Source organism: Streptomyces sp. NPDC051738 (assembly GCF_044453205.1).
Classification (GTDB): domain Bacteria; phylum Actinomycetota; class Actinomycetes; order Streptomycetales; family Streptomycetaceae; genus Streptomyces.
The window spans coordinates 57,672-115,342 of the sequence record NZ_JBITCM010000021.1; the positions used below are offsets into that span (position 1 = coordinate 57,672).

At 72.3% G+C, this 57,671-nt stretch carries 41 protein-coding genes and 1 pseudogene (2 of these 42 cut by a window edge); 22 read left to right on the forward strand and 20 right to left on the reverse strand.

From position 1 onward, the window contains the following. Nucleotides 1–1,637, reverse strand: the 5' portion of a protein-coding gene (locus ACIA8X_RS37005; RefSeq protein ID WP_399460129.1) for a SpoIIE family protein phosphatase. Its footprint begins 520 nt before the window's first position; only the first 1,637 of its 2,157 coding nucleotides appear in the window; the start codon lies at nt 1,635–1,637; the stop codon falls past the left edge of the window. A 186-nt stretch (nt 1,638–1,823) separates the two neighbouring features. Between ACIA8X_RS37005 and ACIA8X_RS37010 the strand changes: the two genes are divergently transcribed. From ACIA8X_RS37010 to ACIA8X_RS37025, 4 genes are read left to right on the forward strand one after another with little or no spacing between them, the layout of a single operon-like run. Further along, on the forward strand, nt 1,824–3,170 hold the full coding sequence (locus ACIA8X_RS37010; RefSeq protein WP_393460214.1) for an MFS transporter: 1,347 nt from the start codon (nt 1,824–1,826) through the stop codon (nt 3,168–3,170). A 17-nt stretch (nt 3,171–3,187) separates the two neighbouring features. After that, nucleotides 3,188–3,847, forward strand: a complete 660-nt coding sequence (locus ACIA8X_RS37015) for a response regulator transcription factor (protein ID WP_399460130.1) — start codon at nt 3,188–3,190, stop codon at nt 3,845–3,847. Nucleotides 3,848–3,855: 8 nt separating this feature from the next. Further along, nucleotides 3,856–5,277: an ATP-binding protein gene (locus ACIA8X_RS37020; protein WP_399460131.1), complete on the forward strand. Its 1,422-nt coding sequence runs from the start codon at nt 3,856–3,858 to the stop codon at nt 5,275–5,277. Further along, nucleotides 5,274–6,266 carry a TAXI family TRAP transporter solute-binding subunit gene (locus tag ACIA8X_RS37025; RefSeq protein WP_399460132.1) on the forward strand — a complete coding sequence of 331 codons (993 nt, stop codon included), beginning with the start codon at nt 5,274–5,276 and terminating at the stop codon, nt 6,264–6,266. Before ACIA8X_RS37020 ends, ACIA8X_RS37025 begins: the two co-directional genes overlap by 4 nt. A gap of 11 nt (nt 6,267–6,277) precedes the next feature. Here ACIA8X_RS37025 and ACIA8X_RS37030 read toward each other — a convergent pair whose 3' ends face one another. The 3 genes from ACIA8X_RS37030 to ACIA8X_RS37040 all read right to left on the reverse strand — a co-directional run bounded on the left by ACIA8X_RS37030 (nt 6,278) and on the right by ACIA8X_RS37040 (nt 9,272). After that, nucleotides 6,278–7,534: an MFS transporter gene (locus tag ACIA8X_RS37030; protein WP_399460133.1), complete on the reverse strand. Its 1,257-nt coding sequence runs from the start codon at nt 7,532–7,534 to the stop codon at nt 6,278–6,280. Nucleotides 7,535–7,659: 125 nt separating this feature from the next. Next, nucleotides 7,660–8,589 (reverse strand): carbohydrate kinase family protein, encoded by a 930-nt coding sequence (locus ACIA8X_RS37035; RefSeq protein ID WP_399460134.1) that lies wholly within the window; start codon nt 8,587–8,589, stop codon nt 7,660–7,662. After that, nucleotides 8,586–9,272 (reverse strand): class II aldolase/adducin family protein, encoded by a 687-nt coding sequence (locus ACIA8X_RS37040; RefSeq protein ID WP_399460135.1) that lies wholly within the window; start codon nt 9,270–9,272, stop codon nt 8,586–8,588. Before ACIA8X_RS37040 ends, ACIA8X_RS37035 begins: the two co-directional genes overlap by 4 nt. 57 nt (nt 9,273–9,329) lie before the next feature. Here ACIA8X_RS37040 and ACIA8X_RS37045 point away from each other — a divergent pair, with 57 nt between their 5' ends. The 3 genes from ACIA8X_RS37045 (at nt 9,330) to ACIA8X_RS37055 (ending at nt 11,749) form a co-directional block, all read left to right on the forward strand. Further along, nucleotides 9,330–9,983, forward strand: coding sequence for a TetR family transcriptional regulator (locus tag ACIA8X_RS37045; protein WP_399460136.1), 654 nt, complete (start codon nt 9,330–9,332; stop codon nt 9,981–9,983). A gap of 145 nt (nt 9,984–10,128) precedes the next feature. Beyond that, nucleotides 10,129–10,890, forward strand: a complete 762-nt coding sequence (locus ACIA8X_RS37050) for a YqjF family protein (RefSeq protein ID WP_399460137.1) — start codon at nt 10,129–10,131, stop codon at nt 10,888–10,890. A 109-nt stretch (nt 10,891–10,999) separates the two neighbouring features. Beyond that, a complete protein-coding gene (locus ACIA8X_RS37055; protein ID WP_399460138.1) occupies nt 11,000–11,749 on the forward strand; it encodes an SDR family NAD(P)-dependent oxidoreductase in 750 nt (249 codons plus the stop codon). Between the two features lie 117 nt (nt 11,750–11,866). Here the strand turns inward: ACIA8X_RS37055 and ACIA8X_RS37060 are convergent, their stop codons facing one another. The 3 genes from ACIA8X_RS37060 to ACIA8X_RS37070 form a co-directional block, all read right to left on the reverse strand. After that, nucleotides 11,867–13,891 carry a DUF1996 domain-containing protein gene (locus tag ACIA8X_RS37060; RefSeq protein ID WP_399460195.1) on the reverse strand — a complete coding sequence of 675 codons (2,025 nt, stop codon included), beginning with the start codon at nt 13,889–13,891 and terminating at the stop codon, nt 11,867–11,869. A gap of 185 nt (nt 13,892–14,076) precedes the next feature. After that, nucleotides 14,077–14,529 carry a flavodoxin family protein gene (locus ACIA8X_RS37065; RefSeq protein ID WP_399460139.1) on the reverse strand — a complete coding sequence of 151 codons (453 nt, stop codon included), beginning with the start codon at nt 14,527–14,529 and terminating at the stop codon, nt 14,077–14,079. A gap of 46 nt (nt 14,530–14,575) precedes the next feature. After that, on the reverse strand, nt 14,576–15,355 hold the full coding sequence (locus tag ACIA8X_RS37070) for an anti-sigma factor antagonist (RefSeq protein ID WP_399460140.1): 780 nt from the start codon (nt 15,353–15,355) through the stop codon (nt 14,576–14,578). 130 nt (nt 15,356–15,485) lie between these two features. On the opposite strand from ACIA8X_RS37070, the gene ACIA8X_RS37075 reads away from it, so the two are divergent. Continuing rightward, nucleotides 15,486–15,851, forward strand: coding sequence for a helix-turn-helix transcriptional regulator (locus ACIA8X_RS37075; protein WP_393460250.1), 366 nt, complete (start codon nt 15,486–15,488; stop codon nt 15,849–15,851). A 44-nt stretch (nt 15,852–15,895) separates the two neighbouring features. On the opposite strand, the gene ACIA8X_RS37080 is transcribed toward ACIA8X_RS37075, so the two are convergent. Further along, the gene (locus ACIA8X_RS37080) at nt 15,896–16,777 is read right to left on the reverse strand and encodes a YegS/Rv2252/BmrU family lipid kinase (RefSeq protein ID WP_399460141.1); all 882 of its coding nucleotides are present in this window, start codon (nt 16,775–16,777) and stop codon (nt 15,896–15,898) included. A gap of 98 nt (nt 16,778–16,875) precedes the next feature. Further along, nucleotides 16,876–18,474, reverse strand: a complete 1,599-nt coding sequence (locus ACIA8X_RS37085) for an FAD-binding oxidoreductase (protein ID WP_399460142.1) — start codon at nt 18,472–18,474, stop codon at nt 16,876–16,878. Nucleotides 18,475–18,547: 73 nt separating this feature from the next. Between ACIA8X_RS37085 and ACIA8X_RS37090 the strand changes: the two genes are divergently transcribed. Both ACIA8X_RS37090 and ACIA8X_RS37095 read left to right on the forward strand, forming a co-directional pair. Continuing rightward, nucleotides 18,548–19,147, forward strand: a complete 600-nt coding sequence (locus ACIA8X_RS37090; protein WP_399460143.1) for a TetR/AcrR family transcriptional regulator — start codon at nt 18,548–18,550, stop codon at nt 19,145–19,147. Continuing rightward, the gene (locus ACIA8X_RS37095) at nt 19,144–20,736 is read left to right on the forward strand and encodes a glycerol-3-phosphate dehydrogenase/oxidase (protein ID WP_399460144.1); all 1,593 of its coding nucleotides are present in this window, start codon (nt 19,144–19,146) and stop codon (nt 20,734–20,736) included. The genes ACIA8X_RS37090 and ACIA8X_RS37095 overlap by 4 nt, the downstream gene beginning before the upstream one ends. 80 nt (nt 20,737–20,816) lie before the next feature. Here ACIA8X_RS37095 and ACIA8X_RS37100 read toward each other — a convergent pair whose 3' ends face one another. Then, complete coding sequence (locus ACIA8X_RS37100) at nt 20,817–21,455, reverse strand: class I SAM-dependent methyltransferase (RefSeq protein ID WP_399460145.1); 639 nt, start codon at nt 21,453–21,455, stop codon at nt 20,817–20,819. Between the two features lie 275 nt (nt 21,456–21,730). Between ACIA8X_RS37100 and ACIA8X_RS37105 the strand changes: the two genes are divergently transcribed. Beyond that, nucleotides 21,731–22,357, forward strand: a complete 627-nt coding sequence (locus tag ACIA8X_RS37105) for an NADPH-dependent F420 reductase (protein WP_399460146.1) — start codon at nt 21,731–21,733, stop codon at nt 22,355–22,357. 1 nt (nt 22,358) lies between these two features. On the opposite strand, the gene ACIA8X_RS37110 is transcribed toward ACIA8X_RS37105, so the two are convergent. After that, complete coding sequence (locus ACIA8X_RS37110) at nt 22,359–23,150, reverse strand: maleylpyruvate isomerase N-terminal domain-containing protein (protein ID WP_399460147.1); 792 nt, start codon at nt 23,148–23,150, stop codon at nt 22,359–22,361. Nucleotides 23,151–23,253: 103 nt separating this feature from the next. Here ACIA8X_RS37110 and ACIA8X_RS37115 point away from each other — a divergent pair, with 103 nt between their 5' ends. Further along, nucleotides 23,254–23,979: a lipoprotein gene (locus tag ACIA8X_RS37115; protein WP_399460148.1), complete on the forward strand. Its 726-nt coding sequence runs from the start codon at nt 23,254–23,256 to the stop codon at nt 23,977–23,979. 66 nt (nt 23,980–24,045) lie between these two features. Here ACIA8X_RS37115 and ACIA8X_RS37120 read toward each other — a convergent pair. Then, a pseudogene (locus ACIA8X_RS37120) lies at nt 24,046–25,235 on the reverse strand (endo-1,4-beta-xylanase). A 179-nt stretch (nt 25,236–25,414) separates the two neighbouring features. Between ACIA8X_RS37120 and ACIA8X_RS37125 the strand changes: the two are divergent. Beyond that, nucleotides 25,415–26,223, forward strand: a protein-coding gene (locus tag ACIA8X_RS37125) for an IS5 family transposase (protein WP_399460149.1) whose coding sequence is annotated in 2 segments (ribosomal slippage) — nt 25,415–25,762 and nt 25,765–26,223 — 807 coding nt in all. Because the reading frame shifts where the segments join, the coding sequence is not laid out codon by codon here. Between the two features lie 83 nt (nt 26,224–26,306). Here the strand turns inward: ACIA8X_RS37125 and ACIA8X_RS37130 are convergent. The 7 genes from ACIA8X_RS37130 to ACIA8X_RS37160 form a co-directional block, all read right to left on the reverse strand. After that, nucleotides 26,307–26,945 (reverse strand): SRPBCC family protein, encoded by a 639-nt coding sequence (locus tag ACIA8X_RS37130; RefSeq protein WP_393460279.1) that lies wholly within the window; start codon nt 26,943–26,945, stop codon nt 26,307–26,309. Next, on the reverse strand, nt 26,938–27,312 hold the full coding sequence (locus ACIA8X_RS37135) for an ArsR/SmtB family transcription factor (RefSeq protein WP_393460282.1): 375 nt from the start codon (nt 27,310–27,312) through the stop codon (nt 26,938–26,940). The genes ACIA8X_RS37130 and ACIA8X_RS37135 overlap by 8 nt, the downstream gene beginning before the upstream one ends. Before the next feature lie 88 nt (nt 27,313–27,400). Beyond that, entirely contained in the window at nt 27,401–28,180 is a 780-nt protein-coding gene (locus ACIA8X_RS37140; protein ID WP_393460285.1) for an alpha/beta fold hydrolase, read from the reverse strand. A 79-nt stretch (nt 28,181–28,259) separates the two neighbouring features. Beyond that, nucleotides 28,260–29,399: an alpha/beta hydrolase gene (locus ACIA8X_RS37145; protein ID WP_393460288.1), complete on the reverse strand. Its 1,140-nt coding sequence runs from the start codon at nt 29,397–29,399 to the stop codon at nt 28,260–28,262. Then, a complete protein-coding gene (locus ACIA8X_RS37150) occupies nt 29,396–31,885 on the reverse strand; it encodes a thioester reductase domain-containing protein (RefSeq protein WP_399460150.1) in 2,490 nt (829 codons plus the stop codon). Before ACIA8X_RS37150 ends, ACIA8X_RS37145 begins: the two co-directional genes overlap by 4 nt. 103 nt (nt 31,886–31,988) lie before the next feature. After that, a complete protein-coding gene (locus tag ACIA8X_RS37155) occupies nt 31,989–45,959 on the reverse strand; it encodes an SDR family NAD(P)-dependent oxidoreductase (protein ID WP_399460151.1) in 13,971 nt (4,656 codons plus the stop codon). A gap of 89 nt (nt 45,960–46,048) precedes the next feature. Beyond that, entirely contained in the window at nt 46,049–47,809 is a 1,761-nt protein-coding gene (locus ACIA8X_RS37160) for a fatty acyl-AMP ligase (protein WP_399460152.1), read from the reverse strand. Between the two features lie 508 nt (nt 47,810–48,317). Here ACIA8X_RS37160 and ACIA8X_RS37165 point away from each other — a divergent pair. From ACIA8X_RS37165 to ACIA8X_RS37190, 6 genes are read left to right on the forward strand one after another with little or no spacing between them, the layout of a single operon-like run. Further along, nucleotides 48,318–49,838 (forward strand): ATP-binding protein, encoded by a 1,521-nt coding sequence (locus ACIA8X_RS37165; RefSeq protein WP_399460153.1) that lies wholly within the window; start codon nt 48,318–48,320, stop codon nt 49,836–49,838. Next, entirely contained in the window at nt 49,835–50,257 is a 423-nt protein-coding gene (locus ACIA8X_RS37170; protein ID WP_393460303.1) for a roadblock/LC7 domain-containing protein, read from the forward strand. The genes ACIA8X_RS37165 and ACIA8X_RS37170 overlap by 4 nt, the downstream gene beginning before the upstream one ends. Next, nucleotides 50,254–50,625 carry a DUF742 domain-containing protein gene (locus ACIA8X_RS37175; protein WP_393460306.1) on the forward strand — a complete coding sequence of 124 codons (372 nt, stop codon included), beginning with the start codon at nt 50,254–50,256 and terminating at the stop codon, nt 50,623–50,625. The genes ACIA8X_RS37170 and ACIA8X_RS37175 overlap by 4 nt, the downstream gene beginning before the upstream one ends. Further along, complete coding sequence (locus tag ACIA8X_RS37180; protein WP_393460309.1) at nt 50,588–51,205, forward strand: ATP/GTP-binding protein; 618 nt, start codon at nt 50,588–50,590, stop codon at nt 51,203–51,205. The genes ACIA8X_RS37175 and ACIA8X_RS37180 overlap by 38 nt, the downstream gene beginning before the upstream one ends. After that, the gene (locus ACIA8X_RS37185) at nt 51,202–52,440 is read left to right on the forward strand and encodes a cytochrome P450 (protein ID WP_399460155.1); all 1,239 of its coding nucleotides are present in this window, start codon (nt 51,202–51,204) and stop codon (nt 52,438–52,440) included. The genes ACIA8X_RS37180 and ACIA8X_RS37185 overlap by 4 nt, the downstream gene beginning before the upstream one ends. Continuing rightward, nucleotides 52,437–53,741: a cytochrome P450 gene (locus tag ACIA8X_RS37190; protein WP_399460156.1), complete on the forward strand. Its 1,305-nt coding sequence runs from the start codon at nt 52,437–52,439 to the stop codon at nt 53,739–53,741. The genes ACIA8X_RS37185 and ACIA8X_RS37190 overlap by 4 nt, the downstream gene beginning before the upstream one ends. 151 nt (nt 53,742–53,892) lie before the next feature. Here the strand turns inward: ACIA8X_RS37190 and ACIA8X_RS37195 are convergent, their stop codons facing one another. Then, on the reverse strand, nt 53,893–55,395 hold the full coding sequence (locus ACIA8X_RS37195) for a helix-turn-helix domain-containing protein (RefSeq protein ID WP_399460157.1): 1,503 nt from the start codon (nt 55,393–55,395) through the stop codon (nt 53,893–53,895). A 175-nt stretch (nt 55,396–55,570) separates the two neighbouring features. Here ACIA8X_RS37195 and ACIA8X_RS37200 point away from each other — a divergent pair, with 175 nt between their 5' ends. The 3 genes from ACIA8X_RS37200 to ACIA8X_RS37210 form a co-directional block, all read left to right on the forward strand. Then, nucleotides 55,571–56,191 carry an L-threonylcarbamoyladenylate synthase gene (locus ACIA8X_RS37200; protein ID WP_393460321.1) on the forward strand — a complete coding sequence of 207 codons (621 nt, stop codon included), beginning with the start codon at nt 55,571–55,573 and terminating at the stop codon, nt 56,189–56,191. Nucleotides 56,192–56,313: 122 nt separating this feature from the next. After that, a complete protein-coding gene (locus tag ACIA8X_RS37205) occupies nt 56,314–57,069 on the forward strand; it encodes a dienelactone hydrolase family protein (protein ID WP_393460324.1) in 756 nt (251 codons plus the stop codon). An 85-nt stretch (nt 57,070–57,154) separates the two neighbouring features. Beyond that, on the forward strand, nt 57,155–57,671 hold the 5' portion of the coding sequence (locus ACIA8X_RS37210) for an MFS transporter (RefSeq protein ID WP_399460158.1). 674 nt of this gene lie beyond the right edge of the window; 517 of the gene's 1,191 nt are visible here — the first part of the coding sequence; it begins with the start codon at nt 57,155–57,157; its stop codon lies beyond the right edge, outside the window.

The window sequence follows — 57,671 nt, forward strand, 5'->3', positions numbered from 1 at the left end:
GAGTGGACGGCCGTGCGGACCTGGCCCATGAGGGCCGCGGCCGTCGCGTCATGGCCCTGCACGTCGCCGATGACCGCCGCGGCCGTGGTCTCGGTGAGGCGGATGAGGTCGTAGAAGTCGCCGCCGATGTCCATGCCGTGGCTCGCGGGCAGGTAGCGGGCCGCGACGTCGAGGCCGGTCACGGTGGGCAGGGTGCGTGGCAGCAGTGCCTGCTGGAGGGCGTGGGCGAGGCTGTGTTTGGCGTCGTAGAGGCGGGCGCGGTCCAGGGCCTGGGCGATGAGGCCCGCCAGGGGGGTGAGGATGGAGCGCTCGGCGGCGGTGAAGGTGCGGGGGTGGTTGTAGGCGAGGACGAAGCAGCCGATGGGGTGCCCTGAGGTGATCAGCGGCAGGAACGCCCAGGCCTGTTTGTCGCTGATCTGCGGTGCTCCGGGATAGGCGCGCGTCAGTTCCGCGGGGTCGGCGATGTAGGACGAACGGCCGGTGGCCAGGGCGCGTCCCGCGGGGGTGAGGCCGGCGTCCACGGGCAGGCCGTCGAGTCGTTCGATGGTGTCCGGGGTGTAGCCGCGGTGCCCGATGATCTGCATACGGCCGGCCTCGACGGTGGTCATGATCATGCCGTGGGCGCCGAAGGCGGGCAGGATCTGGTCGGCGACCAGGTCGACGACGTCCTGGACGCCGACGGTTTCCGTCAGTGCGGCGGCCAGATACACCAGGAGGTGGATGCGGCTGGCGGCGGGGGCGTCGATCGGGACGGGCTGTGTGGTGCCGGGTCTGGACGGCGGGCCGGCCGTGAGACCGGGGGTGATGAGGATGCTGATACCGGTGGCGTCGGCGTCGAAACGGAGGCTGAGCCATTGGGCCGAGGGGCACAGGACCGTCAGGGCGAGTGGCTCGCGGCTGGTCACGGCGGTGCGGTAGGCGTCCATGAAGGCGACGTCGTCCAGCCAGGGCAGTGACTGCCATGGCTGGGTGCCCAGCAGGTCTTCCACGGGTCTGCCCAGCAGTTCGGCGGCCGCGGTGTTGGCGAAGGTGATCCGTCCTTCGCGGTCGAGGGCGAGGGCGCCGAGGGTGAGGCGTTCGGCCAGGGCCGACGCGGCCAGCGCCGGCTGAGTGTGTCGCGTGTCGTGGTGGCGCAGGGGGACGAAGCGGGGCCGGCCGGGCACGGCCGTGGGGCGGGCGGTGTCCAGGATGCGGGCGAGGCGGCGAGCGCTCAGTGCGATGCCTCCCCGCTCCCGGAGCGACAGGCGGCCCGGATGGTCGGGTGGCCACATCAGCAGCAGTGCGCCACGCCGCACGCGGACGCCCGCTGTTAAGGGAACGACGGCGAACGCGAGGCCGTAGGGGACGTTCGCCGCCACGTGCGGGTATGCGCGGGCCAGCTCCTCCTGGGAGCTCACCCAGACGAGCCGCTCCTCGCGTACGGCGTCCTGCGTCGGGCCGTGGGAGGCGAGCCGTACCCGCCACCACGGAGCGAAGGCCTCGACCGGTACTCCGCACATCGCGTCCAGCGTCAGTACCTCTCCCGCCGCGTCCAGCCGATACACGGCCCCGGCCACCGCACCCGTGCGGTGCACGGCAGCCGCCAACGCCTCACCCAGCGGATCGGCACCGACCGGTTCCTCGCAGGGCCCGGTCACGTGGGGCACAACCTCACGCCCATATCAGGACGGTACGCCCGCGCGACGGTGACGGCACGCGCAGCGAACCGGAGGCTCGCGCCGCCACCGCCCTAAGGGACTGTTAGGACTTGGTTCGTGATGTTGAACGGCCCTGTCGTGCCATCGACTCTGTGTGCTCCCGGGCCTCAGACAAGGGAGTTTTCGATGGCCACACAGACCACGGCAGCGGGCGCGCAGGAGTCGCGCCGCAGCGAGCGCAGGGTCGTCAGCAACATCGTGCGTGGATCGATCGGCAACCTGATCGAATGGTACGACTGGTACGCGTACACCGCGTTCAGTGTGTACTTCGCCGCCGCGTTCTTTCCGTCCGGCGACCAGACCGCCCAACTGCTGAACACCGCCGCGGTGTTCGCCGTCGGGTTCCTGATGCGGCCGATCGGCGGCTGGGTGCTGGGGCGGTACGCCGACCGTCGGGGGCGGCGTTCGGCACTGACCCTGTCGGTGACGCTCATGGCGGCCGGTTCGCTGATCGTGGCGCTGACGCCGTCGTACGGGGCGATCGGGGTCGCGGCGCCGGTGCTCCTGGTGACGGCGCGGCTGCTGCAGGGCCTGTCCGTCGGGGGTGAGTACTCGACCTCGGCGACGTACATGTCGGAGGTGGCCTCGCCCGGCCGGCGCGGCTACTACTCCAGTTTCCAGTACGTCACGCTCATCGCCGGCCAGCTGACGGCGCTCGGGCTGCAGATCGTCCTGCAGCAGGTGCTCAGCGCCTCCCAGATGGAGGCGTGGGGCTGGCGGGTCGCGTTCGTCGTCGGCGCCGCGGGGGCGATCGTCGTGCTGTGGCTGCGGCGCGGCATGGACGAGTCGGAGAGCTTCGAGCGCGCGGCGGCCGAGGAGAGCGAGAAGGGTGCGGGCGACGGGCCCGCGCGTGGCAGTCTGCGGATGCTGCTGTCCTACCCCCGGCAGTGCATGGTCGTCGTCGGGCTGACCATGGGCGGCACGCTGTTCTTCTACACGTACACCACGTATCTGCAGAAGTTCATGGTCAACACCAGCGGCATCGCCAAGCCGACGGCGGCCTGGATCAACTTCTTCGCCTTGTTGGTGTTCGTGCTGCTGCAGCCGGTGATGGGGCTGCTGTCGGACCGGGTGGGGCGGCGGCCGATGCTGATCGCGTTCGGCGCGCTGGGCGCCGTGGTCGTGGTGCCCTCGCTCACGCTGCTGTCCCACACCAGCGACCCCGTGTACGCGTTCTTGCTGATGGTGGGGCCGCTGGCGGTCAGCTCCCTGTACACCTCGATCAGCGCGGTGGTGAAGGCCGAGCTGTTCCCGACCTCGATCCGGGCGCTGGGCGTCGGTCTGCCGTACGCGCTGACCGTGGCCCTGTTCGGCGGGACCGCGGAGTACGTCGCCCTGTGGTTCAAGGACGCCGGGCACGAGAGCTGGTACTTCTACTACGTCACCGCCTGTGTCCTGATCTCGCTGCTCGTCTACATTCGGATGCGCGAGACGTCGGACGGATCGCCGCTGGAGAGCGAGGCAAAGGGCTGACTGGGAGGGTGGCGACCGTGCGCGTACTGCTGGCCGAGGACGACGACGGGGTGGCGGGTGCGCTGACCGAGGTCCTGTACGAGCACGGTCATCTGCCCACGCGGGTGCGGCGCGGCGAGGAGGTCCTCGCCCGCCACCGCCAGGCGGACCTGCTGCTGCTCGATCTCGGGCTGCCCGACCTGGACGGGCTGGAGGTGCTGCGCAAGCTGCGTGCGGTGAGCGGTCTGCCGGTGGTGGTCCTCACCGCGAGGGGTGACGAGCGGTCGGTGGTGCGGGGCCTGCGGCTGGGTGCCGACGACTACCTGGTCAAGCCGGTCCGGCTGGCCGAGCTGCTGGCCCGGATCGAGGCGGTGACCCGCCGCGCCGCGACACGGGCCGCTCCGGCGCCGCGTACGGTCCTCGCCGGTGACGTCGAGATCGACCTCGACGCGCGGCGGGTGACGGTCGGCGGGGCCGAGGTGCGGCTGACCACCAAGGAGTTCGCGGTGCTCGCCGCGCTGGCGGCCCGGGCGGGCACGGCGGTGAGCCGCCAGCAGCTGATGGACGAGGTGTGGGGCGACGCCTATCTGGCGGTGTCCCGCTCGCTCGACGTTCATCTCACCCAGCTGCGGGCCAAGCTCGGCCGCCCCGAGGTGCTGACCACGATCCGGGGCTTCGGCTACCGGTTCGGCGGCTGAACCGGGCCATGCGTACTCGGGTACTGACCGTCGTCCTGGCCTTCGCCGTGCTCGCGGTGGCCGGGTTCGCCGTCCCGCTGCTCGGCGTCACCGCCGCACAGCGCACCGAACAGCTCGTCGCGGCCCGCACCGCCGACCTCGACCGTTTCGCCGGACTCGCCGACCAGGCCGCCGAGAGCGGCGACACCGGGGCGTTGACGGCCGAGACCACCCGGTACACCGCGCTGTACGGCGAGGCGGTCGTGGTCGTCGACGCCCGCCGCGCCCCGGTGGTGCAGACGGGCGGCATACGCGCCGCCGACCCCGCGGTCGCCCGCCTCCTCGACGCGGCGCTGCGCAACCAGCCCGTCTCTCCCGGGGGCACGCTGCGCCCCTGGTCCCGCGGCGAGAAGCTGCTCGCCCGCCCGGTCGGCACGGGCACCCGGGTGTCCGGTGCGGTGGTGCTGCGCGCCTCGGTGCGGGACGCCGCCGACGACATCGCCCTGCGCTGGGCGCTGGTCCTGGCCGGTGCGGGCCTGTTCGCCGTGGCCTGCGTGCTGCTCGGCCGGGCCGCGACCCGGTGGGTCGTACGCCCGCTGCACCACCTGGACCGCGCGGTCGGCGCGCTGGCGGCCGGGCTGCCCGCCGAGCACGCCCGGGCCGGCGGTCCGCCCGAGCTGCGCCAGCTGGCCACCGGCTTCAACCGCATGGCCGACGCGGTGACCACCGCGCTGGAACAGCAGCGCCGCCTGGTGGCCGACACCTCGCACCAGCTGCGCAACCCGCTCGCCGCGTTGCGCCTGCGCATCGACTCGCTCCAGCCCCGTCTGCCTGACTCCGCCACCCGCACGTACACGGGCGTGACCGGCGAACTCGAACGGATGGAACACCTCCTGGACGATCTGCTGGCCCTCGCGAACGCCGAGCATCGTGCCGGGGAGCTGGCCGTGGCGGGCGAGCGGAAGGTGTGGTGCGACGCGACGGCGGTCGCCGCGGCCCAGGCTCAGCTGTGGCGGCCGGTGGCCGAACAGGCGGGAGTCCGCTTGGAGTTCACCCCCGGGCCTGCGGTCCTCATGACCTGCTCGGAAGGCGAACTGGCCCAGGTGGCCGACATCCTGCTCGACAACGCGATCAAGTACGCCGGTGACGGCGCCCGTGTCGAGACGCTCTGCTTCGCCGACGGCCCGGACGCGGTGTTCGAAGTGGCGGACGACGGGCCGGGGCTTGCCACCGGCGAACTCGCCCAGGCGGGCATCCGTTTCTGGCGCTCGGAGCGCCATCGCGACGTACGCGGCAGCGGCCTGGGCCTGGCGATCGCCGAGCAGCTGGTGGCCGGCCATGGCGGACGCGTCGAGTTCGCCGCGGCCGACCCGCAGGGCCTGCGCGTGCGGGTCGTACTCCCCCGCGCCGATCATGGAGCAACATCCGGTCCGAAGGGACGTACGGCATGAACGGTCCCTCCCGCCGCATCGTCCTGCGCGCCGCACTCGGCACCGCGTGCACCGGGCTTGTGGCGGCCGCCGCGGCGGCCGACGCCCGGCACGCGGACCGTGGCCCGCAGGGCAGGCTACGGATCGCGACCGGCGAGTCCGGCAACTTCTACGCGGCCTTCGGTCAACTGCTCGCCGACCAGGTGAGGACGGTCTACCCCCGGCTGTCCTGCGAGGTGATCAACAGCGAGGCCAGTGTGGCCAACATCCGGCTGCTTCAAGCGGGCCGGGCCGAGGTCGCGCTGGCCCTGGCCGACATCGCGTGGGCCGCCTACGGTGGCTCGGCACCGTTCGGCCGCCGGGTCCCGCTGCGGGCGATCGGCCGGGTCTACGAGAACTACCTTCAGCTGGCCGTGCGCGCCGAGGCACCGATCCGCACCGTCGCCGACCTGGCGGGGCGCACCGTCTCCCTGGGCGCGCCCGCATCCGGCGGTGCCGTACTCGGCGACCGGCTGCTGCGCGCCGCGGGCCTGACCCCGGGCTCCGATGTCCACGTGCGCCACCTGTTGCTGCCGCAGGCCGCACACGCGATGCGGGACGGCGCGATCGACGCCCTGCTCGTGTCGGGCGGTCTGCCGCTGCCGACGCTCTCCGGCCTGGACACCCGCAGCGGCATCCGCCTCCTGCCGCTGGCCGACCTGCTCCCCCGCCTGCGTGCCGGAACGAGCAGCCCCGGACCGGGACTTGAGGCGGTGACGGTGCCGGCCGGGGCGTACCGCGGCACTCGCGAGGTGACCACCATCGGCGTGGCCAACCTCCTGCTGTGCCGCCCCGACCTGCCCGCACCCGTCGCGGCCGCCCTCACCGACGTCCTGGTGCGCCGAGCCGCCCACCTCGTCCCCACCACCGCCCTCGGCACCCAGTTCCTCGACGTCCGCAGCCTGATCTCCACCGGGGTCGTGCCGCTGCACCCCGGGGCGGTCGTCGCGTACCGCGAACTGCACGGCTGAGCACGCGACCGTCAGCCCTCCGGGCGTCCCCGCGCGGGCACTCCCGGCTCCGGGGCCTGGTGATGCTCCACCGGAACCGTGTCGATGATCCACACACCGCGGCCTCGATCGGCCATGACCGCTACGAGAGCCAGCAGGAGGGCGCCAGCCGCGACCGCGACGGCCACCAGGAGTGCGCCCTCGGTGCCGTGGGTTGCAGCGAGGGAGCCCGACAGGGCCTGCCCGGCCGCTGTGCCGAGCGGGCCGCCGGCGCACAGGACGGTCATGGCGAGCGCTGCCCGCCGCGTGGGGGCCAGACGTTCGGTCAGGGCGTAGAGGCTGATCATGTAGGGCGCGACGGTGCAGCCGGCCACGGCGACAGCGGCGGGCAGGGAGACCGTCCGCGACCCGGCGAACAGCACCAGCATGCCCGCGAAGAGCACCGCGGCGAACGTGAGGTACCGGGCGCGCAGTGAGAACCGCTGCGGCAGCCAGGCACACGCGGCCCCGGCCAGCGCGCTTCCGATGCCGAACTCCGCGTAGACGAGCCCCGCCGCACCCGGCTCCCCGATGGTGTCGGCATACACGGTGACGGCCGTCTGCACGGCACCGAAGACCGCGCCCATCGCGACCATCGCCAGGACCATGACGGCCAGCGGGCGGCGGGGCAGAGACGGCTCGCGGTGTTCTACCGAGGGCGGCCGGGGGATGCCGCGGTGGGCGTGGAGCAGGGCGAAGGGCAGCGTGGCGGCCGCGATCAGGACCATGGTCAGCACCGCGGGTGCCACAGGGCCGGCCGACGCCAGCAACCCGACGACCGCGGGTCCGGCGACGAAGCTCACCTCGTCGGCCGCCGCCTCGTACGACAGGGCCGCCGACAGCAGCCGCCGCTCGCCGTGCGGACGTAGCAGCCGTGACCAGTGCACCCGGACGAGGGGAGCGACCTGGGGCTGGGTGAGCCCCACCAACGTCGCTGCAACCAGCATGCTCGCCTGGGCGCCGTGGCTCGCGGCCAGCAAGCCCGCCCACGCGGCGAAGTTGGCCAGTGGCGCCAGAACTCCGACTGTCCGGTGGCCGTGGCGGTCGGCCAGGGCGCCGACGACCGGGCCGCCGATGGCCATCGCGGTGCTCTGTGCCGCGGCGGCAAGGCCCGCGAAGGCGTAGCTGTGGGTCGACGACTGAAGCAGGATGAGCGTGGACAGGGCCGAGGACGCGTACGGCAGGCGGGCCAGGAATCCCAGCGGGAAGAAGCCCACGCCTGCCACACGCAGCAGGGAGCGGTAGGACACTGATGTCTCCATCGGGTACGCCGAGGAGACGCGCTACCCAGCCACCAGCGCGCCGACGGACCCGATTCTGGCGGCAACGTAGTGCACACGGCTGACGGCTGTACAGGCGCAGCCCCTGTCTCAGGTCACGAGCGGGGCTTGTGCGTCGCGGCGAAGGCGTCGGCCGCCGCGAGGTCGAAGTCTCCGTGGTCGCTGCCGAGGCCCTGGGCCACCAGCGCCGCGGCAGCGCAGCCGAGGACGGCGGAGTCGTACGGTGTGCGGCCCAGGCCCATACCGCGCACGAAGCCGGCCGAGAACGCGTCGCCGCAACCGGTGGTGTCCACCACGTCGATCGCGAAGGCGGGGACCTGCTCGGTGCCCTGCGGGGTCACGAGCAGCGCACCGTCGCCGCCCCGCGTGACCGCGACCAGGCCGGCGCCGGCGTCGAGGAGCTTGTGCGCGCCCGCGACCAGGTCCTGCTCACCGGTGAAGCCGAGGACCTGGTCCTCGTTCGGCAGCATGTGGTCGACGTACGGCAGCGCCGCCGCGATCTGCTCGAAGCTCCCGAGCACACCGGGTGCGAGCAAGTCCACCGAGGTGGTCACGCCGTGTTCCTTGGCGTACGACAGGACGCGCGTCGCGGTGTCGACGCCGATGAGCTCGGGGCCGCCGAGGTGCAGGTGGGTCGCCTCGGCGAGCGCGTCCCAGGGCACGTCGTCGGGGCCGTAGGTGATGTTGGCGCCGAGGAGGTGCAGCGAGGGTCGGTCGCCATTGGGGCGGATGGGCAGGACGCTCGCGGAGGTGGGGGTGTCGGTGCGGCGGACGAGGAATCGCGTGTCGATGCCTGCTGCGCCGAGGAGTTGGACCAGCATGTCGCCGGTGGGGTCGGAACCGATGGCCCCGGCGCTGTGGACGGTGGCGCCGAGCTTGGCGAGGGTGAGTGCGGTCCCGCCGGCGGTTCCGGCGGCGGTCATCCTGATGTCCTCCACCAGCGTGGCGCCCTGGCCCTCGGGTATCGCCTCCACCGGCCGCACCAGCACGTCCAGCACGTGCACGCCCATCGTGACGACGTTCATCGGTTTCCCTCCTGCACAGGCGGTACGGGGTGGGTGGTGCCGTAGTTCCGGGCGATCGCGGCCTCGATCACCGCGAGTTGCTGGCCCTCGTCCAGGACTCGCGGCGTGCCGAGAGCGGCCGCGTGCTGGTAGACGCCGCACGCCCACTCCAGCAGCAGCGCGTGTTCGACCGCTTTGTCCAGCGTCGGGGCGTGGGTGAGCGCGCCGTGGCTGGCCATCAGCGCGGCACTGCGGCCCTCCAGTGCCGTGAGGACCGACTCGGCGAGTTCCGGCGTGCCGAACGTGGCGTACGGCGCCACGCGCACCGATCCGCCGAGCGCCATCAACTGGTAGTGGATGCAAGGGAGTTCATCGAGGACGCAGGACAGCGCGGTGGCCATCGGGGCGTGGGTGTGGACGACCGCGCCCGTGCCGTAGCGGCGGTAGACGCCCAGGTGCAGGTCGAGTTCCGAGGTGGGCTGGAGTGTCCCGGCGACGATGTTTCCGTCGAGGTCGACCACGGTCACCTGGTCGTCGGCCAGTTCGGCGAGGACCGCGCCGGTCGCCGTGATGGCGACACGGTCCTGCACCCGCACACTGACGTTGCCGGCCGTACCGATGAGCAGCCCCTCGGCCCCCAGGCGACGGCACGCCGCGGCCACGGCGGCGCGCTCCTGACCCAGCACCGAGCTTGAGTCGGTCATGTCCGCGACGGTAGCGTAAACCTGAAACAATGTCATGTTCAGGTTCGGAGGCTGTGCATGGGTGATCCGGCCCCTCCCGGGCCCGGCGGCACCTGGCCCGTTCCGCTGCGCCGCACTCCCCAACAGGCGCGCAGCAAAGCACGGTTGGCGCGGGTCCTCGAGGCCGCCGAGCGGGTCCTGGTCGGCGAAGGGGTCCAGGCGCTGACCACGACCCGGGTCGCGGCGGAGGCGAAGGTCTCGGTGGGTTCGCTGTACCAGTACCTGCCCGACCGCGACGCCATCATCGACGCCCTCGCGGCCGGGTACCTGGCCCGGCTGGAGGCCGCCATGGACGACCTGGTCCGCGCGGCCGCCGCCGAGCAGTGGGACGACCCCGTCGGGGTGCTCATCGACGCCTACGCCGCCATCTACCGCACCGGGCACGGCTTCAGGGCGCTGTGGTTCGGCAGCAGTCTCACCGAGCAGACCCGCGCGGCGGACCGCGAGCACAAACGCCGGATGGCGGACGGTGTCCGGCGTGTCCTGCTGGCGCTCGGCATCGCCCGCGACGACGAGGCGCTCGGCCGGGCCTGCCACGCGGCGGTCCTCGCCGCCGACGCCCTCGCCCAGGAGGCGTTCCGGCGTGACCCCGAGGGCGATGCGGGCCTCCTCGACGAGGCCGGGATCATGCTGCGTGGATATCTGGCCGATGTCGCCGCGCGGGGGCGATGACTTCGGGCTCGGAGGCGGTGCGGGGGCGATGACTTCAGGCTGCGAGGCGACGCGGGGACCATGACTCCAGACTCCGAAGCGACGCGGGGACGATGACTCCAGGCTCCGAAGCAGCCCGGATTTCCGGCTCTGCCATGCTGGCGTCGTGCCGAAACCCACTCCTGTCACCCCGGACGCGCCCGCCCGCATACGCACCCCGCTCCTCACCCAGGAGTGGCTCGACCTCGCCTTCGTCCACTGGGCCGTCGAACCGGACGCCGTGGCCGGACTGCTGCCGAAAGGAACTGTTCCGGACACGCATGACGGGGTCACGTACGTCGGGCTCGTGGCCTTCCGGATGCATCGGGTCGGCTGGCTGCGGCTGCCCGGGGTGCCGTATCTCGGGACCTTTCCCGAGACCAACGTGCGCCTGTACTCCGTGGACGCGCACGGGCGGCGCGGTGTCGTGTTCCGGTCGATGGACGCCGCACGGCTGATCCCGGTCGTGATGGGACGGGTCGGCTTCCGGCTGCCGTACCTGTGGTCCCGGATGACCGTGCGCACGGCCGGCGACACCGTCACCTACACCAGTTCCCGGCGCTGGCCCGGCCCGCGCGGCGCGTACAGCCGTATCACCGTGCGGCCCGGTGAACGCATCGAGGAACCCACCGAGCTGGAGCACTTCCTCACCGCCCGCTGGGGCATGCACAACGCCTTCTTCGGCGGGCCCGAGCCACTGGCCTACCTGCCCAACCACCACCCTCGCTGGCCGCTGTACCGCGCCGACCTGATCACCTGCGAGGAGAACCTCGTCACCGCGGCCGGGCTGCCCGCTCCGAGCACCACGCCGGTCAGCGTCCTGTACTCCCCCGGCGTCCCGGTCCGCCTGGGCCGCCCGGCGCGTCCCGCGGGCATCCCCACCCCGTGATCCGCATGCGCGTGTCGAATTCCGGAGCTCGGCGCCGACGTATCGGATGAGGGCTGGGGCCGCGCTGAGCGGCCGGACAGCCTCCAGCCGATCAGGACGGAGTTCGATCATGTTGCTGAAGGACAAGGTCGCGGTGGTGTACGGCGCGGGCGGTTCCATCGGCGGAGCGGCGGCGCGCGCCTTCGCCCGCGAAGGGGCCCGGGTCTTCCTCGCAGGGCGCACGGCGGCATCGCTGGACAAGCTTGCCGAGGGCATCCGTGCCGTGGGGGGCACAGCGGAGACCGCCGTGGTCGACGCGCGGGAGGAGGCAGCGATCGACGCTTTCGTCGACGACATCGCGGCACGGACAGGGCGGATCGACATCTCGTTCAACGCCATCGGATACGGAGATGTCCAGAAACCGCTCATGGAGATCTCCGAGGCGGACTTTCTCCAGCCGATCGTGACCGCGATGCGGTCGCAGTTCCTGACGACCCGAGCGGCGGCACGGCACATGATCCCGCGCGGTACGGGAGTCATCCTCGTCTTCGGCGGCGGTGGGCCGCAGACGCTGCCCGGCCTCGGCGGTTTCAAGATCGCGCTGGACGCGCTGGAGGGGCTGCGCCGCCAGTGGGCCATCGAGCTGGGACCGCAGGGCGTCCGGATCGTGACGCTGAAGTCCGGCGGCGTGCCGGAGAGCCTGCCCGACGGGTTCCCCGGCCGCTCGGCGATCGTCGACAGCCTGGTCGAGGCTACGCAGCTCGGGCGGGCGGCTACCCTCGCGGACGTCGGTGACGTGGCCGCCTTCGTCGCCTCCGACCGGGCCCGTACGCTCACCGCGACCGACGTGAACATCTCCTGCGGCGCCATCGTGGACTAGGACGCCCCACGGACCTCTCGGGCGCTGCGCGAAAGCGAGGGGCCCGAACCGGGAAGTCCGGTCCGGGCCCCTCGGGAACGTCACCGTCTCAGGTGCCGTTCCGGTGCGTCGTCACCGTCACCCGATGCGGCGCCTGCTCCGTATCAGCAGCAGGCCGCCACCCACAAGGAGGACGGCGCCTGCCGCGGCCGGCCACAGACTGGTGCCCGTCTCGGCCAGGTCGCCGCCGACCGCCTGCGGCTTCGTCCCCAGACTGTCCTCGGTGTCGTCGCCGACACCGGCGGGTTGTGTCTGCTGCGCGGCGGCGCCCTCGTCGTCGTTGCCCGAGCCGCCCTGGGCCGGGGCGGTCGCGTCCGCGGCGGCCGACGGGGTTCCGGAGGACTTGGGCGCCACCGTGCTCGACAGGGTGGGCTTGTCGTCCTTCGCCGGTTCGGTGGCGGGCGCCTCATTGCCGGGCTCGTCGTTCCCGGGTGCCTCGGTGGCCGGCTCTTCCGTGGCCGGCTCATCGGTCGCGGGGTCGTCGTTCGCCGGCGGGTCCGTCTGCTCGTTCCCGCCGTTGCCGTCGCCGGGCTCCGGCTTGTCGTCGTCGGCCGGCGGAGTGGTGGGAGCCTCGGTCGGCTGCTGGGTCGGCTCCTCCTGGCCCGGGTCCCCGCCGCCGTCGCCGCCATCACCTTCACCGGCGCCGCACTTCCGGCCCTCGTTGATGCAGTCCACCATCTGCCCCATCAGGTCCTCGTCGAAGACGTTGATGAAGTCGCCGTGGTCGGTGACCGGCTTGTGCAGCTGCTCGGGGAAGGAGTCCACCGCGAACAGCGGGGTCGTCCGGCCCCCATCCTGCAAGCTCGGCGCGTCGACGTCGTACACGATCCGCTGGACCAGCTGCGGGATGGCCTCGAAGCCGCTCGGGCAGCTGCCGTCGGCCGCCGCGAACGCCACGTGGGTACGGTGGTTGGCGCTGTCGATGTTCTGGCCGTCCCAGCAGCTCTGGAACTTGAAGGAGCGCACCACGTCGCTGCCCTGGGGGCACAGCGGGTACTTGTCCTTCAGCTGCCGGTCCTCGAAGCCGGTGCAGCTCCAGGAGGCGTTGGCGTTGGCGGTGCCGTTGATGAACGCCTTGGCGTCACCGGTGATGATGCGCAGCAGCCGCGGCATCTCGGTGACCTTGCCGCGCGGGCTGCCGACGAACGTCATCGTCACCTCCTTGGGAGTGACGATCTTGCCGGCGTTGCCCTCGATGCCGCCGCCGGGCGAGTTGGCGTCCTGCTCCTGGGCGCCGTTCTGCAGACGCAGGACCGGCCAGAAGTAGGAGGACTTGTCGCCCTGGTCGACACACGTCGTCGCGGCGTTCGCCAGGTCCTCGTCGCTCGCGAAGGCGTCGTTGGACTGGTTGCCGACGTAGTCGTGGAAGTGGTGGGCGCCGTTGGAGACGCCGGGGGCCACGATGACGTTGTCGGAGTTGAACAGGCCGTTCTCGTTGACGCCACAGCTGGTGGCGAAGGTGCCGCGGGAGGCGCCCTTCTGGGCGGCCGGGGCGGCCACGTTCGGCTGTACGGCGGTGATGTCCGCGAAGTCCGCGGCGACGGGGCCGTTGCCGGCCTGGCCACCATTGCCGGCCTGGCCGCCGTCACCGGTCTGGCCGCCGTTCTCGGGCTGCTGGTCGCCCTGGTCCTCGCCCGCCTGGTTGTCGCCGCCCTCGTCCTGGCCGGCGTCGCCCTGATCGCCGCTGCCCTGGTCGCCGTTGCCGTTGTCGGCGGCGCGCAGGGTGCAGGGTGCGAGGGACTCCAGGCCTTGCGGCCGGTCCCCCACGGCCTCGATGGCGATGACGATGCGTTCGATCGTCGCCGTGCGCTTCTCCTTCAGCGGATTCATGATCGCGCTGTCGGCGAAGCCCGCGTCCTGCTGGATGGCCTGGGCCGACTCCAGCAAGCGCTGGTAGGCGTCGGCTATCTGCTGGTCGAGGAGGGCGAGTTCCTTGGCGACGTCCTCCCTCGCTCCCTCCGGCACGGCCGTCAGTTCGCTGCCGACGTCCGGGCAGTCGATCGTGCCGGCCGGGGAGGACAGCGTCCGGGCCTGTTCGTTTCCGCCGTCCTCGGTGGCCGAGGCGTAGACGTTGGCCGCAACCAGGCCGCCGCCGCCCAACATCAGCGCGACCGCTGCAAAGGTCGCGCGCCGTGCGCCCGTGGGGCGTCTTCGCGTGCTGCGTCCCAAGGAAGTACTCCTACGCCTCGTCGTGGGTCAGGGCATGAAAATCCCCCGGCCTTATACGGAGACGCGCCGCGTTGTGTTCAACCGCCTCACGGATTCACAGAAATTCCTTACAACAAGCGTCAGTTCATGAGGCCGGCGGCGAGTGTCGCGCCCAGTTCCCAGCAGGCCTCGGTGTCTGCCTTGACCGGCTCGCCCGTCACCGTCACGGGTTGCGCGGCGCGACGCCAGGCGAGGCCGGTCGTGATGGCGTCGATCGCCCGGACTGCCCCGGTGACGTCGCTGCCGCCGTGCACGTAGTAGCCGAAGGGCCGGCCTCGGGTCGCGTCCAGGCACGGGTAGTAGATCTGGTCGAAGAAATGCTTGAGGGCGCCGGAGATGTAGCCGAGGTTGGCCGGGGTGCCCAGCAGGTAGGCGTCGGCTTCCAGCACATCGGTGGCCGTGGCCGCCAGTGCGGGTCGCCGCACGACCTCGACGTTCTCGATCTCCGGCGCCGTGGCACCGGAGAGGACGGCTTCGAGCATGGCCTGGCAGTTGGGCGAGGGGGTGTGATGGACGATCAGCAAGGTAGGCACACCCGAACCCTGCCGCCGCGCCGCCGGTGGACGCAACCGCGACGGTTCAGTCGGCGGGCTGTGCGGGGCTCTGGTCCTGCGCGGGGTCCGGCGTGGTCTCCGAGGAGGGGTTGACCCTGGCGACCGCGCACGACAGCTGCTCCTGGACGGCTTCGGGCAGCGCTTGGCCCTTCACGGCGGTGACCAGGTCTCCGGCCAGCGAGTGCAGTTTGGTGTTGGTGTTCTGGGAGGCCGAGACGAGTACCGTCCAGGCCTCCTCGGAGGTCAGGCTGAACGAGGCCATCAGGATGCCCCGGGCCAGGTCGATGGTCGGCCGGGTCTGCATGGCCCGGCGCAGCTGGGCGACCTCGATCCGCAGGTCGTGATCGGCGACTTCGGGCGCTTGCATGTCCTGTCCGTGCCGGTCCGCCGCGCCCTGCTCGTCCGGGGCCGAGCGGGCGAACAGCGTCCGCGTGCCGGACAGGGTGAGCAGGCGATCGACTGCGGTACTGGTGGAGCGTATGGCGACCGTCTTGGCCTGCTCCAGCGCTCGGTGGCGCAGGCTGAGCAGGATGTTGAGGGCCGAGCAGTCGCAGAAGGTGACGTCCTCGAGGTCCAGGTCGATGCCGCGGACCGAGCGGCTCAGGGCTTCGCGCAGGACACCTCGGAGCTGCTCGCTGGTGTCGAGGTCGAGCTCTCCGCGGATCTTCACGATGATCCGGTCACCGTCCGGGCGCAGGCCGGTGACCAGCGGGCACTGTGACACCGCCGCCGGTACGCCTGCGGTGTCGGCACGATCGGCAGCGCCCCCGCCAGGGGGGTGCGCAGAGAACGCGAGCTCCGGCATGACCGCCTCTCCCTCAGCTGCTCCCTCGTCTCGCTACCAGACTGAACCGGAACTACAGGACACGTCAATAGATACATGAAATGCAGTGCGTGTTTTTGTATACGTGAACGCACAGTCGTAGTCTTGGAACATGGACGGAGTCCCTGAACCGCACACCGGATGGACGTTCCTGACGAACCATGCCCGCGTACTGGCGGCCATCGCCGACAACCCGAACGTCCGCATCCGACATATCGCGGCGCACTGCCGACTCACGGAGCGTGCAGTCCAGAAGATCATTTCTGAGCTCGAGCGGGACGGCTATCTGTCCCACACCCGCGAGGGACGCAACAACACCTACCTGATCGATCCCGACAAGGTGCTGCGTCACCCTGCCGAAGCCGGACTGCCGGTCGCCGCTCTGCTGTCGCTGCTCGTGCAGGACGAGGCCGACCGCAGCACGGTCTCCGATCAGCTGAGGGCTGCGCGTCAGCGGATGCCCGTGGACGGCGGATGAGCGGTCGCAGAACCAGGTCGCGGACGCGATACCCCTGACCGGGCTCAGCACAGCACGCGCAGCGCTCCGGGCAGGACTCTGACCGTGACCGGCAGGGTCGCCTCGACCTCGCCGTCGGCGCCGTAGGGCACCTCGCGGTCGGCCTCGATGCGGATCTCCCTGCCCCGCAGGATCCGCACCTGGGGGCGGTGGACGTGGGCGCCCGTCTTGAGGTCGTTCATCAGGGCGAAGAACAGCCGGCGGGGCGCCTCTTGGATCATCACCACGTCCAGCAGGCCGTCGTCCACGCGGGCGTCGGGGGCGATGAGGCGGCCGGAGCCGTAGTAGCCGGAGTTGGCGGCGACGACCGTGTAGCCGGTGTGCGGGTGTTCCTCGCCGTCCACGGTGACCCGGTAGCGGGCCGGGCGCCAGCTGGTGACGGCGCGCAGCCCGCCGGCGTAGTAGGAGGCCGCGCCCCGCAGCAGGGTGGCGTTGTTGGCGTGGCGGTTGGCGAGTGCGTCGACGCCCGCGTACACGCTGCCGAGGACCACCGTGCGCTGGTGGACGGCCGACTCGACCTCGATGGTGTCGACGGTGCGGGGTTCGTGGTGGAGCAGCACCTGCGCGAGTGCCGTCGGGTCGGTGGGCAGGTTCAGGGCCCGGGCGAAGTCGTTGCCGCGGCCGGCCGGGACGAGGCCGAGCAGGGCGTCCGTGCCGCTGAGGGCTCCGCCGACGCCGCCGGCGATGCCGTCACCGCCGACGGCGAGCACCACCCGGCCCCGCTGCCCGGCGTCCCGGGCGAGGTCCCGGGCGTGCGCCAGGCTGCGGCTGTACTCGGTTTCGAGGCCGGCCCCGGCCTCCCGTAGCTGCCGGGCCACCTGGAGCAGCGCGGCCGCTGAGGCGGATCCGCCGGCCGTGGGGTTGACGATGGCGGTGAACTGTCGCATCGGTGTGCCTTTCGGGCCGACGGAGGGCGCTGCCGGAGGCGGGGCGGCGTGAGCGGAGGGAGTGCGTGGATTCCGGGGTCGGTCGAGGGGCGGCAGGATCAGTCGAGGGGCAGCAGGACGCCGGGGTTGAGCAGGCCCGCAGGGTCCAGCGTGCGCTTCACCGCGCGCAGCGCCTCGATGCCCAGGGAGCCGGCCTCGCGGACGTACCAGTCCCGGTGGTCGGTGCCCACGCCGTGGTGGTGGCTGATGGTGCCGCCCGCGGCGAGGATCGCCTCGTTGGCGGCGTGCTTGGCCTTCTCCCAGTGCGCCACCGGGTCGTCGCCCTGTGCGGAGACGACGGTGAAGTACAGCGAGGCGCCGTTTTCGTAGACGTGGGAGATGTGGCACATGATCAGGGGCGGGGTGCCGGATTCGGTGAGCGTGGTGGTGAGGGCGTCGCGGACGGAGGCGTACAACTCGGGGACGCGTGACCAGAAGGCCGCCGTCTCCAGCGTCTCGGCGAACGCCCCTGCGTCCAGCAGGGAGTCCCGCAGGTAGGGGGCCGAGTAGCGGCCGTGCGCCCAGCGCTGTCCGGGTTCCTCGCCGAGCGGGGTTCCGCCGCACTCGCGCAGGACGGCGGCGGCCTTGTCCCGGCGGTGCGAGGTGTCCTCGTCCGTGCCCTCGTAGCCGGTGATCGCCATGCATCCCGTGGGCTGCTGCCCGGCGACGGCGGCGCCGATCGCGTCGGGCTGGGCGAGGCCGATCAGTGTCTCGGTCTCGTCGGACAGCCGCAGCACCGTCGGGCGCGGCCCGTCCTGGGCGAGGCGGCGCAGTGCCGCGGCGCCTTCCTCGAAGGAGGGGAAGCGCCAGCCCTCGTACACGCACGTCTCGGGGACGGGTCGGATCCGCACCGTGACGGACGTGATGACGCCGAACGCCCCCTCGGAGCCGAGCAAGAGCTGACGCAGGTCGGGACCGGCTGCGGAGCGCGGGGCGCGGCCGGTGTCGATGGTGCCCTCGGGGGTGGCGAGGGTGAGGCCCAGGACCATGTCGTCGAAGCGGCCGTAGCCGGCGGACGCCTGGCCGCTGGAGCGGGCGGCGGCGAATCCGCCGATGGTCGCCCACTCGTAGGACTGGGGGAAGTGGCCGAGGGTGAAGCCGTGTTCGGCCAGCAGCGCCTCGGCGTGCGGGGCGCGCAGGCCCGGTTGCAGGGTGGCGGTGCGGGAGACCGGGTCGAGGGCCAGGAGCTGGTCCATGCGGCGCAGGTCCAGGGCGACGAAGGGGCCCCGACGGGTGGGGGCGAGGCCGCCGACGACTGAGGTGCCGCCGCCGAACGGGACCACGGGCAGGCCGTGTTCGGCGCAGACGCGCAGGACGGCGGCCACCTCGTCGTGATCGGTGGGCAGTACGACGGCCGCGGGAATGTCGTCGACGTCGCCCTCGCGCATCCGCAGCAGGTCGGGGGTGGACTTGCCGCGCGTGTGGCGGATACGGGTCTCCGCGTCGACGCGGACGTGCTCCTCCCCGCCCACGGCGACGAACAGGGCCTGGCGCACGGCGGGTTCGAGCCCCGGCTCGGGTACGGCGATGTCCTCCAGGGCGACCGGCCCGGCGGTGCGCGGCTTGACGCCGAGCAGATCGCGCAGCAGTCCGGTCACGGTCTCGGGCAGCGGCGCCGCCTTGGCCGGGTCGCCCCAGCCGCTCCACAACATGTCCATGGCGGTCGTCCTCACCGGTCGATTCGAGCGATGCCGTGTCCCGGACGGCCTCGCAGGCGTTACACTGTTACACATGACGCCTATTCGTCACAACCACTCGGACGGCGACGCGGTGCTCGACGCGGTGCGCGACTGTGTCCTGGCCGTCGGTGTCCGCCGTACGACGCTGACCGACGTGGCCCGCCGTGCGGGTGTCTCCCGGATGACGCTGTACCGGCGCTGGCCCGATGTGCGCTCGCTGGTGGGCGACCTGATGACCCGGGAGTGGGTCGCGGTGGCCACCGGGGCCATGCCCGAGCGGCGCCCCGGCGCCGACACGCGCGGCCTGATCGTCGACGGCCTGGTGGCCGGGGTGGAGGCCTTCCGGGCCCATCCGCTGTTCCGGAAGATCGTCGACGTCGATCCGGAACTGCTCCTGCCCTACGTCCTCGACCGCCGCGGTGCGAGCCAGGAAGCCCTGATAGCCCTCCTGGGCGACGCCGTGCGGGAGGGCCACGCGGACGGGTCGGTACGCACCGGCCATGCCGAACGGCAGGCGCGGACCGTGCTGTTGATCGTCCAGTCCTTCACGCTGTCCCTGCGCACCATGACCGACGAGGACGACCCCGACCTGAGCAGCGAGGCCTTCCTCGTGGAACTGCGCAGCATCCTGGAGAGGACCCTGACGCCATGAGCCCCACCCCTCCTGTCCCGGTTCCGGGATCGTCGCTCAACGCCGCCCGACGCGCGCGCGAACTGGCCGAGACGGTCGGCGGTCCGGCCGTGGACGTCCTGGTCGTCGGACTGGGCGCGACCGGCGCCGGAGCCGCCCTGGACGCCGCCGCCCGTGGCCTGACGGTGGCCGCCATCGACGCCCACGACCTGGCCTTCGGCACCTCCCGCTTCAGCAGCAAGCTCATCCACGGCGGGCTGCGCTATCTCGCCTCGGCGCAGCTCGACGTCGCCCATGAGAGCGCCGTGGAGCGCGGGGTGCTGATGGAGCGCACGGCACCGCATCTGGTGCGGGCGCAGCCCTTCGTGCTGCCCCTGACGCCCCTGGTCTCCCGCGGCCAGTCGGCCCTGGCCTGGGCCGGATTCCGGGCCGGTGACACCCTTCGCCTCGCGGCCCGCACGGCCCGCGCCACCCTGCCCGCCCCGCGCCGGCTCTCCGCCGTGGAGACCCGGCACCTCGCCCCCGCCCTGCGCCCCCAGGGCCTGCGCGGCGGTCTGCTGTCCTGGGACGGCCGGCTCACCGACGACGCCCGCCTGGTGACCGCGATCGCCCGCACCGCCGCTGCCCGCGGCGCACGGATCCTGACCCGGGTGAGGGCGCTGCGGCTCACCGCGTCCGGCGCTGTGATACGTGACGAACTCACCGGCGAGGAGGGCGAGATCAGGGCCCGCGTCGTGATCAACGCGTCCGGCGTCTGGGCGGGCGGCCTGGTGGACGGCATCCGGATCCGCCCCTCCCGCGGTACCCACCTCGTCCTGCGCTCCGACCATCTCGGCCCGCTGCCCGCCGGGCTGCACGTGCCGGTCCCCGGGGAGACGAACCGCTTCGTCCTCGTCCTGCCCCAGGGCGACGGCCGCGTCTACGTCGGGCTCACCGACGAGCCCGTCGAGGGCGACATCCCCGACATTCCGGAGGTGCCCGAGACGGACATCGGGTTCCTCCTCGACGTCCTCGGATCCGTCCTGGACATCCCGGTCCAACGCGACGACGTGGTCGGCGCGTTCGCGGGTCTGCGCCCGCTGCTCGACACCACGCCGGAGGCGCAGTCGGGCGCGGCGCCACGGACCGCCGACATCTCCCGGCGGCACGCGGTCCTCACCTCGTCGGAGGGCGTGATCACGGTGGTGGGCGGCAAGCTCACGACTTACCGGCGCATGGCCGAGGACACCGTCGACGCCGCCGTCGCCACCCGCCGCATCACCGCCGGCTCCTCCCCCACCGCCTCCCTGCCTCTCGTCGGCGCCGCCTCACGCGACGCGCTCGCCGACGTCCGGGCTCCGCACCGCCTCGTCCAGCGCTACGGCACCGAGGCAGCCGCCGTCCAAGCGCTCGGCGCGCACACGCCCCGGCTCGACGAACCCGTGCTGCCGGGGCATCCCGTCACCGGCGCCGAACTGCTGTGGGCCGTACGCCATGAGGGCGCCCTGGACGAGGCCGACCTGCTGGATCGGCGCACGCGCATCGGGCTGGTGCCCGCGGACCGTACGGCGGCGATGGACGGCGCACGCCGGGTGCTGGACGAGGTGTCGGCACGGGTGGGCGAGGTGTAGGGGCACAGGTAGGCGAGAGGTGGCTGTCGGGTAGGCGCACGGCTGGGCGAGGTGTGGAGCCTGCCGGTACCTCAGGTACGTCAGGTCTCCGTGCGCCGGATCCGCCACACGTGGTCGTCCCGGAAGCCCTCCACGCCCTCGGGTGACACGCTCGCCCTGCGCACCGTGTCCAGCGTCTCCACGGTCCAGCCGGCTTCCGGGAGCGCGAGTTCGTCGAGGACGCCCCGCTGCGTCGGGAACTCCGCCTCGAAGGGTGGCTCGGTCTGCCAGGACGGCCAGCCCGCGTGCATCACGATCAGCAGAGTGCCGCCCGGTGCGACCGCGTCCGCGGCCTGGCGCAGAACCCGCTGCTGGTCCAAGGGGACCGGCGACTGCAGATACTGAGCGTTCACCAGGTCGAAGGAGCCCTCGGGGAACGACTCCCCCAGCACATGCCGTTCCCAGACCGTACGGTCGCTCACGCCGGCCTCGGCGGCGTGCAGTGCGGCACGCTCCAGTGCCGTGTGCGAGATGTCGACGCCGGTGGCCCGCCAGCCCCGCGCGGCGAGCCACACCGCGTCAGCCCCTTCGCCGCATCCGAGGTCGAGCGCGCTGCCCGGCCGGAGGTCACCGGCCTCGCGGACGAGCAGCGCGTTGGGGCGGCCGCTCCACACAGGGCCGCCGTCCCGGTAGCGGGCCTCCCAGAACTCGGCGGCCTTCAGGGCGGGGGTCTCGGTCATGGTGCCTCCGGGGGTGCGCGAGTGTTGTGGCGGGGGGGGAAGGGCCGGGCGAACCCGGGCTCTCCTGTCCGCTGCGAGAAGCCTGCGGGACACCTTGGAGGTGGCCCAAGGCTGTTTGCCGGTTCGGCAAAGGCCTCGGCCGAACTCTGACTGCCCGCCGACCGTCTGTCGCCGAACTTCGAACTCCGAGGGACCAAAGGACTACGACCTTGGAGCCGGTCCACCTGGACCCGTGGTCCGATTCGGTGAGCGGCGGCCGCGGCTAGCGTCACAGCATGCGTATAGGACTTCTCGGCACCGGAAACGTCGCACGAGCACTGGCCCATGGCTGGAGCGCCGCGGGGCACGACGTGCTCCTCGGCTCACGCAACCCGAAGGAACGAACGGATCTCGGTCTCCCCGTGGCAGACCTGAGCGAGACGGCGACCCACGCGGAGGTACTGGTCAACGCCACCCCGGGGGACGTCTCCGTGGAACTGCTGCGCTCCATCGGGGCGTCGACGCTGGCCGGCACGCTGCTGATCGACGTCGGAGTCGGCCTTTCCGCCGACTACACCAAGCTCTCGCACCCCAACAGCAGCCTGGGTGAGCAGATCCAGGAGGCGTTCCCGCTCACCCCCGTCGTCAAGACGCTGTGCACCATGGACTCCACGGTGATGACCGCGCCGGACAGTCTCGACGGTCCGAGCACCGTCTTCCTCTCCGGCGACGACGCCGAGGCCAAGCGGACCACCGGCCGACTGCTCGCCGACCTCGGCTGGCCGCCGTCGTCCCAGCTGGACATCGGCGGCATCACCACCGCGCGCGGCCAGGAGCACTTCGCGTTCCTGTTCATGGGGATCGCGGGCGGTCTGGGCGCCCACGCGTTCAACATCAACGTGGTCGCCCGCGCCGCCGGCTAGCTCACTCGCCCGGCGCCTCAAGCCAGAAGCCGGCGCGGATCCGCCAGAGGTCGAGCAGCGCCGTGTCGCCCTGGGTCCGGATCGTGGGCGCGGGCCGCTTGTAGAAGAACAGGAGCAGATCGGCGACAGGGCCGCGTGCGGTCGCCGTGGCCGTGTCGGTCCCGGCGCGCCAGACCGGCCGTGTGCCGGTGAGGTCGACGAGCCATTCACCGGCGTCGGTCGCGTCGAAGTGGAGCGTACGGTCGGGGCCGAGCAGGTCGGGCAGGTCCGGCCCGGGCTCGAACGCCTCGGGGAGGGTCGAGTACTCCAGCCATTCCTCGACGGCGTCGACGGCCAGGTCGGCCTCCAGCGCGAACTGGGCTCCCGCCGCCCGGGCCGCGTCGGCGCGGTGCACGACGGTCTCGTAGGTCATGCGTCGCGCCCAGAACGCCACCGGCGCCGACCGCTCCTCGGAGGGGTTCCAGGCCTGCGCGTCCGGACCCGCGGCGCGCAGGGCGGCGCTGAGCCGTGCGGCGCCCTCGATGAGCCAGGGGATCAGGAACGCCTCGTCCTCGTGGGTGTAGGCGGACAGGTCGTTCACCAGATCGTCCGGGATCGGGCCGGCGGCTCGGGTCCGTACGATCTCCTCGGCCCAGCGGTGGTCGCCGCCCACGTGCCGCAGCAATTGGCCGAGGTTCCAGCCGGGGCAGGAGAGCACCGGCGCGGTCATGTCCGCGCCCCGTACCTGAGTGGTGAGCCGTTCGGTCTGGGTGACGATCTCGTCGCAGTGGCGGTCGAAGGACAGCGCGGTCATCGCCTCATGATGCCGCAGGCCAGCGATCCGCTCTGTCAGTGGCCTCGGATACTGTGTGCCGTCTGAGCAAGATCAGGAAACAGGATCGGGTGGGGAGATCACGATGCTGGTGGGGGCAGGGCGGGCACGGCGAAGACTGGCCCAGGTGGCTTTGCTGGCCGGGGTGCTGACGGGCTGTTCGGGGGCGGCGGAGGACGACACGAAGACCTCGGCCAGTGCTTCGGCGGCGGCAGACGAGGGCGGCGCGGGAAGTGCGAGCGACACGGCGGTGAAGAGCGGCGGCACCATCGGCGCCGCCGGGTCGGCCTGTGAGCTGCCCGTCACCTTCGACATCGCCGAGGACTGGGAGGCGGAGGCCATCGACAACGGGGCGGCCGAGGAGAAGGCGGCCGACGGTGCCGACGCCTCCGCCGATCCGGAGGAGGCCGAGCTGGCCGAGGTGATCGCCGACGCGATCCTGTACCAGGGCCCGGTCGCGGCGGCGTGTGAGGTCGACGCCAAGCCGGCGGGGAACATCGGCTTCCTGCGCGTCTGGACGGGCAAGCCGGGTGAGGACGACGCGCGCACCGTGCTGGAGGCCTTCGTGGCGGCGGAGAAGAACACGAGCAAGGCCAAGTACAGCCCGTTCAAGGCAGGCGGCGTCTCCGGTGTCGAGGTGAAGTACCTCTCCACGAGCGAGCTCCTGGAGGAGACGAAGGAGGAGTCCGCCCTGGCCGTCACCACCAAGAAGGGGCCGGTCGTCATCCACCTCGGCGGAATGGACACCGACGAGCACCGGGAGATGCTGCCGGCGTACGAACTCGCCAAGCGGACCCTGCGCATCGGCTGAGCAGTCGGTGCCGGTGTGTCCGGCGCGGGCGGAGAAAGCGCCGCGCCGGACACCTCCCCGGGTCGGTCAGGACGCCGTGCGGGAGCCGATCGCGGGGGCCGTACTGGTGCCGTTCTTCATGGCGGTGAAGCCGAAGCCGGTCGATGCGCCGGCGGCCAGGCTGCCGTTGCTGTTCGGCCTCACCCTCATGACGTCGCCGCTGAGGATCCGCCGAGCGCGGTCAGCACCGCGTTGTACGCGGGCTTCTTGGCGTAGTTGCCGTCGAAGAGCAGGGGCGTGCCGCCCGGGCGCCACGAGTACTTGTCCGTGACTCCCCAGACGGTGATGCCGGTACAGCGCGAGACCGCGAGGCAGGCCCGCACGACGTTGCTGTAGCTGTTGGCCTGGGCCGTGCCCGAGCCCTCGATGTCCAGCTCGGTGATCTGCACGTCGACGCCGAGGTTCGCGAATCGCTGCAGGTTCGCCTGGTAGTCGGACGGGACCGGGGAGGCGCTGTTGAAGTGGGACTGGAAGCCGACGCAGTCGATCGGTACGCCGCGTGCCTTGAAGTCCCTGACCAGGTTGTAGACGGCATTGCTCTTCGCGTTGACGCCGTCGGTGTTGTAGTCGTTGTAGCAGAGCTTGGCGGCCGGGTCGGCGGCGCGGGCGGTGCGGAACGCCTCCTCGATGAAGCCGTCGCCGAGCTTGTCCTGGAAGGGCGAGCTGCGCCGGGCGCCGCTGCTTCCGTCCTGGAAGGCCTCGTTGACGACGTCCCAGGAGTGGATCTTGCCCTTGTAGTGCTGCATGACCTGGGTGATGTGGTTGTTCATCGCCGATCTGAGGTCGGCGGTACCGAGGCCGCCGACCCAGCTGGGCAGTTGGGAGTGCCAGACCAGGGTGTGTCCGCGGACCTTCATGCCCCGGCTCTGGGCGTGGTTCACGATCTGGTCGGCCGAGCCGAAGGTGAAGGTGCCGCGGGTGCGCTCGGTGGCGTCCCACTTCATCTCGTTCTCCGGCGTCGCCGAGTTGAACTCGGTGTTGAGCGTCGAGACGTACGGGGCTTCGCCGAGGTGGTTCGCCGCGACGGCGGCGCCGAAGTAGCGGCCCTTCTCGGCGGCTGCGGCGCCGAGGGTGCTCGCGGCCTCGGCGGTGCCCGCGAGGGCGGTGACGCCGGCCGTGGCGAGGAGCCCGGCCAGGCCGAGGGCCAGTGCGGTGCGGGTGTGTGAGTGTCGGGGGCGACGCTCGGGAGGCGGGTCGATGGATGTGCGGGTCACCATCTTGTCCCCTTCTTCTGCCTTCTGCTTCGAAAGTTTCGGACGGATTTCCGAATTTCGCGGCAGACCATAGGAGCACCAGCCTCAACCGTCAACAGGCCGCACACCCATCGCTTCGAGTTGGCTCAAGAAGGCCCTAAGACGCCATTTCAGTTGGTGTGATCTTGCGGCAGTCTGAGGTGATGACTGATGCGCTTGTCGAGCGGATGGCGCCCGAAGAGTTATGGAAGTTGTTCCAGCGGGTGGTGCCGCCCGCACCGGTTCGCCCGCAGGGTGGAGGGCACCGCCGGCGAGGGGACCGCGAGGTGCTGGCCGCGATCATCTTCGTGGCCACCTCGGGCTGCACCTGGAACCAACTCCCGCCAGGCTTCGGGCTGTCGGGGGTCACTGCCTTCCGTCGGTTCACCGAGTGGACCGAGGCCAGGGTGTGGGCCAAGCTCCACCGCCTGGTCCTGGACGAACTCGGTGCCCGGGGCGACCTGGACTGGTCACGGTGCGCGATCGACTCTGTCAGCGTCCGGGCCCTCAAAGGGGGCAACTGACAGGACCGAATCCGACCGACCGCGGCAAGAAGGGATCGAAAATCCACCTCATCGTCGACCGCCAGGGCCTGCCCCTGTCTGTCGGCATCTCCGCCGCCAACCTCCACGACAGCCAGGCCCTCATCCCGCTGGTCCGCGGCATTCCGCCCATCCGTTCCCGTCGCGGCCCGCGACGTCGGCGGCCCGGCAAGCTGCATGGCGACAAGGGCTACGACTACCGCCACCTGCGGCGATGGCTCGCTTCCCGAGGCATCCGGCACCGCCTCGCCCGAAAAGGCATCGAGTCATCCCGACGCCTGGGCCGACATCGCTGGGTCGTGGAGCGGACCGTGTCGTGGCTGTCCGGGTGCCGACGCCTTCACCGACGCTACGAGCGCAAGCCGGAACACTTCCTCGCCTTCACCGCCATCGCCGCGACCCTCATATGTCACCGCAGACTGACCAAGTGAAATGGCCTCTAAGAGACTGCGGGCGGCTCGAAAGTTTCGAGCCGCCTGGCGACCGTTCCGTGCTTCGTTCCGCGCGATTCCGCCTACGACTCGGCCCCGGTGTAGAACGCGATAGTCGCCGCACTCGTGGCCGCCACGACCGCCTCGTCGGCCCCCGAGGCGGCGTAGGCCTCTCCCCACAGCTCGCCCGATCGCGTGTTGAACGCCTTCCCTTCATCCGAGACCTGCCAGGCCTCGGCCTCCTCCCTGCTCATCCCGCCCCCGGCGAGGTGCATGCGGAGGCCCAGCAACGCACCGTCCCAGCCGACGCCCACGGCTCCCGGCCCGAACTGGCCCCAGAACTCGGGCGGCACCACGGCCACGTGCTCCAGCTCGAACACCGTCCGCTCGTCGCCCTCAGGCGTGAGCCGCAGCTCGACCTCACTGAACCCCGGTTCAGGCCCCATCAGCCAGCTGACCCGCAGCCGTGTCGGCTCGTCGCACTGCAGGATCTCCCCGCCGGCCTGGCCCTCCAACTGGTACCGCCCGCCGACCTTGAACTCCCCGCTCACCGGCAGGAACCAGCGGCCGATCCGCTCGGGCGACGTCACCGCGTCCCATACGTCGGCGACCTCGGCGTCGTATGTACGCCGCAACAGCACCGTGCGGGCCTCGCCCGCCTCGACCTGCCGTACACCGACCTGCCGGTGCAGGCGGTTCAACTCGTCGACGATCTCACTCATCCCCGCTCACTTCCTTTCTCAGTCTGCGTTCGCGCTTGCCGCGCGCGAGTTCCGTTTCGAGGGCGTCGAGCCGCTGCTCCCAGAAACCCCGGAATCTCTCCAGCCATGCGTCCACCTCCCGCAACGGAGCGGCGTCGACGGCGTACAGCCGTCGGGTGCCCTCCGCCCGCACGGACGCGAAGCCGCTCTCGCGCAGCACCCGGAGGTGCTGCGACACGGCTGGTTGGGAGATCCCGAACTCGTCCTGGATCACGGCACTGATGTCGCCCGATGCCTGCTCGCCCGCTGCGAGCAGCTCCAATATCCGGCGTCGGACCGGATCACCCAGCACATCGAAGGCGTGCACGGATCCCACTATGCCAGCCATCGCTTATATAAGGCAAGCCTTAAATAAAGCGCGAGGTCGGGCCTGGGCCCGAGCGGGGCCCCGGCCCGCTGGTTCGCGGTCGGTGAGGCTAGTCGCGGTCGGTGAGGAAGCGGTCGAGTGCCGTCGTCAGTTCGGCCGGCTTCTCGACCGGGAGTTCATGGCCCGCGTCCACGATGCGGATCACCGCGTCCGGGTAGGCCTTGGCCATCCGCAGCATCTGGGAGACGGGCAGCTGGATGTCGTGGTAGCCGTGCACCATCAGGGTGGGCGCCTGTATCTCGCCGACCCGGTCGAGCACGTCGAAGGCACGCATGGCGCCGTACAGCGTCATGACGACCTCCCGGGGCGTGTCGGCGGAGGCGCGGATGTACTCCCGGATCTCCTCGCGCGGGTGGCCGGGGGCGAAGGCGCGCTGGATGTTGGCGGCGACGAACAGCTTGAAGGGGGCAAGCGTCGAGGCGGCCATCAGCAGGGCGCGGCCCCGGTTGTAGGCCATCCTGCCGATGGAGTTCACCAGCACCAGGCGCTCGACCCGCTCCGGGTGGGAGAGGGCGATGGTCTGGGCGATCATCCCGCCCATGGAGTGACCGATGATCGCGAACCGCTCGATCTTCAGGTGGTCGAGGAGGGCGAGGACGTCCTTCGCCAGGGCGTCGATCGTGCGCACCCCCGCCCCGCCGCTCTCGCCGTGCCCGCGCAGGTCGAGCCGGACGACCCGGCGCTTCTCGGCGAAGTGGGCCACCTGGTGGTCCCAGCGGTGCCGGTTCGCCGTCCAGCCGTGGACGAACACCAAGGGCACACCGGCACCCTCGCGGGGGCCCTCGTCGTCGTACGTCAGCGCTGCGCCGTCGACTTCGAGCTGCGGCATGGGTGGCCTCCTGGAGTGCGGGTTCTTGTCGTCCATTGGGGTTACTGACCGGTACGGTAACCGGCCGTACCAGCTGCCGTCACCGGCGTTCGCCCAGGAAATCGAGGATGTGCCCGAAGACGTCAAGGGCCGCTCCCCTGCCGAGGAACGTGTCCAGGTGGCCGTAGCCCGGGATCTCGGTGTAGGTCACGTCCAGTTGGGGTTGGCGGTGGGCGAGGACGTCGCGGCACAGCTTCTGGGAGTCGAGCCACAGGCCGTTCTCGCTGCCCGCCAGGAGCAGGACCGGGGTGTCGATGCGGGCGGCCGCGTCGAGGGCGTTCTGCGGGAGGGCCCGGTAGCGGTGGTCGGTGTCGTGCCAGCGGACCACGGTGCGGGCCAGTTCGATGCGGCGCAGGTGCGGCAGGATCCACAGCGGGGCGGGGCCGAGGAGATCGGCGAGGCGCTGGTGGGTGGTGTCGGTCAGGTGCTCGTGGACGAAGAGCGAAGCTCCGGTCCCCCAGGCCGAGTTGTGCAGGATCTGGCAGGTGGGGTCGGGGCAGGTCGCCTTGCGGGAGGCCAGGGCGAACAGCGGGGTGTACTTCGACCACAGGCCGACCTTGCGGAAGTCGACGGGGATGTGGTCGATACGGGACTTGAGGAGCTCCCCGGCCAGGCTCATGCGCAGGGAGGTGCGGCCCGCGAGCTTCGGGGTGAGGAAGACACCCTGGGACACGACGCCCGCGAGGCCGGGAACCAGGCCCGCCGTCATGCTCATGGAGAGGGTGAGGGAGCCGATGCAGTGGGCGACCACGAACAGAGGGCGGTCGCCGATGCGGGTGCGGATGTGGCGTACGGCCTCGGGGATGTCGTGGAGAGCGACGTCGTCGTAGGTATAGCGGCGGCCGGTCTCGTTGTACGGCAGACGGCAGCTGCCCCGCCAGTCGAGCAGCCAGGGTTCGTAGCCCTCGTCCAGGAGGACGTCGACCAGGTTGCGGGTCTCGGGCAGCAGGAACATGTCGGCGGACGCGGTGTGTCCGTGCAGGAGCAGCACGGCGGGGCGGTCGTGGTCGCCGCTGTCGATGCGGGTGAGGCCGAGGCGTGTGCCGTCCGGCGCCTGGAACGGGATCTCCTCGACCCTCGCCGGGTCGAGGCGGTGGTGGAGGGGGCGCAGGGTCGTGGTGGTCCTGACCTTGCGCAGGGCCGGCCTTGTGGTCCTGGGGGTCGTCGTCCGGAAGATCATCGGTGGTGCTCCGTGGGGGTCTGGGTGCGGCGCAGGTCGAGCAGGTCCGCGGCGGCCCGGGCGAAGGGGCCGAGCAGTCCGCGGCCCATCTCCAGGCCGAACCAGGCGAGCCAGGTCAGCTTGGCGGCGCGCTTCTCCTGACTGGTCAGGCGCGGGTCGACCTTGATGCCGTCGATCTGGTCGCGTACGTAGGAGTCGGCGGGGACGACGACTTCGCCGGCCAGGCTCGCGGGTTCGCCCTCCCGGCCGAGCTCCACGGTCAGGGCGCGGGTCTGGCGCCAGAGGTCGCGGCGGGCGCGGGCGTACTTGTGGCCCTCCAGCCACCAGTTTCCGCCGTCACGGTCGGTCAACTGGAGGCGGTAGCGAAGGAGTTGGTGGCGCAGGCCGTGCCGGTGCGGGATGCCTTCCTCGGGGCGGATCCAGATGTCGCCGTGTTCCACGGTCAGTGGCTCGGGGTGGAGAGCAGGGCAGGTGAGGTGGCCTCGCACGTCGACGCGGCGGTCGGTCACCAGCTGGTGCATGCTCGCGATGGAGAGGGTGAGCGACATCGAGCAGGGGGTGTCGGGGGCGGCTCCGACCGGGCCGACTTGGCCTTCGGTGGTCTCGGCGAACCACAGGTAGGGCTGGTCGTCCTTGTGCGGGAGGCGGGCCAGGCCGTCGTCGGCGAGGCGCTCGAACGTCTTCAGCTGGGCCCGGGCGTCGTAGCGGGCGGCGGTCGGCAGGCCGAGTGCCTCGACGAGCGTGTCGGTGCGGTCGGCCGTGGCGGCCGGGCCCTTGAGGGTCGCCTCGCACAGCTTGAGGGCGGTGGGGCTCTGCAACACGCGGGTGAGGAAGCCCAGTTCGGGGATCGGGTCGGCCTCCAGGCGGGTCAGGGCGTCGGTGCGCCACTCGTCCCAGTCCTGTACGCGGACGTGCATGCCGCCGAGGCCCATGTCCCGTACGACGTCGTCGAGGGTGTTGGGGACGCCGGTGAGGTTGTAGTCGAAGCCCCAGGCGTCGGGTTCGCAGATGGCGGCGACCGCGACGCGGCTGACCCAGTCGACCGGGGCGGCGTTGAGGTAACGGAAGGCGGGGACGGTGCGGAAGCGGCCGAAGGCCGAGATCAGGCCGCTGCTGAGGTCCTGGGGGTTGTAGGCGCCGGTCCTGCTGTGCCCGCCGATGCCGCCCGGGCGCAGGGCTGTGACGACGAGGCCGTGATCGCGGGCGCGGCGCAGGGCGACTTCGGCGGCCCACTTGGTCTGGTCGTAGCCGGCGACGAGGCGGTCGATGTGGGCGAGGGGGTCGTCCTCGCCCATGGAGGGGATGCCGACCTCGTTGAAGACGGCGATCGAGGAGATGTGGTGCAGGGGCTTGGGGCGGCCGGTCGCGGCGAGTTCGGCGAGGGTGAGCGCGCCGAGGACGTTGCTGGTGCGCAGGGACTGGTACCCGCGCAGGAAGTCCACGGCCGCCGCCACGCCGACGACGCTGTCCAGTTCCTGGGCGAGGGAGTTCCAGACGTCGTCGGACAGGCCCAGGTAGGGGTGGCGGATGTCGCCCGGGAGCACGGTGATGCGGCGCCGTACCTCCGACGACCAGGGCAGCCCATAGCTCTTGAGCGCCTCGCCGAGCCGGGTGACGGCCGCTTCCGCGTCGGCGGCGCGGACCAGGCAGTAGACGTGGGCGTCGCTGTGCCGCAGCAGGTCCAGCAGCATGTGGCTGCCGAGGAAGCCGGTGGCGCCGGTCAGCAGGAGGCGGCGCGGGGGCAGGGGGTCGGGCGAGGCGGTGAAGGGGAGGCGGTCGGCGAGGGCCAGGTCGGCGAGGATCTGGGTGAGGTCCTCGGGGCGGGCTGTGGAGTGTGCGGGGGTGGTGGAGGTGGCGGGGGTGGAAGCGAGGGTCGTGGTGGGCGGTAGTGGGGCGGGGAGGGTGGTGAGGGGCGGAGCCTGAACTGCCGGGATTCCCGGGGCGGGCGGGGCGGCGATTCCCCGGGCGGGCGCCGCCGAGATCCCCGGAGCGGGCGCCGCGGGGACTCCCGGAGCAGGCGCCGCCGAGATCCCCGGAGCGAGCGACGCAGGGACTCCCGGTGCGGGCGACGCTGATACGACGACTCCGGCATCGGTGCTCCCCAGCCCGCGCCGGGCCAGGCTCACCGGCCGGGCGTCCGCGAACACCTCGTCCAGGTCGAGCTGCATGCCCAGCTCGTCCTCCAGCGCGGCGACGAGTTCCACCGCGCTCACGGAGGTGCCCCCTGCGTCGAAGAAGTCGGCGTCGGCGGGAAGGTGGCCTGCGGGAACGTAACGGCCCGCGATGGCCGCGATGGTGGCGGCGAGTGTGTCCACGTCCTGCGCCGAGTCCGGGTCCGGGTCCGGGTCCGGCCGCGTGGGCTGTGCCGATGCCGTGACCCTGGCCAGCAGGTCGGTCACGGTCAGCCCGACACCGCCCCGCTCTATCGCCTCCGCGGTCGCCCGCTGTTCGGCGGCTGCCGACACGTTCTCGTTCACCTCACGCATGAGAGTCCTTCACGGTGTTGCCTTGCCTCTTCATCGGTGCTGCCATGGCGGTCCCCCGGCGCTGCTGTCCGGGCGCTCCTCCGCCGCGCGCCGATCGGTGCCGTCACTGCCGCCGCCAGGAGCGGAACGTCCGCAGGTGTTCCGGCGTGACGACGGTCTCCAGTCGCTCGTCGTCCTGGTCACCGCCGCCGAGTGCCGACAGCAGGCGGCGGGCCGGGGCGTTGCGCGGGGTGCGTTCCGCGGTCAGGCGGACCTTGGCGCAGTCCAGTTCCTCGGCACGGTCGGCCAGCCATTGCAGCAGGCGTTCCTCGACGCCTCGGCCGAGGGCGCGGCAGCTCATCAGCCAGCCGAGGACGTCGAGTCGGTCGCCCTCGCGGCGCAGGGCGAGGAGGCCGATCTGGCCGTAGTCGCCGAAGCGGTCGCGGGCCGCGGCCGTCCAGATCTCGCCGTGTTCGCGCCAGCGGGCGACGTCGCCGCCGTCGGCGGAGCGGGCGCGGAGGGTGAACTGGTTGGTGCGGGCCACGAGTTGCTCGGCCCGCTGCACATCGGCGTCGGACAGGGCCCGGATGTCGACCGCCAGCTCCAGCCCCTCCAGGAACTCCTCGAATCCGGCCTGCTCGCGTACGGCGTCGCGCTCCCGCTCCTGCTCGTAGAACCGCGCCCGCAGCGCGTCCTCGGCCGTCGTCGCAGCCGGGACCAGCGGCCACAACCGGCCCAGGAACTCGGTCAGTTCGGCTTCCGGCGGACAGGTCACCGACAGCGCCTGCGGCAGCGCGGCGCGCATCTTGGCGATCTCGGCCGGGTTGTCGTCGAGGAACAGGAAGCTGTCCAGACCGAAGTTGAGTGTGCGCGCCGCCTCGGCCAGGCGGGTCGGCTTCGGATCCCAGGCGGCGGAGACCACGCTGAAGTGCTGCGCCTTCAGGGGACTGTCCGGCCGGTCGAGTACGGCGCGGACCATGTCCTCGTCGTTGTTGCTGACCAGCATCAGCAGCGCGCCGGCCGCCCGCCACTGCAGCAGCCTGCGGGCGAGCAGGGCTCGCGGGCCGGTCAGGTCGACGGACTCGGGGCCGATCTCCCCCGCCACCCCGCCCCACAGGGTCTCGTCGCCGTCGACCGCGATCACCTTCGGCGCGGGGCGCCGTACCGCCCGGACGGCCTCGGCGAGGCGCAGGGCCACGGCCGCCTGGAAGTGCGGGGTGAACGGGAGGTGGGCGAGCCGTTCGGTCCGCTCGTCGAAGCGCTCCTCGACGGGGTGGTGGCGGGTCCAGTCGTCGGGGCCGAGCACGGCGATGCCGGGTGCGTCGGCGAGCTCGTCGGCGATCTCCCGCTCCCACCGGCTGAGGCGGTCCTCGTGCTGTGCGGCGGGCAGGAAGCCGACGATGAGCGGCTTGCGGGTGCGCTCGGCGACCGCGCGCAGTGCGGCCGGGTAGGCGGTGCGCAGCTCGGCGAGCAACGCGTCGTCCACGGGGCCGAAGCGTTGCAGGTCCGCCGCGCGCAGCAGGACGACACCCGCGGTGGTGGCCGGGTCGGCGAACACGCCGGACGGGTCTCGCAGGCTTGCCAGCACGTGGGGGTACGGCGCCTCCGCGACGGTCGTCACGCTGCCGTCCCGTACGGACTCGTCGATCGCCGTCTCGCATATCAGGGGCAGGTTGCCCAGGGCGAAGGTGGTGGCGAGGGCGAGCGTGTGGGCCGGCGCGGTGGCGGGCTCCTCCTGCCGGACCTCCCGCCGGACCTCCCGCCGGACCTCCCGCGGGACCTCCCGCCGGACCTCCCGCGGGACTTCGGTCGTCGTCGGCGTCGTACTGGTCGCCCGCTCCGTACCGGTCGTCCGCGCCGCACGAACCGTCCCCGTCGGATCCTCGGCCGTCTCCGCGAGCAGCCCCAGCAGCTCCTCCCCCAGCCCGGTGACCGTCGCCGCGTCCAGGATGTCGAGGTTGTGGTCCAGGCGGATGCGCCCCGCGTCCGGCGTCATGGTGATCATCAGGTCGAGGTCGGAGTGGCCCGTACCCGCCGGGAGCACCTCCAGTTCGGCCAGCCGGCCGGCGGCGCGTACGTAGTTGAAGTACACCTCCACCAGCGGCGCGTTGGCCCGGTACAGGCCCTGCCGGGCCAGCACCGGCAGCACGTCGGAGAACATCGCTCCCTTGGCCAGCACCCGCTGCAGACGCCCGTCGGTGCGGCGCAGCACCTCCTCGATCCGCTCTCCCGCGTTCGCCTCGGCGGGGAACGGCACGGGCACCCCGAAGAAGCCCACGGCGTCGTAGGCGTCGGCGTGGATGCGGGTGTCGACGGGCACGGCGAGGACGAAGCGCTCGCGCTCCCCCTTCCTGGCCAGCAGGACGGTGAGGGTGCCGAGGCAGAAGGCGGCGGGGGTCACGGCCAGGCGGCTCGCTGCGGCCGAGATCCGGGCCATGAGCCCGTCGGGGATCGGCACGGTGACGCTGCCGGCGCGGTACGAGCGGGTCTGCGGGCGCGGTCGGCTCAGGGTCAGGTCGAGGCGCGCGCTGCCTTGGAAGGCGGCGTGCCATTCGGCCGCTTCGGCCCGCGTGTCGGCCTGCTCGGTGGCCTTCGGCGCGTCCTCACTGACCTGCTCGCCGGCCTTCCCACCGACCTGCTGCGCACCCTCACCGCCCTCCCCGCCGACCTGCTGGGCCTCGATCAGCAGGGCGATGTCGCGGTTGCTGACGGTGTCACCGAGCGCGTTACCGGAGAGCTCGGCGTCGAGCTCGCCCGCCACGAGCAGCAGCGACTGCAGATCGCTGACCGCGTGATGGGCACCGTAGACCAGGATCTGGCCGCGCTCGCCGCCGTCCAGCAGCTCGAAGCGCCACAGGGGCGCGACAGCCAGGTCGAACGGCGGTTCCAGGAGCCTGCGTAGCTGGTCGGCGGCGTCGAGGACGGTGTCGTCCGGCACGGCCGTCCACCGCAGGGGCGGTTCGGGCAGTTCGCGGTCCACCCGTAGCTGTCGCCCGCCCTCCGTGGCGGTGATGACGGCCGTGCGCAGGGCGGCGTGCCGTGCGGTGAGGCGGGTGAGGATGGCGGTGAGGGTCTCTCGGGTGGTGGGGGTGGTGAGGCGTACGGCCAGGCCGACGGCGTGGGCGGCCTCCGGCATGCCGGGCTGGGCGCTGCGCAGCAGTCGCACGACGTCGCGGGTCGCGGGGTGCAGTTCGGTAGCCGGGACCTCGGCGGCGTGCCGCGGCTCGTCGTCGGGCGCTGTGGACTGCCGCTCGGGCAGCGCCGCGCTCAGCGCCTGGGCGAGGCCGCGGATGTCGGCGGCCGAGAACACGGTGGCGGCGGGGAGTTCGACGCCCAGCTCGCGGGCGAAGGCGTTGCGCAGCCGTACGAGCATCAGGGAGTCGAGGCCGAGTTCCTTCAGGGCGGTCGTCGCGGAGACCTGGACGGCGCCGCCGGAGACCTCACCGACCCGGGCGCGTACGTATGCCTCCAGCCGTACCGCCCGTTCGGTGTCGGTCGTCGCCGCGTACACCTTCTTCACGAGGTCGTCCGTGGCGGGCGTGCCCGTGGGGGCGGTGATCAGGTCGGCCAGGATCGGGCGGGTGCGGGCGGCGTCGGGGTCGAGCGCCAGCAGCTCCCAGTCCAGGGCCAGGGGGGCGAGTTGGCGGCGGGCGGTGGTCAGGACGCGGTCGAAGAGTTCGCCGCCGTCCCGTGCCGAGAAGGCGACCAGGCCCGAGCGGGCCGTCTCGGCCTCGCGGGCGTCGGACCCGGACACCATGCCGACGCCCGACCAGGCGCCCCAGTCCAGGCTCAGCGCCCGCCGGTCGGTGCGCGAGAGGTGGTGGGCCCAGGCGTCGAGGAAGGCGTTGGCCGCCGAATACGGGCTCTGTCCGGGCGAGCCGAGCAGACCGGCCGCCGAGGCGAAGAGGACGAAGTCCTTGGCGTCCGGGGTGAGTTCGGTGAGCAGTGCGGTGCCGAGGACCTTGGGCGCCAGGACGCGCCGGACGCGCTCGTCGGTCAGGTTCGCGATCGTGGCGTCGTCGAGGACGCCGGCCGCGTGGACGACGCCGGTGATCGGGCCGAGTGCGTGGCGTACGGCGTCCAGGGCGGCGGTGAGGCCGTCGCGGTCGGCGACGTCCGCGCGGGCCACGTGCACGGTCACGCCCCGCTCTTCGAGATCCCGGATCCAGGCCATGGCGTCCGGGGAGGGTGCGCTCCGGCTCATCAGAGCCAGGCGGCGGGCGCCCCGGCGGACCAGCCGCTCGGCGACCACGCGTCCGAGGCCGCCCAGGCCACCGGTGATCAGGTGCACGCCGTCGGCGGTGACGGCCGCGTGCCCGTCGTCGTCCGGGCGGGTGCGGGTCAGGCGGGGTACCAGTCGTCCGGCACCGCGCAGCGCGACGAGCCGTTCGTCGTCGGCGTTCCGCAGCTGGGGCCACAGGGAGTCGGCGCCGTCGGTCGGCGGGAGGTCGACGAGCGTGGTCCTCAGTTCGGGGTGCTCCTGGGCCACCGCGAGCCCGAAGCCCCAGGCGAGCGCCTGTTGCGGGTGCGTCACCTGGGTGCTGTCACCGGCGGCCTGGCTGCCCCGCACGACGACGAAGAGGCGCGGTGCCGTGCCCTGCGCCCGGTCCGTGAGCGCGCGCACGAGGTGCAGGGTGCTCAGGCAGCCCAGCCGGGCGGCCTCCTCGGCCGTGCCGACGTCCTCGATCGCGGGTGCGTCGAGGGCGGACAACTGGACGATCCGCTCGGGCGGTTCGTTCGCGAAGGCCTCGTCGAGGAGGCGGTCCAGGTGCTGTGGGTCGGCTGGATCGAGGACGTAGCGGCCGGGTCCCTCGGCGGCGAACTCCTCGCCCCTGCGGGCGATCACGTACGGCACGGAGCTGCCCAGCCGTTCGACGAGTTCGGATGCCACACCCGACTCGTCGGCCAGGATCAGCCAACTGCCCTGCGTGGGCGGTTCGTCGGCGACCGGGCGGGGCTGCCAGCGCGTCTCGAACAGCGCCCCGTCCAGGGGTGAGAGCGCGGCCAGCTCGAACTCCTCGACCTCCAGGAGTAGTTGGTCCTTCTCGTCGTAGATCCGAAGGTCCAGCTTGACGGTGTCGCCGGACACGGACCGCAGTGCGCAGGTCACCCACACGGGGGTGGTGCGCAGTCCGGTGTGGTGGAGCCGTCCGACCCCGGCGGGCACGAACGCCCGTCCCTCGGGGGCGTCCCCGGGCAGCGCGGCCGTGTGGAAGGCGGCGTCGAGGACGGCCGGGTGCAGCAGATGACCGGCGGCGGGCCGGTCGGCCAGTCGGGCGAGGCTCGTGGAGTGGGCGCGGTGGCCCGACTCCAGGCCTCGGAAGGCGGGGCCGTACTCGATGCCGAGGGCGGCGAGGGCGCCGTAGACGGCGGACAGGTCGACCTGCTCCGTGCACTGTGCGCGCAGTGCGGCGAGCGAGTCGCTCGGGGCGGCGTCGGGGCCAGCGGACCCGGCGGGTTGGGCGGACCCGATGGGCTCGGCGGATCCAGCGGCGGGCTCGTCAGGCGTGACCGCGACGCGCCCACTGACATGGCGTTCCCACCGCATACGCTCTCCGCGTGCCGTGGGCGCCGAGGCGATGGCGAAGTCCCGGAAGCCGTCGGCGGCAGGGCTCAGGACCAGTTGCAGCCGGGTCGGCCGGGACTCGTCGAGGCACAGCGGCTGGACGAACCTGACGTCGGCGAGCCGTACGTCGGCGCCGTCCCGCACTGCGGACGCGGCCTCCAGCGCCAGGTCGAGGAAGGCGGCGCCGGGCAGCCACACCTCTCCGGTGACCTTGTGGTCGGTCAGATAGGCGAAGCGGCTGTCGCGCAGGTCCACCTCGCTCTGGAAGAGGTGCCGGTCGGCTTCGTCGCTGGCCTCGACGTGGGTGCCGAGGAGTGGTGAGGCGCCGCTCGCGGTGGCCGGGGCGGGGGCGAGCCAGTGGCGTTCGCGGGCGAAGGCGTAGGTCGGCAGGTCGACGCGGCGGCCCGCCGGGAACAGCGCGGACCAGTCGGGCGTGTGGCCGGCGGCGTACAACTCCCCCAGCCTGCCCAGCAGTACGTCCCGCCCGCCCCGCTGGCGGCGCAGCGAGCCGACGCTCACCGCGTCGATTCCGGCCTCGGCCGCCACCGCCTCGATGGACGAGCCGAGCGAGGGGTGCGGGCTCAGCTCGACGAAGTAGCGGTAGCCGTCGTCCAGCATGCGGGTGATCGTGTCCGCGAAGCGGACCGGCTCGCTGAGGTTGGCGTACCAGTAGCCGGGGTCGAGGCGCGATGCGGGCACAGGTTCGGCCAGCACCGTCGAGTACAGCGGGGTCCGGGCGTGCCCGCCCCGGATGCCGGCGAGCCGGTCGAGGAGGTCCTCACGCAGGGGCGCCATGAGCGGGGTGTGCGAGGCGAACGGTGTCGACAGCGGCCGGACCTTGATCCCCTGCTCGTCGAGGCCCCGACGCAGCTCGGCCAGTGCCTCGGCGTCGCCGGAGACGGCCGTGGAGTGCGGGCTGTTGACGGCGGCGACGAACAGCCGGCCCGCGTAAGGGGCGAGCAGTTCCTCCACCTGCGCGCGCGGCAGGTCCAGGGAGATCATGCCGCCCTGGCCCGCGACCGGTACGACCGTCTGGGCGCGCCCGGTGACCACGGCGACGGCGTCGTCCAGTGTGAGGGCGCCCGCGCCGTACGCGGCAGCGATCTCGCCCAGGCTGTGGCCGGTCACGGCGTCCGGGGTGATGCCGAGCGAGCGCCAGGCGACGGTCAGCGCCGCGTTCACCGCGAACAGCGTCGGCTGGAGATACTCGGTGCGCTCCAGCGGGGAGAACTCCTCCGGCGCCCGAAGCGCGTTGAGCACCGACCATCCGGCGTGCCGCTCCACCGCCTCGTCGATCCGGGTCAGCTCTTCGCGGAACTCCTCCGACTCGGTCATCAGGTCCAGCCCCATCCCGGGCCACTGACCACCATGTCCGGCGTAGACGAAGGCGATCTTCCCCGTCTGCTCCTCACGGTGCGGCGGCAGCGGCATCCGTCCGGCGGCCACCTCGCCCAGAACGGACCGCAGTTCGCCACGCTCCCGCTCCTCGGCCACGATCGCCGCGCGCCGCTCGAAGTGGCTGCGGTGCCGGGCCAGGGTGTGCGCCACGTCCGGCAGCGCGACGGAGTCGTCGGCGAGGTGGCGGGCCAGTGCGGCGGCCTGGCCTCGCAGGCCCTGCGCACTGCGGCCCGACAGGACGAACAGGTGCTTGCCCGGCGGAACTTCGGCCGTGGGCTCGGGTGCGAGCGGTTCCGCCTCCTCCACGATCACGTGCGCGTTGGTGCCGCTGATCCCGAAGGCGCTCACGCCCGCACGCCGGATCCGCTCCGCCGACGCGGGCCAGGCCGTCTCCTCGCGCAGCAGGCTCAGTCCGCTGTCCGCCCAGTCCACGTGACGGCTGGGCATGTCGGCGTGCAGAGTGCGCGGCAGGGCTTCGTGGTGCAGTGACTGCACGACCTTGATGAGGCCGACGACGCCCGAAGCGGCCTGTGCGTGCCCGACGTTGGACTTCAGCGAGCCCAGGTACAGCGGGCGCCCCTCGGGGCGCGAGGCGCCGAACACCTCCGTGAGGGCGTTCGCCTCGATCGGGTCGCCCAGGGTCGTGCCGGTGCCGTGGGCCTCGACGTAGTCGATGTCGGCGGGCCGGAGGCCGGACCGGTCCAGCGCGCGCCGGATCACCTGCTCCTGCGCGGGGCCGTTCGGTGCGGACAGGCCCTGGCTGCGGCCGTCCTGGTTGACGGCGGTGCCGCGCAGGACGGCCAGGATCCGGTCGCCGTCGCGCCGGGCGTCGCTCAGTCGTTTCAGTACGACCATCCCGGCGCCCTCGGCCCAGATGGCCCCGTCGGCGGCGTCGGAGAAGGAGCGGCAGCGGCCCGTCGGCGACAGGCCGCGCAGCCGGCTGAACTCGACGAAGGTCTGCGGCGTGACCATCAGGGTGACGCCGCCGGCGAGCGCCAGATCGCACTCGCCCGCGCGCAGCGCCTGCGCCGCGAGATGTACTGCCACGAGCGAGGACGAGCACGCGGTGTCCACGGTCAGCGCCGGGCCGTTCAGCCCCAGTGTGTACGCGAGCCGTCCCGAGGCGACGCTCAGGGCGGAGCCCGTGCCGACGTAGCCGTCGAGTTGGTCGAGCCGGGTGCCGGACAGGTAGTCGCTGCCGAACATGCCGACGTACACGCCGGTGATGCTGCCGGCCAGGTCGGCGGGGACGGTTCCGGCGCGCTCCAGCGACTCCCAGGCCGTCTCCAGCAGCAGGCGCTGCTGCGGGTCCATGGCCGCCGCCTCCTTCGGGGTGATGCCGAAGAAGCCCGCGTCGAAGGAGTCGATGTCGTCGAGGAAGCCGCCCTCGCGGGCGTAGGACTTGCCGAGGGCGTCCGGGTCGGGGTCGTACAGGGACTCGACGTCCCACCGCCCCGCCGGGAACGGTCCGACCGCGTCCCGTCCCTCCGCGACGAGGCGCCACAGACCCTCCGGGTCGGTCACGCCACCGGGCAGTCGGCAGGCCATGGCGACGAGAGCCACCGGCTCGTCCGAGGAGCGTGCGGGTGCGGGCGCGGCCTTCCGGCTCGTGCGGCCCGTGGTCGCCAGGGCACTGCTCAGCAGGTACTCCGCGAGCCGACCCGGTGTCGGATGGTCGAAGAGGAGGGTGGCGGGGAGTTTGGTGCCGATCCGGGCGCTGATGCGGTTGCGCAGGTCGACGGCCGTCACCGAGTCCATGCCGAGGTCGCGCAGCGGCTGGTCGGGGCGGACGGAATCCGCCGAGCGCAGGCCGAGGGCGTGGGCGGCCTCCTCGCGGACCAGGGCGAGGACGCGTGCGGTGCGTTCGGGCTCCGGCAGCCTGGCCAGGCGGTCGGCCAGGGTGCGGCCGCCCGCAGGGGCGTGCTGGGGTGCGGGGAGCAGGGAGCGCCACAGCGCGCCCGTCGGTGCGGCGGCTCGCAGCCGGGGCAGGTCCAGAACCCAGGCGACGAGGTGCGCGGCGTCGCGCCGCAAGGACAGTTCGGTCAGCTCCCGCCCCTGGTCGGCGGTGAGGGCGCGGTGGCCGACGCGGGCCATCCGCTCCAGGTCGGCGTGCTCGGCGGCGAGCCCCTCCCCCGCCCAGGCACCGAAGGAGACCGAGACGCCGGACAGGCCCAAGGCGCGTCGGTGGTGGGCGAGTTGGTCGAGGAGGACGTTGGCGGCAGCGTAGTTGGCCTGGCCCGCGTTGCCGACGACGCCCGCGGCCGAGGACACCAGGAGGAAGAGGTCGAGGGGGTGGCCGGCGGTGAGCCGGTGCAGGTGGACGGCGCCGTCCACCTTGGGGCGCAGCACCTGCGCGAGACGTTCGGGCGTCAGCTCGGCCACCACGCCGTCGGCGAGGACTCCGGCACAGTGGACGACGCCACGCAGGGGAAACGCGTCGCCGATTCGGGCCAGGACGTCCGCCACGGCTGCCGCGTCGGCGACGTCGCATGCGGCGATCTCGACTTCGGCACCGAGGGCGGTCAGTTCGGCCGTGACGTCGGCCGCGCGGGGGTCGTCGGGTCCCTGACGGGAGGTCAGCAGCAGGCGAGGGACGCCGTTCTCGGCGAGCAGTCGGGCGATGTGGTGGCCTACCGCTCCGAGGCCTCCGGTGATCAGTACGGTGCCGTCGGTGGGGAGCTGAGCCGTGCGGTCGGATGCCGCCGTACGGGCGCGCACGAGGCGTGGGGCGAGCAACTCACCGCCTCGCAGGGCGAATTCCGGCTCGTCGGATTGCGCGGCGGCAGCGAGCAGTGACGATTCGCCGCCATCGCGACCAAGGCCAAGGTCGACGTCGGGGCCGAGGTCGACGTCGAGGAGGGTCAGCCCGAGATCCGGGTGTTCGCTGCGGGCGCTGCGCACGAGGCCCCACAGCACCGACTGTGCGAACCCGGGGACCGTGTCCCCGTCGGCGGCTGCGATCGCTCCGCGGGTCACCCATACGGTGCGCGCGGGCGCCTCGTCCGGCGGGAGGGCGATCAGCGCCTGCAGTTCAGCGAGGGCGGTAGCCGCCAACTCGTGTGCCGCAGCGACCGGTTCGGTGTCGGCCGTCGGGCGGGGCCAGAATCGTACGACGGTCTCGGCGCCCTCGTCGGTGACCTGGACGCCCGCCGTACGCAGGTCGCGCAGGGCCGCCGCAACCGCCGGGTCCGACGGGTCGCCGTGGACGGCCCACGCGGTGCCGGGTGCCTCGGTCGGTTGGTCCGGTACGGCCGTCCACGCCACCTCGTACAGGTGCCGCCCGCTGTCCGAGCCGCTGTTCAGGTCGGCCGGGTTCGCGGCGCGCAGACGTACGCCCTCCAGCCGGCCCGCCGGGAAGCCGTCGGCGTCCCACAGGCTGACGTCCAGGGTGAGGTCGGTGCCGAAATCGCCGTGCCTCCGGCGCACGGACACGGTGAGGTCCGTCGCACCGCCGGGCGGCAGGACGCAGCGGGCCACCGCGACGGGCAGCAGAACGCGCTGGTCCGAGGCATCAAGGCCGGCGGCCACGTGGAGGGCGGCGTCCAGGAGCGCCGGGTGGACGGGGTAGGGGTCAGCGGTGTCGCGGGCGACGGGCGGCAGGGAAAGGCGGGCGAGCACAGCTCCGTCGCCGGTCGCGGCTGCTTGTCGTACGCCTTGGAAGGCGGGGCCGTAGCCGAGGCCGAGAGCGGCCAGTCGCTCGTAGGTGTGCTCGTCCCAGGCCGGTTCGGCCGTCTCGGGCCACGTCGGTGGTTCGTCGGCCGGCAGGGCGGCCGACTCGGCGGCGGAGGCGGTGGCGTGCAGGGTCCAGTCGGCGGCTTCCTGGCCGCGCGGTCGGCTGTGGACCGTGATCTCCGGTGCGGCCCCGGCGGTGACCACCTCGACGGACACTTCGACGGTGCCGGTGTCGGGCAGGGTGAGCGGGGCCAGCAGGAGCAGGTCGGTGACGTCGGCCGGGGTGTCCGGGCGGGCCACGGCGAGGGCGGCTCGGCAGAGTTCCATCAGGGTGGTGCCGGAGACCACGGTCCGGCCGAAGACGGTGTGGTCGGGCAGCCAGTCGGCGGTGGCCGGGGACCACTCGTTGCGGAACGTCCAGCGGGTCGCGTCCGCGGACTGGAGCTGGACGCCGAGCAAGGGGTGGGCGGCACGGTCGAAGAGGCCGGGGGTGGTGGCGGAGGCGGCCGGCTCGATCCAGTGGCGCTGGGTGTCCCAGGCGTATGTCGGCAGGTCGGCGGGGGCGGTGTGCGGGACCAGTCGGCGCCAGTCGAGCCGCCGTCCGTGGACGTGGAGTTCGGCTGCGGCCCGGTCCAGGCAGGCGGGGCCGTCCTCGTCGCGGCGCAGGGAGCCGACCGCGACCAGGCTCTCGTCGATGGTGTGCAGGGCGGTGAGCAGGGACGGATGCGGGCTGAGTTCGACGAAGTGGCGGTAGCCGTCGGCGGCCATGCGCTCGACGGTGGGTGCGAAGCGGACGGGTTCGCGCAGGTTGGTGTACCAGTAGTCGGCTTCGAGTTCCTCGGTGACCGGTTCGGCCGTGACCGTGGAGTACCAGGCGACGGAGGTGGGGTAGGTGGCGACGCCGTCGAGTTCGTCGAGGATGGTCGTACGGACCGGCTCGACCTGGGTGCTGTGGGAGGCGTAGTCCACGTCGAGGCGGCGGACGAAGACCTGCTGCCGGTCGAGGTGGGTGAGCAGGGCCTCCACCGTGTCCACGGCACCGGCGATCACGGTCGAGCGGCCGCTGTTCACGGCCGCGACACTGATCTCACCGTCGCGGTCGGCGAGTTGGGCCTCGACCTCGGTGTGCGGCAGCGCGACGACGGCCATCGTGCCGGTGCCGGAGAGTTCGGTCAGGGCCTGGCTGCGCAGGGCGACGACGGCAGCGGCGTCGCTGAGGCTCAGCGCACCTGCGACGCAGGCGGCGGCCACCTCGCCCTGGCTGTGTCCGACGACCGCGTCCGGCCGTACGCCGCGCGCCCGCCACACCGCGGCCAGCGACACCATCACGGCGAAGAGCACCGGCTGGACGACGTCGACGCGGTCCAGGCTCGGGGCGCCCGCGTCGCCACGCAGCACGGACGTCACCGACCAGTCGGTGAACGGGCGCAGGGCGGCGTCGCAGCGGTCGAGTTCGTCGGCGAACACCGGGTCGCGGTCGAGCAGATCGCGCGCCATGCCGGTCCACTGGGATCCCTGCCCGGGGAAGACGAACGCCACCTTCCCTGCGGGGAGGGCCTGTTGGGGGCCGATGGTCAAGTCGGTGTCGGGCCGATCCTCGGCGAGCGCGCTCAGGGCGGTGAGCAGTTCGGTGCGCTCGCTCGCCCGGACGACGGCTCGGTGCTCGAAGTGGGTGCGGTGGTGGCCCAGGGTCGAGGCGACGGCGGGAAGCGCCGGCTCGGGATGCTCGGAGAGGGTTTCGAGGAGGCGACCGGCCTGTGCCCGGAGGGCGGGGAGGGTGCGGGCGGAGAGCGGGAAGAGGGTGCTGTCGGGGAGTTCGTCGCCGGGCGGTCGCGTCGGCTCGTCGGGGGCTTCCTCCAGCACCACGTGGGCGTTCGTGCCGCTGATCCCGAACGCGCTCACCCCGGCACGCCGCACCCGTTCGGGGTCCCGCGGCCAGTGCTGGGGCTCACCGAGTACGCGCAGCCCGCTGTCCGCCCAGTCGATGTGCTCGGTCGGGGTCTCGGCGTGCAGGGACGCCGGCATGCGGGCGTGGTGGAGGGCCAGCACGGTCTTGATGACGCCGGCGATGCCCGCGGCGGCCTGGGTGTGGCCGATGTTGGACTTGAGGGAGCCGATCCCGAGGGGGCGGTCGGCGGGACGCCCGGGCCCGAAGACCGCGGCCAGGGCCCGGCCCTCGATGGGGTCGCCCAGCCGGGTGCCGGTGCCGTGCGCCTCGATGTGGTCCAGGTCGTGCGGCTGGAGCCCGGCGGCGTCGAGGGCGGCCCGCACCACCCGTTCCTGAGCGGGGCCGTTGGGGGCGCTGAGGCCCTGACTGCGGCCGTCCTGGTTGATCGCCGAGCCCTTGACGACCGCGAGGATCCGGTCACCGTCGCGGCGCGCGTCGGCGAGCCGCTTCAGCAGCACCACGCCACAGCCCTCGGCCCACACCACGCCGTCCGCGTCGGCCGAGAACGGGCTGCACCGCCCGGACGGCGACAGTCCGCGCAGCCTGCTGAACTCGACGTGCCCACGCGGCGTCACCAGCAGCGACGCACCGCCCGCCAGCGCGAGGTCGCACTCACCGGCCGCCAGCGCCCGCGCCGCCAGGTGCAGGGCGACCAGGGAGGAGGAGCAGGCGGTGTCGACGGTGACCGCCGGGCCCTGGAGGCCGAGGGTGTAGGCGATCCGCCCGGACGCCACACTGGACGCCGAGCCGGTGCCGACGTGCCCGTCGAGCTGGTCCAGGGCGGCCGACGCCAGATAGCCGCTGTCGTACAGGCCGATGTACACGCCCGTGGAGCTGCCGTTCAGCGTGTCCGGGACGATCCCGGCGCGTTCGACGGCCTCCCAGCCGGTCTGCAGGAGCAGCCGCTGCTGGGGGTCCATGGCGGCGGCCTCGCGGGGCGAGATCCCGAAGAAGCCCGCGTCGAAGCGGTCGATGCCGGAGAGGTAGCCGCCGCGCAGGGAGTACGCCTTGCCGGTGGCCTCCGGGTCGGGGTCGTGCAGCCCTCGCGTGTCCCAACGGCCCGTCGGCACCTCGGTGATGGCGTCCTCGCCCGCGGCGAGCAGCCGCCACAGCGCCTCGGGGTTGTCGGCACCGCCGGGGAAGCGACAGGCCATCGAGATGATCGCGATGTCGTCGTCCTGGCGTACGGGTATCTCGGCCCGGGCAGCGGACGGCGTACTCGTGCGCGGCGGTTCGTCGTCGAACACCGCCTCCGCGAGTGCCGCGATGGTGGGATGGTTGAAGACCAGCGACGGGTCCAGCGGCCGGCCGGTCAACGCCGACAGCTCTGCGGCCAGTGTGACCAACTGCCGTGATCCCAGCCCGAGTTCGGCGATCGGACGGTCTGGATCGATGGCCGACCGGTCGAGTCCGGCCACCTCGGCGACGGCCGGCTCCAACCAGGCCCGCACGTCCTGAGGTGTCGTGAGGGACGGCTCGGTGGACTGCTTCGCGGACTCGTGCGCAGGCATCTAGACAGGTGTCCTCGTGGATTCGGGCAGGAGCTCGTGTCCGTCGTACGGCGGATTCGCCGGCGTACGACGGTCTGGACCGGGCGGTGTCAGCTCTGGGAGTACGCGGTGATCACCGCGAGGGTGCCGTCCACGTAGGCCGTCCGGGAGGCGCGGCGCTGGATCTTGCCGCTGGACGTCTTGGGGATGGTGCCGGGCTGGACCAACACGACGTCGCGGACCGCCAGGCCGTGGGCGTCGCCGATGCCGCTGCGGATGACGTCGATGATCTTCTCCGCCTCGGACACCGCGTCCGGGGCGATCTCGGCGACGATGACGGGCTGTTCGCCGTGGGCGCCGCCGTTCGCACCGTCTCCGTCACTTGCGCCGTCTCCGCCGTCGACGGAGAACGCCGCCGTGCAGCCGGGGCGCAGGGCCGGGTGGGCCATCTCGGCGGTCAGTTCCAGGTCCTGTGGGTAGTGGTTGCGTCCGTCGATGACGATGAGGTCCTTCAGGCGGCCGGTGACGAACAGCTCGCCGTCGCGCAGGAATCCGAGGTCGCCGGTGCGCAGGAAGCGGCCGTCGTGGCCGGTCAGGGTGGCGCGGAAGGTCTCGCGGGTGGCGAGGGCGTTGCGCCAGTAGCCCTTGGCGACGCTCGCGCCGCGCACCCAGATCTCGCCGACCTCGCCGTCGGGCAGCTCCTCGCGCCGTTCGGGGTCGGCGACGGCGACGGTGATGTCGGGGCCGGGACGGCCGCAACTGACGGACGCCGCGTCGGACTGGCCGGCGTGCGGGCCCGATTCGGGGGCCTGGAGCAGGGTGGGCGGGGTGTGGACCGCGCTGCCGGTGACCATCAGCGTGGCCTCGGCGAGGCCGTAGCAGGGGTAGAGGGCCTCGCGGCGGAAGCCGGCCGGGGCGAAGGTGTCGGCGAAGCGGCGGAGGGTGGCGGCGCGTACGGGTTCGGCGCCGTTGAAGGCGACCCGCCAGCTGCTGAGGCCCAAGTCGTCGAGGAGCCCGGGGGTGGCGTGCTTGAGGCACAGCTCGTAGGCGAAGTTGGGGCCACCGCTGGTGTGCGGGCGGTAGCGGCTGATCGCGGTGAGCCAGCGCTGGGGCTGCTGCAGGAAGTGCAGCGGGGAGAAGAGGGTGGCGGTCGCGCCGAGGTGCACCGTGTTGAGGACGGGGCCTATGAGGCCCATGTCGTGGTACATCGGCAGCCAGCTGACGAACATCTCGTGGTCGTACTCGGCGATGACGTCCTCGGTGTGGCCCATGCGCTCGCTGATGACCCGCTCGTTGTCCAGCAGGTTTCCGTGGGTGACCATCACGCCACGCGGGGCGGAGGTTGAGCCCGAGGTGTACTGGAGGAAGGCGACCGAGTCGGCGGTGAGATCGGGCTCACACCAGGCGGCGGCTGCCTCGTCCGGGATGTCCTCGGTGGCGACACAGGTGATGCCGGCGAGTTCGGGCAGGTGCTCCGCCATGCCGGACAGGGCCGAGATCACCTCGCGACCGCCCAGGATCACCTTGGCGTCGGCGTCGGCGATGAGCCGCTTCATCCTGGTCAGGGCACGGTGGTTCTGCGCCCGGCCCTGCGGCGGGACGCCCGGTACGGCGACCACGCCGGCCGCGAGGCAGCCGAGGTAGCCGCAGATGAACTCCAGGCCGGGCGGGTACAGCAGCATGGCGCGGGTACCGGCCAGGCCGCGCTCCTGCAGCCAGGCGGCGACGGCCCGGGATCGGGCGGCGAGTCGGCCGTACGAGATCTCCTGGATCTCGCCGTCGGCATCGCCGGTGACGAGGTAGCGGTAGGCGGTTCGGTCGGGGTGGTGCGAAGCGTGCGTGGTCAGCAGATCGACCAGGGAACGAACCATGTTGCGAGTCTCACCTGTCTGGATCGGTGGGCGAGGAACTGGAGTTCGAGGGGCGCGTCAGGGAAACGCGCAGACGCCTCGGTCGATCCGGCCCCCTTGCCAGACCTGTCGTCTCGACGACCCGCCGGGGAGTTGTGGCGCTGGTCCGCCGACTCCCCGAGCCCCCCTCGTTCAGCTTGCTACCGGCGAGTAACACCATAGCAAGTCCGTTCGGTCCGACGGGCCGAACGAAAGTAAACCCTATGTGTCCAAAAGGCAGTTGACCAAGCAACGACCCGAGCGCCGCCGACTCACAGTCGACCAATCACCCCAACTCCCCCTCCTTGTAGGCCAATTCCGACAGTCGACACAGAAGCGAGCAGAGTCCGGCACTTTCGAAACGAAGTATCGATCGACCGTGCGAGATCGGTCGATGACGGTGTGTACTGTGCTGCGAGCGCCTCGACCCACGGCCTCCGAACCAGACCTGTCCGACCGCTCCCGAACCGACCTCCTGGGAACCGACTCGATGATGGAACTACCGGACCTGGTGACCGGCGGTCTCGCCGTCGGCATGCTGTCCGCACTCGCCTTGGGCGGCGGTCTGCTGCACGCACAGCGGCAACAAGCCCGGCAGCGTGCCGAGATCGCGGCCCTGCGTCTTCAACTCAAGGACGCGCTACAGGCGTTGACGGCCGAGGTCGAGCATCTGGCGGCGCAACGCCTTCCGGCCGCCGCCCGGCAGTCGACGTATCCGCATGTCGCCGTGCCGGGTCCGCTGCATCCGCAGACCTCGGGGACACCGCTGGGCCCCGCGCTGGAGCAGGTGCTGACCGGACTGCGCACCGAGCTGGCCACGCAGCGCACCCGGATCGACGCGGCCGCGCAGGCCGGCATGCGCGGGGCGACACGCGAGATCCAGGCGGCCCTGTACCGGCTGCAGGACGCGTTGCGGGGGCTGCAACAGAAGTACGACGACCCCGAGCTGGCGCAGACCCTGTTCCGACTCGACCACGAGAACGAGCAGTCGTTGCGGCGCGCGCAGGTCGCCGCGGTGGTGTGCGGGGCCTGGGTCGGGCTCGCCCGCGAGGAGTCGCATCTCGTGGACGCGGTGACCGGCGGCCAGGCGCGGCTCGCGGGCTACCACCGGATCCGGGTCCACAACCACCTGGCGGCGGGGACCGGGCTGGTTTCCCATGCCGTGGAACCGGTCGCGATCATCGTCGCCGAACTCCTCGACAACGCCCTGCGGCACTCCGCGCCCGACACGGACGTCGTGGTCAACCTGGAGCACGTCCATCACGGCGTGTGTGTCACGGTCGACGACGCGGGCCTGGGCATGACCCAGGACGAACGCGCCCGCGCACAGCGGCTGGTGGCCGGTTCCGAGCCGATTCTCCTCACCGAGCTGGGCGATCCACCGCGCATGGGGCTCGCCGCGATCGGGCAGCTGACCCGTCAGTTCGACCTGAGCGTGGACTTGTCGTCGCCGTCGCCGTACGGCGGGGTGCGGGCGGTCCTGCGGGTCGACAGCCACCTGCTCAGCCGTATCGACCCCGACGAACGACCGCCCGCGGCCAGCGCACCGCGCTCCACGCGCAAGGCGCCCCGCGACGAGGCGTCCGCCGAGTCCCGGGACGAGGCATCCGTCGGCTCCCACGATGAGGCCGCCGCAGCCTCCCGAGGCGAGACGTCCGCCACCTCGCACGGATACGGCGCCGAGCACGACCACGACGCCTCCGGCACCGTGTCCGGGCATCACGCCCCGCGCGACGCCGGCGGTCTGCCGCAGCGCCGGCGCCGGACGCGGGTGACCGCCGCGTCCGGTGACACGCCCGCGCCGCGGCCCGAGGCGCGCCGCCCGGAGCGGGCCGCCGCCGCGCTGGGCGCGCTGCAAGCCGGTACGTCCGCGGCCCGGTCGGCGGCCGGTGAACGTGCCGACGACGCCTCCACGGCCGTACCGGAAACCGCCCGAGCGACGCGAAAGCGGGCCGACATCACGGCCGACGACAACGATCAGACCGACCATGAAGGGGGAACGGCTCGATGACCGGCCGCGATGCTGGAGACACGGCGTGGGTGCTCGAACCAATCCTGCAGGTGCCGCATGTGGTGGCCGCCGTACTGCTCACGCGGGACGGACTGGTGACCGGGTACACGGACGCGCTCACCCGGCCCTCGGCCGAGCGGGTGGCCGCGATCACCAGCACCGTGCAGGGAGCGTGCCGTACCGCGGCGGCCGCGTTCGCCGACCGGGAGGGGGCCGAGGTGCGTCAGGTCGTCATCGAGTCGGACCACGGCTATGTGCTGATCGTGCCCACGGACCACGGCACGTGTGTGGCCGCGTACGGCGACGAGGAGGTGCGCCTCGATCTGCTCGCGCACCGGGTGCACTCGCAGGTGGCCCGGCTGGGCGAGAAGGCGATGGCCGCAGCGCCCCGAGGTGCCGACGGCGACGCGCCGGCATGACCGGCCGGCGTGGCGGGCGCCCGCTGGTCCCGGCGTATCTGTCGACCGGCGGCGTGGCCCGGCCCAGCCGGCCCCAGCTGGAGCGATTGTCGGTGCTCACGAGCGCGCGTACGCCTGCCCCCGCCGGTCTGCCCGCCGCCCAACTCGCCCTGCTGGACGCCCTGGACGCCGGTTCGCTGACCGTCGTGGAGGCCTCGGCGCTGCTGCGGTTGCCGGTGTCCGCGATACGCGTGCTGGCGGCCGAACTCATCGACCGGGACCTGGTGATGGCCCGTGCGCCGATTCCGCCCGCCGGACGCTTCGACCCCGACCTGCTGAAGAGAGTGGCCGATGGCCTTCGCGCCCTCAAGCACAACCAGCCCGACTGAGGACATCCACCTGCCCGACACCGCCCGCGACCTGGTCAAGATCCTGGTCGCCGGCCCCTTCGGCGTGGGCAAGACGACCCTGATCGACTCCGTCTCCGAGATCCGCCCGCTGCACACCGAGGAGCCGCTCAGCGAGGCGTCCGCGCAGGTGGACGATCTCGCCGGGGTGCGGGACAAGTCGACGACCACGGTCGCAGTCGACTTCGGCCGGATCAGCCTGCCCGGCCAGATCGTGCTGTATCTGTTCGGCACGCCCGGGCAGGAGCGGTTCCGGGCGCTGTGGGACGACATCGCGTACGGCGCGCTGGGTGCCCTGGTCCTGGTCGACAGCCGGCGCGTCGACGCGTCGTTCGACGTGCTGGGGCTGGTGGAGGAGTCGGGGCTGCCGTACGCCGTCGCCTTCAACGCCTTCCCGGACGCGCCCCGGCACTACACGGAGGAACAACTGCGCGCCGCCCTGGACCTGGACGCGGCGACACCGATGGTGACGTGTGACGCGCGGGAGGCCGACTCGTCGGTCGACGCGCTGCTCGCGCTGGTCCAGCATCTGATCGACCGTCACCCCCCGGAGGACCGGTGACCACCTACTCCCCCGACCGCCAGGCCTTCTCCCGCTCGGCGCCCGTGCGCCTGTGGGAGGACGGCTTCGCACGGGATCCGTACCACTACTACGACGCCCTGCGCGCCCAAGGACCGGTCGGCTGGGCCGAGTTGGCGCCTGGTGTGCCGGCGTATGTCGTCACGGACCGGCGGGCGGCGCTGGATCTGCTGCACGACACGGAGACCTTCTCGCACGACCCGCGGCCCTGGGAGTCCACGGTCGCCGACGACTCGCCGATCCTGGGCATGATGCGCTGGCGGCCCAACACCCTGTTCGCCGACGGCGCGGCCCATGTCAGGTACCGCACCTCGCTGATCGACACCTTCGACCGGATCGAGCCGCACGACCTGCGGGCACGGGTGCACCGCGCGGTGCGGGTGCTGGTGGGCCGGATGGGGGCGAAGGGCGAGGCCGATCTGGTGGGCGAGTTCGCGCGGCCGCTGATGGCGCTGGTGTTCAACAGCCTCTTCGGTCTGCCGGACAGTCAGAGCGACCGCCTCGACGGGGCGCTGGGCAAGATGATGGAGGGCGGCGCCGAAGCGGCCGAGGGCGAGGCGGAGTTCGGCGGCTACGTACTGGAGCTGATCGCGGCCAAGGCGGAGCGGCGGGGCGACGACCTGCCCAGCTGGCTGCTGGACCACCCGGCAGGGCTGACCCCCGAGGAGGTCACCTGGCAGGTGTTCCTCACCCTCGGCGCCGGGCACGAGCCGACGGCCAACCTGGTGTCCAACGCGCTCTCCCGCATCCTCGGCAACCCGCTCTACTACTCCACCCTCACCAGCGGGGCCCGCCCCGTGATGGACGCGGTCGTGGAGGTGCTGCACCACGAGACGCCGCTCGCCAACTACGGCATCCACTACGCGCGCAGGCCCGTGTCCTTCCACGGCGCCTGGGTCAGGGCCGCCGTGCCGCTGGTCGTCTCCTACGGGGCTCTCGCGCGGTTCGCCGAGCGGGAGATCACCAGCGGCCGCCATCCCCAGGACGCCTCGCACCTGTCCTGGTCGGCGGGCCCGCACGCCTGCCCGGTGCGGCAGCACACGCTGCTCATCGCCACCGAGGCGATCGAGCGGCTCACCCAGTGGCTTCCCGACCTGGAGCCGGTACTGGCGCGCGAGCGCCTGACCTGGCGGCCCGGCCCCTTCCACCGCTCGCTGACCTCCCTGCCCGTCAGGTTCAGCCCTCGCTCCCCCGACCAGCCTGGAGTTCCTTCGTGACCGTGACCGACCGCATCGAACGCTTCGACCGCGTTGTTATCGACCCGTTCGGCGCCGACATCCCCGCCGAGACCGCCCGGCTGCGCGCCCTCGGCCCGATCGTGCCCGTGGAGCTGCCCGGCGGCATTCCCGCATGGGCGCCCACCGGCCACGCCGTCCTCAAGGAGCTCATCCTCGACCCGCAGGTCAGCAAGGATCCCCGGCGGCACTGGCGGCTCTGGCCCGAGATCGGCGAACACCCCTCCTGGGGCTGGATCCTGGGCTGGGTCGGCGTGGTCAACATGCTCTCGACGTACGGCGCCGACCACACACGGCTGCGCAAGCTGGTCGCGCCGAGTTTCACCCAGCGGCGTACGGAGCTGATGCGGCCGCGGGTGGAGGCGATCACCGCGGAGTTGCTCGACGCGCTCGACGACGGAGGCAAGCTCGATCACGGAGGCTCGCTCGACGACGGAGGCGCGGGCGGCGACGGAAGCGCGGGCGGCGCTGTGGTCGATCTGCGGGCCTGGTTCGCCCATCCCCTGCCGATGCGGATGATCTGCGAACTGTTCGGTGTGCCGGAGGAGTTGAGGGAGGCGACGGCGGCTCTCATCGCCGCCATCATGGACACCTCCGACCCGAGTCCGGAGCACGCGGCGTTCGTGCAGCAGCAGATCGGCACGGTGCTGGGGGCGCTGATCGCCCACCGCGGCGAGCACCCCGGGGACGATCTGACGACCGAGCTGATCCGGGTGCGCGACGAGGACGGCGACCGGCTCAGCGACGAGGAGTTGCTGTACACGCTGCTGCTGGTCATCGGCGCCGGTTTCGAGACGACCGTCAATCTCATCGGCAACGCGGTCGTCGCCCTGCTGACCCACCCCGAGCAGTTGGCGGCCGTACAGGCGGGGAAGATCGGCTGGGACGCGGTGATCGACGAGACTCTGCGGGTCCACCCGTCGATCGCGGCGCTGCCCCTGCGGTTCGCGGTCAGTGACATCAAGGTCGGGGACGTGACCATTCCGGCCGGGGACGCGATCATCACGACGTACGCCGCCGCGGGACTGGACCCCGTGCGCTACGGGCCGGACGCGGACGGCTTCGACGCGGCGCGCGGGGCCGACGACCATCTGGCGTTCGGGATCGGTGTGCACCGCTGCATCGGCGCGCCGCTGGCCCGTGTCGAGGCCCTGACGGCGCTGCCCGCCCTCTTCGACCGCTTCCCCGGCCTGGAGTTGGCCGTGCCGGAGGAGGAGTTGCGCCAGGTGCCGTCGTTCATCGCGTTCGGCTGGCAGGAGGTACCCGTGCGGCTGCGGGCCTGAGGTTCAGGGCGCGGGGTGCGACCGGTCCCCCGTTCCGGTCGCTCCCCCGCGGCAGGTTGAACTTACGTCTACGCGGGGGGATTGGGTATCGCGTCGATGCCCGCTGTGGCGGCCGTGGGGCTCACCTGTGCACAAGTGAGTCCGGAAGGCCCTATTTGGCTGCCTCAAGTGCGGGCTGATCCAGGTCACCGAGGGCGAGATGGGCCAGGACGACCTCGTACAGGTCGGTGCCGCCGGCGAGAAGCTGCCGTTCGAGGACGGGTTCCGCGCTGCGGACGTGCTCGCGGACGGTCTGGGCATGCACTCCGAGGGTGTGTGCGGCCCGTTCGGCGTTGCCGCCCTCGGCGATCCAGGCGCGCAGGGTGCGGCGCAGGTCCCGGCTGTCCTTGTCCAGGTGGGCGAGGAGGTCCTGCGCCCAGGTGCGTATGGCGGGCCCGGACAGCAGGTCGCACAGCGCTTCGGGCGCGGCTTGCGAGGTGTCGGCGTCGGCCGGTGCGTCCGCCAGGCTCACCTGGATGTTGAGCGCCAGGTGGACCACGGCGCGGGCGGTGAGGTCGGTGAAGTCCGTGCGCAGCAGGCCCTCCACGCGTTCCATGCGGGCGCGGACGGTGTTGCGGCTGACGCCGAGGACCTTCGCCGCGCTCACCGCGGTGAACTCAAGGCCCAGCCGGGTGGTGGCGAGCAGCTCGGCTCGGGTGTGGTGCGGCAGGGTGTCGAGCGGGCGCAGCAGACGGTCCGTCCAGCCGCGCAGCGCCGCCGGGTCGATCAGTCGCTCGGGGTGGGTGCGTTCGGCGTAGACGGCGGCTTTGTCCGGACGGAAGTGCGCGACGGCGAGGGCGCTCACCGCCTGCCCGTACGCGGTGGCGGTGCGGGCCAGGCTGTGCCGGGCGCTGCCGCCGAGGAAGGTGCGGGGGCGGGGGCCGATCAGTGAGCGCAGTTGCCGGGCCTCGGTCTCGCCGGGCGTCACGACGATCACGTGCTCGTCGACCGCCGGGCAGAGCACGACCAGCGCCTGCTCGCCCGTCACGTCGATGCACTCCTCGGCGAGTCGGTCGCGTTCCTCGGCGGTGCCCTCGACGACGTAGACGCAGGCGGAGTCCGTGTCGAGCAGGCCCGGCCACAGTCCCGCGGCGACCCGGCGTGCGGAGACGGTGTCCTCCACCATCAGGAGTTGAAGGATCGCCAGGCGCAGGTCGGACGTCGCCTGTTCGAGCCGGCGTCCGGCGGCGGTCATCTCGCCGGCCTTGAGCAGGAGTTCGATGACCTGGACGGTGTGCGTGACGATGTCGGCGGTGCGCCGGTCGAAGGGCGTCTCGCGCGACACGGCGAGGACGCCCGCCGACTGGGGGTTCGGGTAGGCCACCCGGACCAGGCGCAGATGACGGCCCTGTCCCTCCCAGGCGGCGGAGGCGATACGGCCGGCCGCGACGGCCTCGACGAGGTGATCGTCCAGGGGTGGCCGGGTGCCGACGAGGAGCGTGCCGGTGTCGTCCTGGAGCGCGGCGAGGCCCTGCACGGCGTCCGCGAGCCAGGCGACGACGCGGCGCACGTCGCGCCCGGTCGGCCGCAGGTGGTCCAGCAACTCCTCCGCCCACACCGAGCCGTCGGCGCTCCTCACCCCCGCCTCACGGACCCCGTCCTCTCCATCAGCCACGTCGGCCTTCACCTCGTCCTGCACTTCATCCACGACGTACCGCTCGGGACGTTACCTCACCAACCCATGGACCCGGCGTACGCCGCCGTTCGCATCGGGACGTCCCGTGCCGCGACGCTCATCCCGACGCGGAGGCCTGCGCGTCCGCCGGGCCTGAAGGGCATAGGCTCGGCGAATGGCGAAGTACTTCGACGTGCACCCCGACAATCCTCAGCCGCGCACCATCGCGCAGGTCGCCGACAGCGTCCGCTCCGGTGCGCTGATCGCGTATCCGACGGACTCCTGCTATGCGCTGGGCTGCCGGCTGGGCAGCCGTGACGGCATCGACCGGATCCGATCCATTCGCCGACTGGACGACCGGCACCACTTCACCCTGGTCTGCCAGGACTTCGCGCAGCTCGGCCAGTTCGTGCGGGTCGACAACGACGTGTTCCGCGCGGTCAAGGCGTCGACGCCCGGCAGTTACACGTTCATCCTGCCCGCGACGAGGGAGGTGCCGCGCATGCTCCAGCATCCGAAGAAGAAGACGGTCGGCGTGCGCATCCCCGACCACGTCGTCACCCAGGCGCTGCTGGCCGAGCTCGGGGAGCCGCTGCTGTCCAGCACCCTGCTGCTGCCCGACGAGGAGGAGCCGATGACGCAGGGCTGGGAGATCAAGGACCGGCTGGACCATGTGCTGGACGCGGTGGTCGACTCCGGGGACTGCGGGACCGACCCGACGACGGTGATCGACTTCTCGTCCGGGGAGGCCGAGATCGTACGGAAGGGAGCGGGCGACACGTCCCGGTTCGAGTAAAGCCGCCCCCAAGTGGACGGGGGTACCCGGGGCCATGTGGATGGTGCGTGCAACCATGTGCGCGGCCCGATTCCGCCGGGTCGGCGACCTGTTCGCCATCAACCGCGCAGAGAGGCACCCCCATGACCTCCGTACAGGCAACAGACGTCGACGTCCCCACCGAGGACGGCGTCGCGGACGCCTATCTGGCCCATCCCGGTGACGGTCTGCCCCGGCCGGGTGTCCTCCTCTACCAGGACGCCTTCGGGCTGCGTCCCCATCTGCGGTCGATGGCCGACCGACTCGCCGAGGCCGGCTACACGGTCCTCGTGCCGAACGTCTTCTACCGGCACGGGCGCAGCCCGGTCTTCGAGCTGCCCGAGTTCATCGACCCCGCCGCCCGGCCGGAACTGTGGGGGAAGATCGCCCCGGTCATGCAGTCCCTGACGTCCGAGCTCGCGATCCGGGACGCCGGCGCCTATCTGCGCTGGATGGCCGAGCGGCCCGAGGTGGCCGACGGTCCGGTCGCCCTCACCGGTTACTGCATGGGCGCGCGGCTCGCCCTGCGCACCGCCGGCGCCTATCCGGACCGGGTCGCCGCCGCGGCCGGATTCCACGGCGGGCAGTTGGCGACGGACGCGCCGGACAGTCCCCACCTGGTCGCCGAACACGTCACCGCGGAGCTGTACTTCGGGCACGCCGACGCGGACCAGTCGATGCCGCCCGAGCAGATGGAGCGCCTCGCCGCCGCGCTGACCGCGGCCGGCGTCCGTCACCGGTACGAGGTCTACGAGGGCGCCCACCACGGCTACACGCAGGCCGACACCGCCGCGTACGACCAGGCCGGGGCCGAGCGGCACTGGGCGGCGCTGCTCGATCTGCTGAAGCGGACGTTCTGAGCCGTTCGGCCTGCGCCGCCGCCTCTGCCGTGCCGGTGGCGTGCCGGTCCGCACCATGGTCGCGTACGGGGTTATCGTCGGCGGCGTGGACGGTGATCGCCGAGGGTGGCGGGAGTGTTGGCTCAGCGGGGCGGTGTTCGCCGTGTGCATGGCCGGCACCACCCTGCCGACGCCCCTGTATCCCCTCTACCAGGAGAAGTTCGGGTTCTCCGAGTTGACGGTGACCGCGGTGTACGCCGTGTACGCGTTCGGGGTCATCGGCGTGCTGCTGCTGGTGGGCAACGCCTCGGACGCGGTGGGCAGGCGTGCGGTGCTGATGTGGGGCCTGGGGTTCGCGGCGGCGAGTGCCGTCTGCTTCCTGTGCGCCACGGGGCTGGGCTGGCTGTTCGCGGGGCGGCTGTTGTCCGGGCTGTCCGCCGGTCTGTTCACCGGGGCCGCGACGGCGTACGTGATGGAGTTGGCGCCGCACGGGGGCGCCTCGCGGGCCACCTTCGTGGCGACGGCCGCCAACATGGGCGGACTGGGCTGCGGCCCGCTGCTCGCCGGGGTGCTCGCACAGTACGCGGCCTGGCCGCTGTACCTGCCGTTCGCCGTGCACCTGG

Excerpts from the sequence above, each read along its gene's own strand:
- ACIA8X_RS37130 (WP_393460279.1), bottom strand. The coding sequence starts at position 26,945 with ATGAGTGAGATCGTCGACGAGTTGAACCGCCTGCACCGGCAGGTCGGT.
- ACIA8X_RS37145 (WP_393460288.1), bottom strand. The coding sequence starts at position 29,399 with ATGATCTTCCGGACGACGACCCCCAGGACCACAAGGCCGGCCCTGCGC.
- ACIA8X_RS37140 (WP_393460285.1), bottom strand. The coding sequence starts at position 28,180 with ATGCCGCAGCTCGAAGTCGACGGCGCAGCGCTGACGTACGACGACGAG.
- ACIA8X_RS37060 (WP_399460195.1), bottom strand. The coding sequence starts at position 13,891 with ATGTTGGGCGGCGGCGGCCTGGTTGCGGCCAACGTCTACGCCTCGGCC.
- ACIA8X_RS37105 (WP_399460146.1), top strand. The coding sequence starts at position 21,731 with ATGCGTATAGGACTTCTCGGCACCGGAAACGTCGCACGAGCACTGGCC.
- ACIA8X_RS37085 (WP_399460142.1), bottom strand. The coding sequence starts at position 18,474 with ATGGACATGTTGTGGAGCGGCTGGGGCGACCCGGCCAAGGCGGCGCCG.
- ACIA8X_RS37080 (WP_399460141.1), bottom strand. The coding sequence starts at position 16,777 with ATGCGACAGTTCACCGCCATCGTCAACCCCACGGCCGGCGGATCCGCC.
- ACIA8X_RS37165 (WP_399460153.1), top strand. The coding sequence starts at position 48,318 with ATGATGGAACTACCGGACCTGGTGACCGGCGGTCTCGCCGTCGGCATG.
- ACIA8X_RS37095 (WP_399460144.1), top strand. The coding sequence starts at position 19,144 with ATGAGCCCCACCCCTCCTGTCCCGGTTCCGGGATCGTCGCTCAACGCC.
- ACIA8X_RS37175 (WP_393460306.1), top strand. The coding sequence starts at position 50,254 with ATGACCGGCCGGCGTGGCGGGCGCCCGCTGGTCCCGGCGTATCTGTCG.
- ACIA8X_RS37160 (WP_399460152.1), bottom strand. The coding sequence starts at position 47,809 with ATGGTTCGTTCCCTGGTCGATCTGCTGACCACGCACGCTTCGCACCAC.
- ACIA8X_RS37055 (WP_399460138.1), top strand. The coding sequence starts at position 11,000 with ATGTTGCTGAAGGACAAGGTCGCGGTGGTGTACGGCGCGGGCGGTTCC.
- ACIA8X_RS37075 (WP_393460250.1), top strand. The coding sequence starts at position 15,486 with ATGGACGGAGTCCCTGAACCGCACACCGGATGGACGTTCCTGACGAAC.
- ACIA8X_RS37150 (WP_399460150.1), bottom strand. The coding sequence starts at position 31,885 with ATGCGTGAGGTGAACGAGAACGTGTCGGCAGCCGCCGAACAGCGGGCG.
- ACIA8X_RS37205 (WP_393460324.1), top strand. The coding sequence starts at position 56,314 with ATGACCTCCGTACAGGCAACAGACGTCGACGTCCCCACCGAGGACGGC.
- ACIA8X_RS37115 (WP_399460148.1), top strand. The coding sequence starts at position 23,254 with ATGCTGGTGGGGGCAGGGCGGGCACGGCGAAGACTGGCCCAGGTGGCT.
- ACIA8X_RS37040 (WP_399460135.1), bottom strand. The coding sequence starts at position 9,272 with ATGACCGACTCAAGCTCGGTGCTGGGTCAGGAGCGCGCCGCCGTGGCC.
- ACIA8X_RS37110 (WP_399460147.1), bottom strand. The coding sequence starts at position 23,150 with ATGACCGCGCTGTCCTTCGACCGCCACTGCGACGAGATCGTCACCCAG.
- ACIA8X_RS37070 (WP_399460140.1), bottom strand. The coding sequence starts at position 15,355 with ATGCCGGAGCTCGCGTTCTCTGCGCACCCCCCTGGCGGGGGCGCTGCC.
- ACIA8X_RS37100 (WP_399460145.1), bottom strand. The coding sequence starts at position 21,455 with ATGACCGAGACCCCCGCCCTGAAGGCCGCCGAGTTCTGGGAGGCCCGC.
- ACIA8X_RS37045 (WP_399460136.1), top strand. The coding sequence starts at position 9,330 with ATGGGTGATCCGGCCCCTCCCGGGCCCGGCGGCACCTGGCCCGTTCCG.
- ACIA8X_RS37020 (WP_399460131.1), top strand. The coding sequence starts at position 3,856 with ATGCGTACTCGGGTACTGACCGTCGTCCTGGCCTTCGCCGTGCTCGCG.
- ACIA8X_RS37155 (WP_399460151.1), bottom strand. The coding sequence starts at position 45,959 with ATGCCTGCGCACGAGTCCGCGAAGCAGTCCACCGAGCCGTCCCTCACG.
- ACIA8X_RS37090 (WP_399460143.1), top strand. The coding sequence starts at position 18,548 with ATGACGCCTATTCGTCACAACCACTCGGACGGCGACGCGGTGCTCGAC.
- ACIA8X_RS37035 (WP_399460134.1), bottom strand. The coding sequence starts at position 8,589 with ATGAACGTCGTCACGATGGGCGTGCACGTGCTGGACGTGCTGGTGCGG.
- ACIA8X_RS37010 (WP_393460214.1), top strand. The coding sequence starts at position 1,824 with ATGGCCACACAGACCACGGCAGCGGGCGCGCAGGAGTCGCGCCGCAGC.
- ACIA8X_RS37135 (WP_393460282.1), bottom strand. The coding sequence starts at position 27,312 with ATGGCTGGCATAGTGGGATCCGTGCACGCCTTCGATGTGCTGGGTGAT.
- ACIA8X_RS37180 (WP_393460309.1), top strand. The coding sequence starts at position 50,588 with ATGGCCTTCGCGCCCTCAAGCACAACCAGCCCGACTGAGGACATCCAC.
- ACIA8X_RS37200 (WP_393460321.1), top strand. The coding sequence starts at position 55,571 with ATGGCGAAGTACTTCGACGTGCACCCCGACAATCCTCAGCCGCGCACC.
- ACIA8X_RS37170 (WP_393460303.1), top strand. The coding sequence starts at position 49,835 with ATGACCGGCCGCGATGCTGGAGACACGGCGTGGGTGCTCGAACCAATC.
- ACIA8X_RS37025 (WP_399460132.1), top strand. The coding sequence starts at position 5,274 with ATGAACGGTCCCTCCCGCCGCATCGTCCTGCGCGCCGCACTCGGCACC.